The sequence below is a fragment of the Caulobacter sp. Root655 genome (genome assembly GCF_001427665.1).
In the GTDB taxonomy this organism is placed as follows: Bacteria; Pseudomonadota; Alphaproteobacteria; order Caulobacterales; family Caulobacteraceae; genus Caulobacter.
Genome location: NZ_LMHC01000024.1, coordinates 227,004 through 284,674, shown reverse-complemented (window position 1 = coordinate 284,674; position 57,671 = coordinate 227,004). Strand labels below are relative to the sequence as shown.

The window sequence follows — 57,671 nt, the reverse complement described above, 5'->3', positions numbered from 1 at the left end:
GACCGAGCGATGGTAGTAGACGTTGGTTGGGCGGGTGACGCCGCCGCTGGTCGAGGCGGTCTCGGTCAAGGGCGTGACCATGCGCCCCGTCGTCGCGTCGGCGGCGACCACGTAGCTGTCGATGTCGCCCTCGCGCCGGGAATTATAGACCCCCGCCGTCCATTGCAGGGGGCCGCCCTCATGCGAGGAGATCCGCAGTTCCTGGGTGTAGGTGTCGGTGACCTGGGGCGAATAGGCCGTCGACGGGACCTGGGACAGCGCCAGTTGCTGCGCGGCCGAGCCATTGGTCAGGCGGCCGGCGACATAGGTGAAGTAGGTTGAGAAGTCGTAGTTGTAGGCCATCTCCCGGCGCGAATAGGAAGCGTTGGCGGTGACCGTCGCGAAGTCGAGGTCCCATTTGGCCGACAGGCTGTAGAGGTGAAGGTCGTCATCATAGGGCTGCAGCGTCGCGTAGTTGGCGTCGAACGGCCCCGCCGACAGCGACCAGTTGTTGATCGAGGCTCGCGTGGTCTGAACCACGGCCATCGCGTCGAGCGTCAACCGGTCCGAGGGCGTGAACCGCAGCATCAAACGCCCGCCTTTGGAGGTCTGGTCGTTGATGTTCTTCAGGTGCAGCGTCGAGTCATCGATGTAGCCGTCGTGGTCGCGATAGAAGGCCACGACGCGGGCGGCCAGACGGTCTTCGACCAGCGGCAGGTTGACCATGCCCTGAACTTCTCCGCCATAGCCGCCGTGAGCGGTGTCGGAGGCCTGCGTGGTGATCTGCCCCTCGTAGATGTCGTTCTTGGGCTGCTGGAAGAGGATGCGCACCGTCCCGGCCATCGATCCGGCGCCATAGAGCGTGCCCTGCGGACCGCGCAGCACCTCCACCCGGTCCACGTCGAACAGGCGGATGTCCGGCGTGCTCGAGCCGGAATCGTTGGTCACGCCAGAGCTGCCGATGATCGGCGTCTCGTCGTAATAGACCCCGACGGTGGGTTCGCCCGCGGCGCGGATGTTGCGGATGGTCACTCGGGCGCCGCCGAGTGGGTTCTCGCGAATGATCAGGCCTGGCGCGATCTTGGACAGATCCTGGGAGTCGGTCACGCCCATACGGGCCAGGGTCTGGCCGGTGACCGCTGAGATCGCCGCCGGCGTGGTTTGCAGGCTGGTGGAGCGCTTGAGCGCCGTCACCACGATCTCCTCCATCGCCGTGTCGCTTTCGGCTCCCGCCCCGGCGCTGGTCGTTTGCGCTGTTGCGCCCGTGGCGGCCATGCCCGCCACACCTGCCAATAGAAGCGCCTTCAGCGGCCGCGCCCAATTCTTCCGCTCATCGGTGACCATGGTCATCCCCCAAATTGTGATACGGGGACCATCAACCTCGATGGAAGGCGTCGCAGGAATACATAACGATGTTCATTATTGAATTGAATGCAGAAGCATCATTTTTGGCCATATCATCAATAACAAGTCAAAACAAGATGCAGGCATGGAAAGATCATGCGCCTTTGCGCACGCAGAAATTGAGGGAATCGAGAGTGTTAGTCTCGCCCTTTTGAAATGACTACTGAATCAACAGTATCGCCAAGCGTTGTAGATTTTTGCCAATTTTACGGACTCGAGCCTATATTATTAGGCCGTTTGCGCTACGAGCTCGGCGAATAGGTGTTGAAATGCGCTAGGGATCACCCGGCGGCCCTTGAGCCGCTGCGTTGAGGCCGGGCCGCATGAATACTGTTATCAAGGATCTGGATCGCATCGATCTGCGTATTCTGGCCGCACTCGGTGACGAGGGGCGGATGAGTTGGCGCGATCTCTCCGAGACGGTCGGGCTGTCCCTGACCCCGACCCTGCGCCGGGTGCGTCGCCTGGAACAGGAAGGTTATATCACCGGGTATGGCGCTGAACTCGACGAGGCGCGCTTCCTTGGCGCGATCAGCATCTTCGTTTCGGTGACGCTTGATCGGCAGGCGAAGGATGCGTTGACGGCCTTCGAGGCCGAGATCGTCAAAATCCCGCAGATCGTCAGTTGCTTCATGATGACGGGCGGGGCGGACTATCTGCTGCGGGTGGTCGTGCGCGACTTGGACGAATACCAGGCGCTGTTGACCGACACGCTGACGCCCATCGCCGGCGTGGCGCACATCCAGTCGAGCTTCGCGCTCAAGAAGATCATTGAGCGTCGCAAGCCGAGTTTCCGGTCGCTGTTGCCGGGCAGGGCCAGCCTCTAGCCCTGACCGCTTGTGATTGGGGGCTTCCACCAGCTCCCGCCGCACCAGACGGGCATAGTCGTCCATCAGCGACAGCGAGATCGCGCCCGGCTTGAAGGTGAACTCGCCGATCTCGGCCACCGGGGTGACCTCGGCGGCGGCGCCGACGATGAAGCACGACGGGTCTTACAGCCCGAGCCGGCATGCTTGCCAGGCACGGTCCGGTTCCTTATGCGGGCATGCGAAGGAGCAGTTCGCCACAGCCGCACCCGCATGTCCCTCTGGCGTGTTTATGTCCGCAACAGGAGTCTGACAGCCTGTCCCGTGTAGGAAGCTTCGGGCGCCCGGCCGAAGGCGAGCGCTGCGCGTTCCGGGCCCATGAGGTGCGCACGGAGCGTCCGCTGCGCTTTCATGCCAGCAAAACCGCCCCTGCGGGCGCCGATCGTCAACGCTCCTGTCGCGTCGTCCCAATCAAGCGCCGTGCGCGCTGCCGCTCCGGTCTCATAGCGATAGGACGTTCCATCGTCGTCATAGAGCGTGGCCGCGGCGTCACGTCCGGGATAAACCAGCAGATCGAGGTCGCCGCCCGCCAGGTCCACCGTCGATTGGCGGACCGGGCCGAGCGGCAGGATGCTGCCTGCGCGGACATGGAGCGGTATCCGGTCGAGGTCGGCCGGCACCCGATGCTCTCGCCCGCCCTCGCGATGGACACCGGTCCAGAAGTCGTACCAGCCGCCGGCCGTTCGTGGCAGATAGACATCCCACTCGCGCGCGTCCGGCGCGACCACCGGCGCCACGTGGATGGCAGGGCCGAACATGTAGGCATGAACCTGATCTAGCGCCGCCGCATCGTCGGAAAAGTCGAACGTCAGAGGACGAATGACGGGCATGCCGTGGGAAGACGCCTCCGCCGCAAGCGCGTAGGTATAGGGCAATAATCGGTATCGCAGTTCGAGATAGGAACGCGCAATGCCCTCGACCGTCTCGCCAAATCGCCAGAATTCTGTGTCCGTCATGTAGCCGTGGACACGCAGCATCGGCAGGAACGTCGCGAACTGGAACCAGCGAATGAAGCGCTCGTGATAGGCCGGATCGGTATATTGTCCCTTGCCCGGCCGGAAAAAACCGCCTGCGTCGACCGTCCACCATGCCTGGCCCGCCGCGGCCATGTTGAGCCCGGCCGGGATCTGGCGGCGCAGCGTCTCCCAATCATTGCCGATGTCGCCTGACCAAGTCGCGGCCGCGTAGCGCTGCTGTCCGGGCGCGGCCGATCGCGTGAGGATCATGACCCGCTTATCGGGATAGGCGCCGCGCTGCGCCTCGTAGACGGCTCGGCTGACCTGCAATGAATAGAGATTGCGGCGCTTCTCGCCAGGCTGCCTGTGACCGGGGGCGGCGTAGATGGAGCGCCCGACCAGATCGTCATTCTCCGGTTCGGTCGCATCCTGCCACCAAGCATCGATCCCGAGCGAGGCAAGGCGATCGTTCTGGGTCTGGCCGTAGAAGCGAGCCGCGGCCGGATTGAAGAAGTCGATCCAGTCGGCGCCGGGAACATAGAAATCGCGGGCGGCCACTTCCTTGCCAAGCTCGGTTTCCTTTCCGACCTTAGACCAGACCGAAAGCATCAAACGCATGTCCAGCGCATGGAGATCGCGCACGAGCCCGGCGGGATCAGGATAATGATCCTCGTCAAAACGCATCGCGTTCCAGCCATACTTGCCCCAGTACTGCCAATCCTGAACCATCATGTCGCAGGGCAGCTTGCGGCGGCGAAACTCGTGCGCGGTCGCCAATATCTCTTCGGACGAATGAAATCGTTCGCGACAGTGAATGTATCCGAGCGCCCACAACGGCATCATCGGCTGCGGCCCGAGAAGCTCGTGATAGCCCGCCATCACCTCGGCCGCGTTCGGCCCGGCGATGACCACATAGTCTATTCCCTCGGACACGGGCGACGACCAGGTCGTGCGGTCTTCGATCGGGCCGAAGGTCAGTACCGGCTCATCCTCCTGCAGCGCCCGGACCAGAACGCTATGCTCGCCTGGCTCCAGTTCGCGCAGAAAACTCGCCGTAGGGGGCAGCCACGGGCTGGCGAGGTCGGTCGCCGGCTTGCCGTCGATTTCGACATAATGGCGTGACGACATCTTCCGCCCAAGATCGAGCAGGAAGGCGTGGCCGCCCCTCCGCGTGACGGTGAATCGCCCGACGAATTCCGCCTCTCGTCGCTCGACGCGCGCATTGCCGCTGCTCGTCGTGACATCGGTCGTTTGCGCGGCGCCGGCCACCGTCTGCCGCACCAGCGGTATCGCCTGGCCGGGCGTGTTGATCTCCGCCATGCCGTCATTGTGCCAAAGCAGGCCATAGCCCTTGCTGGACAACATGAAGGGCTGGCTGATCTGGGTGTTGACCTGCGTAAGCCGCCGCGGCAGGCTGCGGATGTTGAGATGGCCGTCCTGGAAGCAGCCCGTGCCATACAGACGTTCGTCGGGCGGACTGACAAATCCCTGCGTTACCGCCTGCGTCGGCTCGCCGTCGATCATATGCGGGTCGATCCGGCGAGTTCCCGGCGCTTCGGCGAGGAGAAGGGCGCCGTCGCGATCAAAGAACGACAGGCGTCGCGATTTTGCATCCCAGTCGCACCGCGCATGTGGAACGTCCAGGCGTACGCCCGCCGAAAGACTGGTTTTGCGGACCAAGGGACGCAAAGGTGAGCCCCCCAGCATCTCGCTGGCCGCATCGCCGGGATCGGCGTTCCGGGAGACGCGGACCCGGAAGGCGCGGTCGCTAAGCGCGAACACAGTCACCGTCGCGTCCCCATCCCGCACCAGAATATCCGGTTTGTTGGGTCGAACGGCTGCATAGGCGCGCTGGCGGCTCGCGAAAACGACGGCGGCGCTCGTGAGCAGTAGGCCACGCCGTGACATGCCAAAGCTCTTATCAAGCATGGTCGTCTCGCCTCCGTCTGCACTCTGCTTGTCAGACAAATGGCCTGATCTCAGTCCTGGCGCAACATCCTTGCCAACGTATTCAACGTGGCCCGGGGGGCGGCTAGGCCAAGCAGCGCCATTTTTCGGCAATGATCAGATCGAGCAGTTGCCGATCAGGCGTGGACCGTCGCTCGCTTCTAGGCCCTTATCCAGGGCAAGAGGTCGTCTATAGTTGTCCCGTATTGTCGCTCATCCATCGTTTCTCAGGGAATCCAGTAGGTTTGACACCAGCGTGAACACCGCAACCTCCCGCAGACAGGGCTCAGCGCACCATTGCATCGCCCGTCGAGGCTTTTATTATGTCCGACAAATGGAGAGCGCTATGAGACCGTTTTGGAGGGCGTTTTGGGGCGCATTTTGGCTGGCGAGCGCCACAATTGGCGTCGCGTCAGCGCACGCGCAAGTGCCGGACACCATCCTCTACGGGGTCGCCTATTACGACGAATATACGCCGGTCGACCGTGTCGATGAGGACGCCCGGATGATGAAAGCGGCCGGGATAACGGTCGTGCGGATTGCCGAGTCCACCTGGGGCACTCTGGAACCGCAGCCGGGCGTGTTCGACTTCAGCCACGTCGATAGGGTGCTGGCGGCGATGCACAAGCAGGGCATCAAGGTGATCGTCGGCACGCCGACTTACGCGATCCCGACCTGGCTCGCCCGAGAGCATCCCAACGTGCTTGTTGTCGGGCCCAACGGCGTTCGAGCGCAATATGGGCCCCGGCAGAACATGGACATTAGTGATCCAGATTACCGCGCGGCGGCCGAGCGCGTAATCGTGGCGCTGGTCGATCATGTAAAGGATCATCCGGCGGTCATCGGGTACCAGCTCGATAATGAGACCAAGGCTTACAGTAGCAGCGGTCCCAATGTGCAGGCTGCCTTCGTTGCTCAAATGAAGCAAAAGTGGCCCAGCCTCGATGCATTGAACGATGCATGGGGCCTCAATTATTGGAGCAACCGGATCAATCGCTGGGAGGATTTCCCCTCAACCAACGCATCGATCAACGCCAGCATGTCCAACGCGTTCGCCGCGTTCCAGCGCGGGCTCGTCACCGATTTCCTGACCTGGCAGGCGAAGATCGTCCGCGCCCACGCCCGACCCGGCCAATTTCTGACGCAGAATTTCGACCTGGGGTGGCGTGAGACTTCCTACGGCATCCAGCCGGAAGTCGATCATTGGAATTCGGCCAAGCCCCTCGATATCGCCGGGATCGACATCTATCATCCCAGCCAGGATAAGCTGACGGGAGCGGAGATCGCCTTCGGCGGCGACCTCGCGCGGTCGATTCGCAACGGTCAAAATTATCTGGTGATAGAAACGGAGGCCCAGGGATGGGCCCAATGGACGCCTTATCCTGGTCAGCTTCGCCTCCAGGCTTTTAGCCACGTCGCCTCCGGGGCGCAGATGGTCGCCTATTGGCATTGGGCGACCACCGCCAACGCGATCGAAACCTATTGGCGCGGTCTGCTCACGCAGGATTATAAGCCCAATCCGGTCTACGAAGAGGCGAGCACCGTCGGCGCCGACTTCAAGCGACTGGGGCCAAAGCTTGCCGGCATGACCAAGCGCAACAGCGTGGCGATTTACGTCAGCAACAGGGCGCTCAGCGCGTTTAATTCGTTCAAACCAAGTGGCATCGAATATAATCAGGTTCTGCGCCCATTCTATGATGCGCTCTACCGGATGAATGTTGAAGTCGATATCCTGTCGCCCGATTCAACGATGAAGCTCGATAACTACAAGCTGATCGTTGTGCCCGCATTGTACGCGGCCAGCGATGCTGAAATCGCGCGGCTCAATGATTACGCCAAACGCGGAGGTCATCTTGTCTATACTTTCAAGAGCGGCTTCTCGGACGAAAACGTCAAGGTCCGTTACGCGACGCAGCCGGGTGCGATTTCCCAGGCAGCGGGGGTCAGCTATCAACTGTTCACCACGCCCGAGAATGTCTCGCTCGATGGCGATCCGTTCGGTGTGGGAGAGGCCGACAACAAGGCTCGCTGGTGGATGGAGATGCTGCAGCCAACGACGGCCAAGGTGGTCGCGCGTTACAAACATCCATCTTGGCCGGCAGACGCGGCGATGACCCGAAATACGTGGGGCAAGGGAGAAGTCAGCTACATCGGCTTCATGCCGAGTGACGCGGTGATAGAGAAAATCGTGGCTGGCGAGGTCGAACGGGCCGGCGTCGAGCCGACTATTCCCGGCGTCCGATTCCCGCTGATCGTTCGCGGTGGGACTTTGAGGAACGGACACGCTGTTCGATACATATTCAATTACTCCGCGACGCCGCAGCAATTGACAGTGGCGCGAGCCGGAACCGAATTGCTGCAAGACAGGAAGGTTGCCAGCGGGCAGAAAATTGACCTGGCTGCGTGGGGTCTCGCGATCGTTGAGGAGAATTGAGACCCCACATTAGTCTTCCGGAAGCGCGCTTTGATGCTGCTCTATCCAGAGAGGCGCGGGCGTCTTCCAGGAGTCCTCTCACTGAAATCTGCCGACAGCTTGGCAGCGCCATGATTTGGAAGCGACAACTCGCGGCGGCTTTTAGCGCGCCCCGGGCCGGCTATGCAGACCTTCGGATCGGCGAGAAAAGGTGGATAGCCGGTATAGAGCGGCCAAGCTCGCCTCGACAAGGAGGGGAGGGCGTTGCGCGATCCGGACGACACGAGACTTGGCTGATCGAGACGGGCCACGACGTCATGGAGAAGAAGGCCGCGACGGGGCGGGCGCGGTGTTGCATCTGCATTCACTGCATGGACAGGCGGTCGCCATGACCAAGGACGCGCTCCTGCCACACTCGCAGACCGCGATGACCGTCTACTCAGAAGTCGCCTATCACGACCTCGAAGGGTTCGCGACCGACCTGGATGAGCGCGAGCGTATCGTCGCGGACCTCGGGGACAAGAAGGCGATGATCCTCCGAAACCACGGTACGTTGACCATCGGGACGACCGTCGCCGAGGCGTTCGTGCGCATGCACCAATTGGAGCGCGCATGCTCGATCCAGGTCTTCGCGTTGGGCGGCGCCGAGCGTGCGGGCCTCAATGAGCCGCACCAAGGCGTTGTCGAAAAGGTCGCCGATCAGGCCCGAATGGCGCAGGACGCAGGCGTGGCCGAAAGATGGGCCTGGCCGGCGCTGTTGCGAAAGCTGGACCGGATCGATCCGAGCTACCGCACATAGGCGATGTCTCGACGTTCGGCGCGCCGTCGATGCCGGACCGTTGAGTACTTTCGCTCTCTGCGCGATGGCAGGCCTATACGACAATCGACCTACAATCGGTTGCTCGCCAAGCTCGAAAGGACCGGCGGACGCGACATGGTTCGCAAAGCCTACGTCATCAACACGTCTTGGAATCCTATGGCCTGGAGGCGGGGAGGGGCGTGATCTCGATCGCGGAGACGATCGCCTCGCCCTTGGTGGGGGTGAACTCCAACGTCAGGCCCTGGTCGCCGGCGCTGGTCTCGAACGTCTTGTTCAGCGCCTTCAGCGGACCGCCGGCCTGCGCCGAAATATCAAGGTCGCCAAGCACCCGCGCGCCGTTGGCGACGATGTCGAAGCGCCGCTCGCCGCTCGCCAGCTTGGGCTCGACGAAGGTCAGGCTCACGCGATAGCGGCCGGGCGCGGCCGGGATCGCATAGATGAAACGGCCTTGGCGATAGCTGGCGGTCACATCGATCTCGTCGGTTCCGCTGATCTGGGCCCGCGCGGCGGGGCGTCCGTAGTCGGCCGGGGTATTGGCCGACTGAGCCTCGCCGCCCTTGAAGAAGGCGTCGGAGCCAAAGGCCGTGATCTTGCCCGCGCCGACGATCGCGCCGGCGTCGATGCGGAATGGCGCGGCTGTGTCGGCCGGGCGCTTCCAGGTGATACGGTCCTCGAAGGGGCGGCCGCCGAAATCGGCGCGGGCAATCAGGACGTTCTCGCCCGGCGCCAGGCGCACGGCCGGCCAAACGCAGATCCGCTGCGGACAGTCGCTGAGCGATCCCAGCGAGTGTCCGTTCAGCGTAAGCTCGGTCGCCGCGCCGTTCGAATACACCCGCACATCGGTGACCGGATAGGCGCGGTCGACATAGCGCCGGCCGTTGATGTGCACCGTGGGCGTCGTCGCCCAGTTGGCCTTGTAGAAGTACCAGGTGTCCTTGCGGATCTTGCGGTCATAGGTGACCAGGCCCTTGGTGTTGATGTCGTCGGCGTCGCCCTCGTGACGGATCGTGGTGGCGAAGTCGAAGGCGTTCCAAAGCCATGTGCCCCAGAGATAGGGGCGCTGCGACAGGGCCGCCCAGGCGGTCTCGTGAATGTAGCTCTCGTACTCCTCGGGCTGCGCGCGGCCACGGGAGTCGATCGGGCCGCCCAGGACGTCGTCGGTGTGGATGGTCACACCGCCGCCGGCGCCATACTCGGTCACCGACAGGGGTTGGCGCGGACGCTTGGCGCGCAGGGCGTCCAGATGCGGGCCCAGGTCGTCGGGCGCGCCGAAATACCAGCCGAAATAGCGGTTGGCGCCGCCCAGGTCGGCGGCCTCCGCGGTGGTCGGCACATCGACGCCGGCGGCGAAAACCCGGCCTTCGCAGCACGTCGCCAGGGCCGTGGGCCGCGCTGGGTCTTCCTGATGGGCCAAGTCGTTCAACGACTTCAGCAGCGGCATCGGATCGGGCGACTTGCCGTCCGGGTAACCGGTCAGGAAGGCAGGGAACGAGTTGCCGAAATCGACTTCGTTGGCGATGCCCCAAGTCGCGACCGAGGCGTGATTGTAGTTCTGTCGGATCAGTTCCTTGAGTTGCTGACGCGCGTTCTCGATCAGGGCCGGGGTCGGCTCGAGCGCGCCGCCCGACGTCCAGGCGGAGACCAGCGGGATTTCGTCCCAGAGCACAAAGCCATACTTGTCCGCCAGATCATGGATGACTTGACCGTGCTGGTAGTGGGTCAGTCGAAGGGTGTTGGCGCCCATCTCGCGCAGGGTCGCCATGTCGTCCTCGATATCGGCGGGGCTGGTCGCCCAGCCCTTGCCCTCACGGTCCTGGTGATAACCGACGCCGTGCAGGCGATAAGGTTTGCCGTTCAGCAGAAAGCCCCGATCGGGGTCGAACGCCATCTGGCGAACCCCAAAGGGCGTCGTCACCAGGTCGAGGACCCTGCCGTCGGCGGAGACCAGTTCGGTCTCCAATCGGTAGAGGTACGGATCGGCCACGCCGCTCCAAAGATGCGGATTGGCGAGCGACAGGGTGAGGGACGCCTCCTTGGCGCCCTTGGCGGGGATGGCCGCGGTCGTGCTGGCTTGAGCGGCTACGCGACCCGCGGCGTCATAGAGTTTGATCACCACGCGGGCGGCCAAGGCTCCGGCCATTTCGTTTCGGAGTTTGGCGCGAACCTGGATTTCGGCCTTGGCGGGCGAAAGCGTGGCGGTGTTCGCATAGACGCCGGCGCCGCCGAAATCGAGCATGTCGAAATGGGCGGCGTTGGTGAGAACCAAGCTGACGGGACGGTAGAGACCGCCATGCACGAAGAAGTCGCCGGTCAGGGGCAGGTTGTCGGCCGTCGGGGAACCCGGCGCGGGTTTGCTGTTGTCGGTGCGTACGACCAGCAGATTCTGGCCCTCGCCGCGCAGGGCGTCGGTGGCGTCGAGACGGAAGCGCGAGAAGCCGCCCTGGTGTTCGCCCAGGTAGGCGCCGTTCAGCCAGACCTTGGCGGCGCGGCTGGCCGCATCGAACTGCAGGTAGGCGCGGCGCCCGTCCAGCTTGGGCGCGGCGAACGCCAGCCGGTACCAGCCCACGCCCTGGGTCTTGTTGATGGTCTCGGCCTTATGCGTGCGCTCGACCGGACCGGGCAGATAGAGGCCAACCCGGTTCCAGGTGTGCGGCACGGCGACGGGCTGCCAGTCGTGGTCGTCGAAGGACGGGCTTTCGGCGCCGCTCAGGGTGTCGTCCTGGCGAAAGCGCCAGTTCTCGGCCAGGGCGGTCTCCGCGCGCGCCGGGGCCGCCGGCGACTCGGCTCGGACGATCGCTGGCGCGACGAGGATCGTCATCGCCGTGGCCAGTAGCAGTCGTCTCATCGGCATGCCCTCCCAGTCGTCGCCTGATGGCGGCGTTGGAGCGAGCTTAGCGCCTTAAATCAAATCTGCCAGATCAATTCAGGAAAATTGGTCAGTCAGATTTTGTGAGCGGCGGCGGAGAAGCGCGCTCGCACGCCAGCGGCCGTCCGGCGCGCTTCCTCCAGCGCCAGCTCTTCGGTCGTGAAGAGCAGGTGATCCATCACGGCAGCGAGGTGGGCGCGCATGGCGGCCCTGGCGGCCTGCGGATCCCGGGCCTTGAGCGCCTCGACGATGCGGCGGTGCTCGGCCACGACGGGGCGGATCTTGGCGCTGCGGGCCTTGTTGTGAAGCAGCGCGCAAGCCGGCGAGGCCGAGCGCAGGCGCCACAGCTCCTCGATGGTCAGCACGATCCCGGCGTTGCGCGTGGCCTGGGCGATGGTCATGTGGAACGCCCGGTCGGCGTCCTCCGTCACCTTGGGGCGGAGGTTTTCGGCCGTCATGTCTTCCAGCAGCATTTCAAGCCGGGCGATCTCGTCGTCATTGATATGATTGGCGGCCAGCGCGGCGGCCTCGCCTTCGAACGCCAGGCGCGTCTCGGTCAGTTCGAAGGCGGTGATGGCGAAGCCTGGGTGGTCTTCGCGGCCCGGCAGTCGCCGAACGTAGGCGCCTGAGCCCACGCGAATATCGATGTAGCCTTGGACCTCGAGCGCAATCAGCGCCTCGCGCACCGCGGGACGACTGGCGCCGTACTCGGCGCAGAGCTCGCGCTCGGCGGGCAGGCGGCTGCCGATCTCGTAGCGCCCCGCGATCAGATCATCGAAAACGTGCCGGGCCAATCTTTGGTAGATGCGGTCTCCGCTCGCGGCGCCGTCGTCGACGGGGCTCGTCTTTTCTGCGCCCCCCTTTGCGCGAGCCGTCATTCCGTATCTCCCAAATCGTCGTCAGCGTTGCTTGTGCGCGCCCAGGCCTGTCGGGCCGGCTGGCGCGCTGGCCGATTGTGGTCCAGATCGCGTGGGTTGTCAGGCAAAAAGAGGTTGACGCTAAAACCATAAACCCAAAAATTGGTAAGACAGATTAAGCGCGATCGGACAGACCGTTCGCTAAAAAAAGCAGGAGGGGAAAATGAACAGGCGTCTTCTTTGGATGGCGAGCGCCGCCATGATCGCGGCTTCCGGCCAGGCTTGGGCGCAGACTGCGCCGCAGTCGGCCAACCAAGCCGTGGCGCTCGACGAGATCGTCGTCACCGCGCAAAAGCGCGAACAGAACCTGCAGGACGTGCCCGCCGCCGTCAGCGCCGTCAGCAGCGAGCAACTGGAAGCGCGGAACGTCGTCCAAGTCACGGATGTGGTCCGCGTCTCGCCCAGCTTGACGGTCACGGAAAACACCAACGCCACCGGCAACAGCATCAATCTGCGCGGGATCGGCACGTTCTCGTTCAGCATCGGCATCGAGCCCAGCGTTGCGGTCGTGGTCGATGACGTCGCGTTGCTGCAGCAGGCCCAGGCCTTTTCCGGTCTCAACGACATCGCCCGGCTGGAAGTCCTGCGCGGTCCGCAAGGCACGCTCTTCGGCAAGAACGCCGCCGCCGGCGTCATCAACATCGTCACCCAGAAGCCGACCAAGACCCTGACGGGCTCCGTCGGCGGAACGCTGACCAGCGATGGCGAAAAGCGCGTCGAAGGCATGGTCTCGGGCCCGATCTCCGACAAGGCCGGCTTCCGCCTCAACGCCTTCTACGGTGATCGCGACGGCTATATCCGCAACCTCAACACCGGTCACAAACTGAACGGCGACCGGTCTTACGGCGTTCGCGGACGACTTGAGCTGGATCCGACCGACAATCTCAACATCGCCCTGACGGCCTCGCACACCAACACCAAGACCGACGGCCAGGTCCGGACGTTCCGCAGCATCAATCCGGGCGCCAGCGCCTTTGGCGCGCCGCTGGCCCTATCGGCTGTCGGGCTCACGCCGGGGGATGGCAACTACAGGATCCGCCTCGACACCGAGCCGAAGAACACCAGCAAGCAGATCATGCTGAACGGCCGCGCCAGCCTGGATTTGGGCGTCGCCAATCTGGTGTCCATCACCAGCTACCAGGACTGGCGCTTTCGCTTCCTGGAGGACCTGGACACCCTCGGTTCGCCGACGCTGCTGAACACGGCCGACCCGACGAGCATCCTGCCCAACGGCTCCACGGCCGGCGGCCCGTTCCACTCGACGAACTTTACGCAGGAACTGCGGCTGGTTTCGAGCGGCTCGCGCAAGCTCGACTACCTGTTCGCCTTGTTTTACGCCGACGGGGACTCCGATCGTTCATTCTCGCGCGGCCCCAACGCCGCGACGAGCTGGGCGGCGACCGCCGGCACCAAGACCATGGCCGCCTTCACCCAGATGACCTACCACGTCGGCGAGAAGACCCACGTCGATGGCGGTCTGCGCTTCAATCACGAAGTGATCGAGGCCACCTTCCTCAATCGCACGCCGACGGCGGCCCCGCCGGCCAACAACGCCTCGTGCTTGTCGACCTGCTCGGGCAAGGCCAAGGATGATCACATCACCTACAAGGTCGCGCTGCGTCAGGACCTGGCCGAAAACGTCATGGCCTATGCGTCGTTGTCGACGGGCTACAAGGGTCAGGGCTTCGACATCAGCACGGGCTTCAATCCCGGGCGAGCGGCCAAGCCGGTGCGTCCCGAGACGAGCAAAGCCTACGAGCTGGGCCTCAAGAGCCGCGTTCTGGAAAACCGCGTTCAGCTCAATGTCACGGGCTTTCTGACCGACTTCACCGACTTCCAGGCCCAGGGCGGCGTCACCCAGCCGGACGGCACCATCGTGCCGCAGTTGAGCAATGTGGGTTCGCTGCGGAGCAAGGGCGTCGAGGTCGAGGTTTCGGCCAAGCCGGTGCGCGCCCTGCGCATCGACGCTTCCGCCGCCTATACCGACGCGACGATCCGCGAATTCACGAACGCGCCTTGCTACACCAACCAGACGCTCGCGCAGGGCTGCCGCCCCGTGGGGGCTTCGAACTTCCAGAACCTTTCGGGCAAGCCCTTGGCCAACTCGCCGAAGTTCAAGTACTCGCTGGCTGGCGTCTATGACGTCGAGTTGCCGAGCTTGCCCTTCGACGGTTTCGTCACCGCCGAGTACACGCATCAGAGCGCCGTCATGCTCGACCTCCTGGGTACGCCCATCTCGCGCCAGAAGGCCTACGGCGTGGTCAACGCCAGCATCGGCGTCACGGGCCGCGATGAGGACAACTACCGCGTGGCTCTGTTCGTCAACAATCTGTTCGACCAGCACTACGCCAGCTCGCTTGGCTACACCGGCTCGTCCAATGCCGGAGCGATCGCTCAGCTGCTGCCACGCAACTCCAAGCGCTATGTCGGCATCCGCGCGCGGGTGGGCTTCTAGGCGCAACACGCTTCGCGCGGCCGATCGCGCCGCGTCTTCCCGGGGATCTGCCCCTTTGTTCCCGGGCCCCTCGTCGCTTCGGCGACCGGCGGCGCGCCTAGATGGCGCGTCGCTTTTTGTTGTTGCGGGCCTGCGGCGGGACGAGGCCGGGACTCGTCCAGACGGCAATTCCTGCTAGACGTTGGGCGATGGGGAAAAGCAACGACAAGGGCGTCACGATCATCGACATCGCGCGCGAAGCGGGTGTGTCAATCGCGACGGTCTCTCGGGTTCTCAATCGGGGAGAGGGGGCCGGGCCTGAAGTCCGCGCCCGGGTCCTCGAAATCGTTGATCGCCTAGGCTATCGGCCAAACGTCTCCGCGCGCGCGCTGTCGGGGCGGCGCAGCTACTTGATCGGCGTCATGTTTCTACGCCTGGGCGGCTACCACTATGTCGGAGAGGTCCAGCTTGGCGCGATGAACGCCTGCCGCCGCGCCGGCTACCACCTCGTCGTCGAGCAAATCGAGACGCCCGAAGGGGTCATCACGCCTGAAGCCTTGGGGCTGATGTTGCGCGACGCCGCCTTTGACGGCCTCGTCCTGACCCCGCCGCTCTGCGACGATCCACGCCTCCTGGCCGCGGTCGAAGATGCAAGGGTCCCCTACGTCCGCCTGGCGCCAAATAGCGATCTGGAACGCTCGCCCTACGTTTGGATCGACGACCAGGAGGCCGCTCGGGAGCAGACTCTGCAGCTGTGGGAAATGGGCCATCGCCGCATCGCTTTCATAGGCGGTCCCGCTGATCACCGCGCCGCCGTGCGCCGACGAGAAGGCTACCTCGCCGCCATGCGAGAATGTGGCGTCACGGTTCCCGACGATTGGATTGTCATCGGCAACTTCTTTGGCATGTCGGGGTTCAGCGCGGCCGAAACGCTCCTGGCCTTGGATCCGCCGCCTACGGCCATCTTCGCCGGCAACGATGAAATGGCCATCGGCGCGCTTGCCGCATTGGCCAAGCACGGGGTCGGTGTGCCGGAGCGGATCTCGGTCGTTGGCTTCGACAATTCACTGGCGGCGCAAACATCCTGGCCGCCCCTCACGACGGTTCACCAGCCCATCGCGGAGATGGCCGAGGCGGCGGTGGACATGCTCATCGCCGGCTTTGGCGACAAAAGGTTCCGTGCACGGATCCAGGAGCGCAAGCTCGACTATCGCTTGATCTCCCGGCAATCGGCCGCGCCACCCCGCGGCTGAACCCAAGTTTCGCAAGCATCCAGCATCGATCCGCAAAAAGAGGCCTGACCAATTTCGATTGTCATAGAAAACGTTTTCGTAAGAAGCTAAAACGTCCACGTCGCCGTCACAGAAGCGGTGAATCGCAAAGGCCCTCATCGTGAGGGCCGGGGGAAACTGGAGGTCTCATGCCACGCGCGCGACATCCTGCGGAAATTGGTCAGGCCTCTTCGTCGGCGCCTGCCCCGGGCCTGACGAGGTCCGCGACGCCTGCCCGCCCTTTTCAGGCTCGCCCCCTGAACGACGAAGAATCATGACCCTGCATCGCTCCCTGTCACTCGCCTCGAGCTTCGCCGTTCTGGCGTTCGCCGTTGCCGCTCAAGCCGCCACGCCTCCCGATCATCCCTGGAGCGAGGCCAAGCTCTCGCCAGACGAGCGCGCCGCGCTGCTCGACAGAGCGCTGACCCTGGATGAGCGGATCGGCCTGGTGCATGGGCCGATGGCCATGCCGGTCTTGGGCTTCGAGGCGCCGCAAGGCGCGATCGGATCGGCCGGCTATTTCCCCGGCGTGCCGCGTCTGGGCGTCCCGGCCCTGCAGGAGAGTGACGCGAGCCTTGGTGTGACCAATCCCCTGGGGGTGAGGCCAGGCGACGGCGCCACCGCCCTGCCGTCGGGCCTGGCGCAGGCGGCGACCTTCAACACGCGGCTGATCTATGAAGGCGGCGCGGTTGTCGGCCGCGAGGCCCGCGCCAAGGGGTTCAATGTGCAACTGGCCGGCGGCGTCAATCTGGCGCGCGATCCCCGCAACGGCCGCAATTTCGAATATCTGGGCGAGGACCCGTGGCTTGCCGGTTCGCTGGCGGGCGCGGCGATCAAGGGCATCCAAGACCAAGGCGTCGTATCGACGATCAAGCACTTCTCGCTGAACGGTCAGGAGACCGGCCGCATGACCGCCAACTCGGTGATCGAGGAGGGGGCGCACCGCGAGAGCGACCTCCTGGCGTTTGAGATCGCCATCGAAAAGGGCCAGCCCGGCTCGGTGATGTGCGCCTACAACCTGGTCAATGGCGACTATAGCTGCGGCAATAACCACCTGCTGAACACCGTGCTCAAGCGCGATTGGGGCTATAAGGGCTGGGTGATGTCCGACTGGGGCGCGGTCCACGCAACCGACTACGCCCTCAAGGGTCTTGACCAGCAGTCCGGCGAGCAACTGGACGGGACCACTTGGTTCGGCGCGCCACTGAAGGCGGCTGTCGAGAAGGGGGAGGTCCCGGCCGCGCGCCTGTCGGATATGAGCCGCCGGATCTTGCGCTCGATGTTCGCCGCCGGCCTGTTCGATCGCCCCGCCGCCAAGTCCGAGATCGACTACGCCGCCAATGGCGCGGTCAGCCTGGAGGCGGCGCGCGAAGGCATTGTGTTGCTGAAGAATACCGAAGGCCTGCTGCCGCTTGCCAAGACCGCCCGGTCGATCGCCGTGATCGGCGGCCACGCCGACGCCGGCGTGTTGTCAGGCGGCGGCTCTTCCCAGGTCGTGCCGCCCGGCGGCGTCAAGACGATCATCCCGCTGGGCGGGGAGGGGATGATGGCCCAGTTCCGCAGCCAGTACTTCCACCCTTCCTCGCCGCTGGCCGCGATCCGCAGGCTGGCGCCACAAGCCAAGGTGACCTTCGACGATGGCCGTTACGTCGCTTCGGCGGTCGCGGCCGCCAAGGCCGCCGACGTGGTGGTGGTGTTCGGCAACCAGTGGATGGGCGAGGGCGAGGACGCCGTTGACCTGTCGCTGCCTGACGGCCAGGACGCGCTGATCGCCGCGGTGACGGCCGCCAATCCCAAGGCCGTGGTCGTGCTGCAGACCGGCGGGGCGGTGGCAATGCCCTGGTTGAAGCAGGCCGGGGCCGTCGTTGAGGCCTGGTATTCCGGCGCGCGGGGTGGTGACGCCATAGCCGACGTGCTGTTCGGCCAGGTCGATGCCTCGGGCCGCCTGCCCGTGACCTTCCCTGCCTCGCTGGCCCAATATCCGCGCGAGCGGCTCCCGGGCCTGGGCGTGCCGGAAAAGACCCGCTTCGACGTCGACTATGTCGAGGGCGCCGACGTCGGCTACCGCCGCTTCGCCAAGACTGGCGACAAGCCGCTGTTCGCGTTCGGCCACGGGCTGTCCTACACGACGTTCGGCTTCTCGAACCTGAAGGTCGCTGGCGGCGACACCCTGACGGTCAGCTTCGATGTGGCTAACACCGGTGTGCGAGCCGGCAAGGCCGCACCGCAGGTCTATCTGACCGGTGCAAGCGGCGAGCCGCTGCAGCGTCTGATCGGCTTCGACAAGATCGATCTCAAACCCGGTGAGACTCGTCGCGTCACGCTTGCCGCCGACGCGCGCCTGCTGGGCCGCTTCGACGTCAAGGCCAATCGCTGGGTAATCGACAAGGGCAGCTATCAGGTCGCGGTCGGCGCGGCCTCCGACGACCTGGCCCTGAAGGGCGCGGCCGATCTCAAGGCTGGGACCCTGAAACCCTGACTTTTCCCGCTGGCGGCGGCGCTGGTCGCCGCCGGCACGCGCCTGCTGGCGCATCATTGGAAGCCGTACGCATGAACATGGTGCTCGTCGATCAAGAGAAAGTCCTGGTCATTCGCAGTGCGCTGCCGGCGGTGACCAAGGTCTGTCTCTGCGCGATGGCAGGCCTATACGACAATCGACCTACAATCGGTTGCTCGCCAAGCTCGAAAGGACCGGCGGACGCGACATGGTTCGCAAAGCCTAGGTCCTTGGTCGCCTCACCGTCTCCTTCCGGGGCGTCTCGCGCTTCTTCCAACCGATAGGGGCGCAACTGCGCTGGCGCGCCTAGCGGGCGCTTGGCCGCGAGTTCGGCGGATCAACTCGTCGCGGGCCGCGTAGGCGGACGGCTCGGCCGGGGTGTGATGGTCGGCGATGATGACTCGATAGCCGATCGGGGGTCTGGAGCCATTCCAAAGCCCTGGCGGGCGTTCTCCTTCATGGCCCGCAGGGTGTGCTTGCCGTTCTCCTTGGACTGGTGCTCGTCGAAGAGCGTCATGATCTTGCGCATTATCTGGTTCATCGGATCGTCACCCAGCTTCTGAGTGATGGAGACTACCTCGACGCCGTTCTTGGCTAGCTTCCTGACGTAGAACTGAACAGGAACTGGTCGCGGAACAGCCGCGAGAGTGAGTGGGCCTGGATGACGTCGAAGAGCGGTGCTTCGATGTCGCTGCTTCGATCATCTCCTGGAAGGCCTGTCGCTTGTCGTCTGTGGCGGTCTGGCGGCATTGCAAATCCATGTTCATGTCGTGGCTTCGCCCGTGGCGAGGGCTCGCGGCCTCAGGGCTTGCGTTTGCCATTTGTCCTACATACTGTGATCAATTATGAGACTGTCTCCCATAATGTGGGATTTCAGGCGGCCTCGCACAATGCACAGACCGGATCAGCCGGCGCCTTGGGTGGAAATGTAGGCGCGCATCAACGCGCGCCCTGGAGGGAGGGATTTATGTCATCATCCATGCGTGGTCTCACCACGGGCTGCTCGCTCTTGGCCCTTGCCTGGGCGGGCCCATTTGTAGCGACCGCCGCCAATGCACAATCCGCCGGCGCCTCGTCCGCAGTGCAATCGGGCGACGCGGAAGCGACGGCCGTCGAGGAAGTGGTGGTCACGGGCTTTCGCGAAAGCCTGAGAAGCGCCCTCAACATCAAGCGTCAGTCGTCGGGCGTCGTTGACGCCATCAAGGCCGAGGATATCGCCGACTTCCCCGACGCCAACCTCGCCGAGTCGATCCAACGAGTGCCGGGCGTGTCGATCACCCGGGTGGCGGGAGAGGGGCGGACCATCACCGTCCGCGGGTTGCCGCCGACCTTCACCCGTGTGCGGATCAACGGCATGGAGGCTCAGGCGACCAGCGGCGCCACCACCAGCGACCGAGGCGCCAATCTGGGCCGGGGATTCGATTTCAACACCTTCGCCTCGGAGCTGTTCAGCGGCATCACGGTGCGCAAGACCGCCCAGGCCGAGGTCATCGAGGGCTCGCTGGGCGCGACCGTCGACCTGGAGACCGCCAAGCCGCTGGACCACAAGGGCCTGACCTTGGTGCTCGGCGCCTCGGCCGGATATAATGACCTGTCCAAGCACTCCGACCCCAAGTTCAGCGCGGTGATCGGCAACAACTGGAACACCGCCTGGGGCGAGTTCGGGGCTCAGGCCTCGTTGGCCTACAGCAAGCGCGAGTTCCTCGAGGACCAGTGGGGCTCGGGGGGCTGGAATCCAGCCACGATCGACGGCGGTTTCTGCACGCCCGTGGGCCGTGCTTCGCAGAACCCCGCCACCAATCCCGCCAACGGCACGGACGCCCTCAACTGCGCCACGGGCGTGGCGCGACCGGCGGCCAACGACACCGTCTACGACCAGGCCAACCGCTCGACCGTGTTCTTCCCGCGCCTGCCCCGCTACGGCCGTTTCCATCATGAGCAGGAGCGCACGGGCGCGACCTTGGCCCTGCAATGGAAGCCGAGTTCGCGGACCTCGCTGAGCTTCGACGCGCTCTATTCGAACTACAACGTCAAGCGCGAGGAAAACTGGCTGGAGGGCTTTTCGTTCGCGCGCGCGATCAGCCAGAACGGCAAGCCGCAGACGGCCGTGCGCGAACTGGTCCTGCGGAATGCCGGGACCAGCCAGACGGACATCAACAAGGGCCTGACGGTCTACGACGTCGACTACGCGCGCTTTGGCGGCGTCGACGTGCGGTCCGACACCCAGCACGACGAGTTCCAGAACGTCTTCCAGCAATACACCCTGGCCGGAACCCACGAGCTGACCGACCGACTGAAGGTGAGCGGGCTGATCGGTTACTCGAAATCGGACTACGATCAGCCGATGACCACGACGATCATGTTCCAGCGTCCCAACGCCGGCATGACCATCGACTTCCGCAAGAACCGCGACCAGCCGACCATCACCCACGACTTCAACGTCGCCGACGCCAGCCTCTACAGCTTCGGCGCGCCGAACGCCGAGGTGCGGCTGCAGCAGACCTTCACCACCAACATTTACCGCACCGGCGAGCTGAACCTGGCCTGGGCCTTTGATGAGGCTCTGACCCTCAAGGTCGGCGCGCACTATGACGAGTTCTCGTTCGACACCTCGGCCAAGCAGCGCGCGAACAACTTCCTGGTCCCGACCCTGAGCACCGCCGACCTGCAGGCGGTCACCAAGACGGTGTCCGGGTTCGGCGGTCACGGCATCGACAGCGGCGTCTTCCCGACCAGTTGGGCGACCATCGACTACGACAAGTTCGTCGCCAGCCAGAACCTCTACAGCGAGACGGGGATGTACGCCCTGATCCCCAACAACGGCGGCATCCGGCGCGTCGACGAGAAGGTCGCCTCGGCCTATTTCCAGGCCGATCTCAAGACCGAGATCGGCGGTCTGCCGGTGCGCGGCGACGTCGGTTTCCGTTTCGCCCAGACCGAGCTGGAGTCGCGTGGCAACCAGATCGGCGGCGTGGGGGTCACCGCCGACAACAAGTATCACGACGTTCTCCCGTCGGTGAACTTCGCGGTCGACATGACCGACGACCTGATGCTGCGCTTCTCGTGGGCCAAGGTCGTCGCCAGGCCGGACCTGGGCTTCCTCACGCCAGGCGGCAGCCTGAACCTGAACGGCACGCCCTCGATCACCTCGGGTAACCCCGACCTGGATCCGATCCGCGCCACGACGGTCGACCTCGGCGCCGAATGGTACTTCGCGCCAGGTGGCATCCTGGGAGTCGGGGTCTTCTACAAGGACATCGCCACCTACGTCCAAAACCAGTCCCAGCAGATGAGCTTCCGGCAAACTGGCCTGCCCCTGGCCTTGCTGGGCACATCGCAGCTCGATCCGGACAACACGCTCTTCACCGTCACTCGACCGGTGAACACGCCCGGTGGGCCGCTGAAGGGCTTGGAGATCAACTACCAGCAGGCGTTCACCTTCCTGCCTGGCCTCCTGCGTCATACCGGCGCGCTGATCAACTACACCTATGTCGACTCCCAGATCGACTACTTCCTGGCCTCTGGCGCGGTCACCACAAACGACTTGGTGGGCTTGTCGAAGAACGCCTACAACGCCACGCTTTACTATGAGGATGACAGATTCAGCGCTCGTGTCTCGGCCTCGTACAGGGACAAATCGATCGTCGCCCTGCCGGCCAACAATCCCTATCAGGACCTGGAAGGCTATGACGCCAACCTGACCTTCGACATGGCGGCCTCCTACCAGATCAACGATCATTTCAAGCTGTCTCTGGAGGGTCTCAACATCTTTGACCGCTTCAATCGACAGTTCATCGACTCCACGCGAGACAGCACCTTCGTCTACACCCACACCGGCAGGCAATTTAACCTGGGACTGCAGTACAAGTTCTAGAAACGCCGAATGGACCGGAAGAAGTTGGCCATGCTGGCGCGGACGTTCGGCTTGGTCTTCGCCGTGCTCGCCGCCGTCCTTTGCGGGCCGGCCGTCGCGGCGTCGGAAAGGGATGGTCCAAGGCCGCTGGTTTCCGCGTCTGTCGTCGGCGGGTTTCCTCTGGTGGTCGACGGCCATGCGGCCGCGATCGTCAGCGACCCCGCCGACGCGCCGGTCGTCGCCCATGCGGCGACCGATCTTTCGGCCGATATCGCCGCCGTCACCGGAGTCAGGCCTTCGGTGGAGGCCGCGGCGGAGCCGGTCGGCAAGACCCTGGTCGTCATCGGTACGCTGGGGAAAAACCGGCTCATCGACAGGATGGTCGCCGCGAGGAAGCTCGACGTTGGCCGCCTGAGCGGCGCCTGGGAGAGTTTCCTGATCGCCACGGTCGAGCGCCCGCTTCCCGGGATCGAGCGGGCGCTGGTCATCGTCGGCAGCGATCGCCGGGGCGCGGCCTTCGGGGCCTATGAGCTGAGCGAGGCCATGGGGGTTTCGCCCTGGACCTGGTGGGCCGACGTCAAGCCGCGGCGTCGGGACGCCCTCGTGGTCGCGCCCGAAACCCGCAGGTTCGGTCCGCCGTCCGTCCGCTATCGCGGGCTCTTTATCAACGATGAGGACTGGGGCCTGACCCCGTGGGCGGCGCAGACCTTCGAGCCGGGCAAGGGCAATATCGGTCCCAAGACCTACGCCCAAGTCTTCCGCCTGCTGCTACGCCTGAAGGCCAATACCTTGTGGCCGGCCATGCACAAGGTCAGCGCGCCGTTCAACAGCGATCCCGAAAACGCCCGCCTGGCCGACGAATACGCGATCGTCATGGGCTCGTCCCACGCCGAGCCGATGCAGCGCAACAATGTCGGCGAGTGGAAGCAGGACCCGGCCAGGTTCAACTACGCCGCCAATCCCGACGGGGTGCGGGCCTATTGGGAAGAAAGGGTGCGGAGCAACGCGCGCTACGGGAACCTGTGGACGCTGGGGATGCGCGGCATCCACGATTCCGGGATCGTCGGCGCGGAGACCCCTGCGGGCAAGGTGGCGCTGTTGGACCGGATCATCGCGGACCAGCGGGCCCTGCTGCGCGACAACGTCAATCCCGATCTCAAGCGCGTTCCGCAGGTCTTCACGCCCTACAAGGAGGTGCTCGATCTCTATCGGGGCGGGCTGAAAGTCCCCGACGACGTGACCATCGTCTGGCCCGACGACAATTTCGGCTACATCCGCCAGTTCCCGAACGACGCCGAGCGGGCGCGTTCGGGCGGGACCGGGGTCTATTATCACCTGTCCTATCTGGGCGCGCCGCTCTCGTATCTCTGGCTGAGCACGACGCCGCCGGCCCTGGTCCAGGAGGAGATGACGCGCGCCTACGACCTGGGCGCCCGGAGGCTCTGGATCGCCAATGTCGGGGACATCAAGCCCGCCGAGATCGACATCAGCCTGTTCATGGAAATGGCCTGGGACATCGATCGATGGCGCGGACGGAGCCAGCGCGCCTATCTCGACGATTGGGCGGGGCGCACCTTCGGCCAGGAGCGCGGCGCCGGCGTCGGCGCGGTGCTGGACGAACACTACCGGCTCAATTTCGAGCGCCGGCCCGAACATCTGCAATGGTGGTTGCCCGGCCGGAAGCCGCGCGCCAGTCGGTTGTCGGCCACCGAAACGGCCGAGCGCCTGCGCCGCTTCAACATCTTGGTCGACGCGACGGGCCAAGTCGGCGCATCGATGCCCACCGACCTGTCGGACGCCTTTTTCGAACTGGTCGACTACCCGGTGCGCGCGGCGGCGGCGGCGAACCGCCGGTTCTTCGGCGCCGAGCGCTACGCCGCGCTGATCGACTCAAAACCGGAATCCGCTCGGGACTTCGCCAAGATGGCGGTGGCGGCCGATGAAGAGATCAAGGCGCTCACCGCACGGTTCAACAACGACGTGGCTGGCGGCAAATGGCGTCACCTGATGGCCGAGGAGCCGGCCGACAATCAATGGCCGGGCTTCAGGGCCAGTCGCCTGAGCCTGCCGGTGGCGGGCCTTCTGGGTCCGGCCGGTGCGGCTTCGCCAGTGGCTCCGACGAAGCCGCCACCACCGAGTGACGATATCGTCGAAGCCGAGGCCTTTACCGCCAACCAGGGCTGGCGCCTTGTCGAAGGTCTGGGTAGGGGCGGCGGCGCGATGTTCGCTCAAGGGGAGGGCGCGCGCCTCACCTATCGGTTCAAGGTCGCCGACGCGGGCGAGAGGCGATTGGAGCTGGGCCTGCTTCCGCTCTATGGGAGGAACGGCGACGGCGCCCTGCGTCTGGAGGTCTCGATCGACGGTGCTCCTCCCAAGGCCTTCGACATCGCCCGCGAGACGGGAAGCCCCGCCTGGGCCCAGGGCGTGCTCGACAACCTGCTGCGCGTGGAAGTGGCCGACGCGATGACGCCCGGTATCCATGACCTGGTCATCGTCGCCCGCGGGACCGACCTGGCGATCGACCATCTCCGCCTTTTGCCGGTCGCCGCCACCCCTCCCCACTGATCGACGGCGTCGTCAGCCTCGTCCCCAGAGCCGCTCGTAGCGCCAGCCCGTGAGGTCCTCGACCACGGCGCGGTGCTCCGGCGTGGGTGACGCCTGGTCCTCGGCGCGAAAGCGCTCGATCTCCTCCATCAGGATCTGATGGGTCCGGTGGTTCAGCCGGAAGCGCAGCGAGACCACGAAACCGAAGACCAGCAGGGCCAAGGTGCCGGCCACCAGGACGGTCAGGATGGTGGCGATGGCCTCGGGGCTCTGGGTCTTGGCCTTGGAGACGAAGCCGCCGGCCTCGAGGATCAGGCCCACCATGGCGATGGCGGCCGCCTGCATGGTCTTGCGCACGAAGGTCATGACTCCGGCGAAGGCGCCCTCGCGGCGCTTGCCAGTGACGATCTCGTCGACGTCGGCCATGTAGTTGTAGATGTTCCAAGGAATGTAGTTGAGGCCGCCGCGACCCAGGCCGGCCAGCAGCACGGGCGCCATCATCCAGGCCAGAAGGTCGGTCGGCGAGATCAGGTAGATGGCCAGGAAACCCAGCACGGCCAGAGCGTAGAAACTCACCGCCAGCCGGTAGGACGGGGCGGGGTGGATGCGCAGGATCAGCCAGATGAACCCGGCCACCGCCGCCAGCTGGGCGAAGGCCATGAAGCCCATGAAATTGCCGGCGTCGGCGGTGGTGGCGCCCAGGGCGAAGACCACGAAGAACACGAACACGCCGTTGAAGATGTCCTGGCTGATATAGCCGCCCAGATACATGCCCAGGTGCTGGCGGAAGGCCCGGATGCGCAGGGTCGAGAACAGGTTGGCGTAGAGCGCCTTGAAGCTGTCCCACAGCGACAGCTTGCCCTCGCGCGCCGCGATGCCGGTCTCGCCGGGCGGCCGCTCCCAGGTGAACAGATAGACGAAACCCGCCGTGACCATGAAGGTGATCGCCGCGCCGATCCCCAGATAGAGGAAGGTGTCCGCCGAGTCCTTGCCCAGGTGGTTGATGATCGCGGCTGGCAGGAAGCCGGCCATGATCGCCGAGGTCTGGGCGAACAGGATGCGGCAACCGGCGAACTTGGCCTTGACCTTGTAGTCCTTGGACATCTCGGCCGCGAGGGTCTCGTAGGGGATCAGCTCGAAGGCGTAGACCAGCTCGAACAGGACGTAGGTGACCAGGTAGAACCAGAAGGTCTGGCCGCTGATCCACATGATCGCGAAGCTGGGCAGCAAGGGGATGGCGGCCAGCACGAAGAACCGCCGCCGCCCGAATTTTCGCCCCAACTTGGTAGTGTAGAAATGGTCCGACAGGTGGCCGACCAGCGGGCTGAACACCGCGTCCAGCAGGCGGGCGATGGCGAAGATCGCCGTCGCCTGCACCGCCGAAAGACCACAGAAGGTGGTGTAGAAATAGAGGATCCAGCCGCTGATGATGGCCATCGCCCCGGCGCCGAACAGGTCGTTGGACCCGTAGGCCAGGTAGTTGATCAGTTTGATTTTGCGAGGCTGCATCGGATCCGCCCTGATGTTCTTGTTATTGTTTTTGACCGGCTGGAGCGGCCTAGATGAAGGCCCGCTGGAATTCGCCCAGCGCCAGCAGGGCCAGCGACTGGCCGTAGGGCATCGAGGTCAGGGGAATGTCCTTGTAACCCTGCAGGGTGTCGAACACGGGGGTGCCGAACGAGACCTGCTGCAGCTCGCCCTTGTCGTCGATATGGGTCAGCACGCCCTTGAGCGCCTTGATCGCCACGACTTCGTACGACTTGCCGATGTAGCGCTTGCGGACGGCCTTCAGGATCCCATAGGCGAAGCCGGCGGCGGCCGAGGCTTCCAGGTACGAGGTCTCGTCATCGACCAGGGTATGCCAAAGACCCGTGGCCTCGTCCTGATAGCGGGCCAGGGCCTTGATCTGGGCCTCCAGCGTGTCGATCAGGAAGGCGCGCAGGGCGTCGCCGGGCGGCAGGTCGAGGAGCTCGATGAACTCGGGGATGGCGATCGTCACCCAGCAATTGCCCCGCGCCCACAGGGCGTCGGCGAAATTGTGCCGGCCTTCGAAGGTCCAACCGTGGAACCACATCCCGGTCTTGCGGTCGGCCAGGTACTTGATGTGCACCATGAACTGGCGCTTGGCCTCCTCGATGAAGTCGTCGCGGCCCAGTAGCAGGCCGATCTTGGCCAGGGGCAGGACGCTCATCATCAGGGTGTCGTCCCACAGCTGCTGCGGGTTCTCGCTGTTGAAGACGATGTGCTGGAAGCCGCCTTCCTCGGTGCGGGGGCCCTCGTACATCACGTAGTCGGCCCAGGTCTCCAGATAGGGCAGGTAGGTGTGGTCGCCCGTGGCCTCGTACAGATAGGCCAGGGTCAGGAAGGGCGAGACGGTGTTGATGTTCTTGGTCGGGGTGCCGGCCTCGAAGCGGTCGGCGAACCAGGTCGTCATGATCTCGAAGGCGCGGGGATCGCCGCTCATCTCGTACTGTTTCCACAGGCCGTAGAGCCCTACGCCATGGGTCCATTCCCAGTCGTTCCAGCCCTTGGTGTCGATTACCCGGCCGTCGTCAAGGCGCAGCAGGAACTCGCCCGTCTCGTCCTTGATGTCGACGAGGTTGCTGATCAGCAGGGCGATCTTGGCCTTGATGTCCTTGGCGTCGAGGCCGTGAGCGAGGTTGGGCACGGGGTAGTCTCCTTACAGAACGGGGCGCGAGCGGCCGGCGCTCACGGCTTGAAGTCGGGCGCGGCGACCTTTGCGACGGGGATCCCGCCGCGCACGGTACGCAGATTGACGAGTTTCACGGTCTCCAGGGCGTCGCCGGGCGCGCCGTCGCTGGTGACCGCCAGGGCCAGGGTGTTCTTGCCGTGCAGGTCGATGATGCCGGTCGGCAGGACGAAGGTCCGTTGCGGGCCGACATGGGCGATGAACTGGCCCATGTTCCAGCCGTTGACGAAGATCAGCACCCGGTAGCGGCCGGGCGAGCGCGGCGTCGACGGATCGCCGATGGTCAGGCCCAGGGTCGTGTCCTGATCCTTGGGCAGGGCCAGGTCGAAGGTCGTTCGGTACCAGGTCGTGCCGGCATGGGGCTGGGTCGTGGCCATGTCGGCCTTGGCCCAGGTCGCGTCCGGGAAACCGGGCAGGTGCCAGCCGTTGCGCTCGCCGAACTGGCCGCCGTTGTTGGCGTTTCCGCGCACCGGGTCCTGGATGTCCTCGCCGCCGAGATTGCCCTGGATCTTCCAGGCGATCGGTGTGGCGAAGCTGTAGGTTCCCGGCCCCGACAGCGAGGCCGAGACCAGGCCACGGGCCTCTTTGTGGAAGTCGTCGGCGTCGAGATCCCAGTTGTGGCCGTTGTTGCGCACCATCACCGACAGCACATGCTCGCTGGACCCGCGCAGGTCCGGCGGCAGCTTGAAGATCGCCACGCCGGTGGTGATCGGCCGAGGCAGGCCGCCATCCAGCTCGTGCTGGCCCAAGAACCGGCCGTCCAGCCAGACCTGCAGCATGCCCGCGCCGCCGGCCCCGTAGTGCAGGGTCAGGGTGTCGATGCCGGGCTTGGCCGTATAGCGGCCGCGATACCAGACGTCGCCCTGGTGGAAGCCGTAGGTGCTCATGTCCAGGGCCGGCTGGCCGGTCGGGCCGCGCACGGTCGAGCCGCTGCGGCGCCCCTCGGCCTTCTGCCAGGCGCTGTCGTCGAAGGCGGGGTCGGCCTCGGGCGAACCGGGCGCGGTCTTCCAGTTCAGCCTGGCCAGGTCGGGGACGGCGACAGCGACGGGGCCGGCCAGGGCCTTTTCGGCCAGCAGGCTGGCGGAGGCCGTGACCCTGGTCGCGACCTTGACGCCGTTCCAACTGACGGTCGTAACGCCCTTGGGCGCGAAGACTTCCAGCGGGCTGTCGGTCTCGGTGTCGCCAGTCAGGGACAGGGTCCCGCCCTTGATCGCGTCGCTGCGCACCAGGCCTGGCCCGCGCACCAGGAGATGGTCGCGCCGCCAGAAGGTCTGGCCCGTCTCCGCGTCGGCCAGCAGCAGGGTGAGGGGCGGGCGACCGCCGCCTATGATCCGTATGCGGATCAATTCCTTATGGACATAGGCCAGCTTCAGGTCGCCCTTGGCGGCGTCGAAGCTGGAGGCGACCTCGCCGTCCAAAACTTGGACCGTCGGCGCGGAGGCATAGCGCAGCACCGTCTCGCCCGCCTCGCCGGCGCGGCCGTAGAGCAGGGCCAGGTCGCCGTCGTTCCATTTCAGCTGGGTCTGGATTTCCGAGGTCGAATAGACCAGCCGCTGGCCGCCCAGGTCATACGAAGCCATCAGCATCTTGCTGTCCTGGCCCTTGAGCCGCGAGGCGACCTCGTACTCGCCGTCACGGGTGGCGATCTTGAAGGTGAAGGCTTCGTCGCTGGTCCCGCTGCTGGGATTGTGGACCACCACATAGAGGTGGCCGCCCGTCTCGACATTGACGTTGTGATAGACGCGGACCTTGTCGTTGGAGGGAACGACGGCCGCGCCCTTGTCCATCCGGCGAAGATCGGGCACGGCGGCGATGAACTCGCCCATCTGCTTCATCACCCGGGCCTTGTCGCGCAGGCCCCGGGCCTCGTCGATGGCCGCCCCGTAGTCGTAGGAGGTGAACACCACCGGGGCCGGCAGCCAGCCCCACGAGGTTCCGCCATAGGTCATGTAGAAGCTTTGCAGCGTGATCCCGTTGGCGAGGTTGGTGGCGTAGAACACCCGCTGGTAGCCGACACCGCGGTGGATGGCGGTGCAGTCGTAGTCGCCGTTGCTGCCCCAATAGTCGAACCAGCCACCGCCGAACTCGGCCAGGAAGCCCGGCGTGTTCGGACTGGCCGAGGCCCCGCCCTTGGCCCCGCCGGCCCCGTACAAACCCCAGTCGGGCGCAACGCCCGGATTGGCCGGGGTGGAGTCGACCTTGCAGTTGCCGCCCGGATAGCCGTCGAAGGCGTAGAGGTCGTTGGGGCCTTCCACCGTGCCCGGCACGTTCGAGCCCTTGGGGACCCAGTAGCCGTTGCGGCCCTTGTCGTTGTGGAAGATCGGGACGGTGACGCCATCAGCCTTGGCCTTGTCGGCCAGCCACTGCATGTAGCGTTGCTGCGGGGCGCCGACGACGTCCAGCTCGTTCTCGATCTGGTGGGCGATCACCGTGCCCTGGCCGGTGGTCAGTTGGTGGCGGGCGATGACGGCGTTGATCTGGGTCAGCCATTCGTCGGAAGCGGCGATATATTCCGGCGCGTCGGTGCGGGCGCGAGCCTGCTGGTTGACCAGCCAGCCGGGAAAGCCGCCCCGGGTCAGCTCGGCGTTCACGTAAGGCCCGGCGCGGGTGATGACGTAGAGGCCTTCTTCCTTGGCCATGGTCAGCACGCGGTCCATGTCGCGCACGCCGCTGAAGTCGTAGACCCCCTGCTTGGGCGAGTGGTAGCCCCAGTCGAAATAGATGGCGACGGTGTTGTAGCCGCTGGCCTTCATCTTCTGGAGGATGTCGCGCCACAGGTCGGGACTGGGCACGCGGAAGGGGTGGAACTCGCCGCCCCAGGAGAACACGCGCTCGCCATCGACCTTCAGCGAATACTTGTCCCAGGTGATCTGGTGGGCTTGCGCCGGCTTGGCGGCGACGGCGGTCTCGCCGCCTTCCTTCAGCACGGTGAAGTGGCGCACCGTGCCCGACAGCTCGGGCAGTTCGACCTTCCTGGTCCAAGTCCGGAAGCCGTCCCGGCTGTCGCTGTACCAGTAGCGCTTGGCCGAATACTCGTCGAAATAGATCCGCCAGGACCCTTCTGGCGTTCGGGTCAGGGCAGGGCCTTCGACGCCCCGGCCCCAGCCGGCCCAGTCCCCGGTTCCCTTGGCCTGCCAAGGGCCGTCCAGCGACGGGGCGGTCCACAACTCGATGAACTTGCTGGTCTCGTTCTTGGCGAAGGCGTTGTAGAGCCCGCCGTCGCGCACCACGAACGTATCGATGAAGTTGGGACCCAGCCCCGACAACGGCTTGGGCGCGGACCAGGTCGCCAGCGAAGCGTCGGTCGCGGTGATGCGGTAGGGTTGGAACTGGCCGGCGATGCCGGCGGCCGAGACCGACAGGATCAGGTTCACCGACCCATCTTGGTCGACGAACCATTCCGGCGCCCAGCTATTGGTCGCGCCGGGGACCTGGACCTTGATGTCGCGCAGATAGGTCCAGTCGGCCAGGTCGCGGCTGCGGGCCAGGCCGATGGTGTTTCCGCTCCAGCCGGTGGTGTAGGCGACATAGTACCAGCCGTCGGTGTGCTTCATCACGCTGGGGTCGCGGATCAGGCCTTGGGGTGGGGTGTAAGCCAGGGGCCTCTTCAGCGTAAAGCGCGTCGCGTCCGTCGAGTCGTAGACGCTCATGTTCGACTGGCTGGCGTTGGTGAACGCCGTCATCGTGTAGCGCACGGGTTCGGCCCCAAGCGACTGAACGGGGGCGGTGGTCGCCAGCAGGATGGTGGCCAGACCTAGGGCGTGGAAGGGAGGGCGAATCATGCCTATCCCTCGAAGTAGAAAACGGGTTTCAGCGGCCATTCGCGCGGACGGTTGTCTGGATACACCTCCATCAGGTCGGCCATGTAGTCCCACCAGCGCTTCATCACCGGTTCCAGCGGCAAGGCGTTCTTGGTGTGGTCGGGGCGCAGGCGCAGGACGGCGAACAGGCTCATCGTCTCCTCGTCGAGGAAGATCGAATAGTCATGGATTCCGACCTTGCGCAGGGCTTCCGCGAGGTCGGGCCAGAGTTCGTCATGGCGACGCTCATATTCGGCGGCGACACCCGGCTTCAGCTGCATGCGGAAGGCGAGGGGGCGATCCTGGTCGATGCTCATCTGTCCTCCCGTTTCTTGTTCTGATCGATCAGGCGGCTGGGTCGCGCAGGCGATAGATCCGCGCCGCCGCTCCGCCAAACAGCAGGACCCGTTCGGCCTTGCTGAAGTCCGCCGTGACGGCGTCGTAGGCGCGATAGAAGGCGTCGAACGCGCCGTGGACCTTCTCTACGGGGAAGTTGCTGGCGAACATGCAGCGCTCGGGACCGAAGGCCTCGATCACCCTCAGGATGAAGGGCCGCAGACTCTCTGGGGTCCAGGTTCGGTCGACCATGGCCAGGCCCGAGATCTTGCAGCTGACATTGGGTTTCTCGGCCAGCAGGGCCAGGCCCTCGCGCCAGGCGGCCAGACCGGTCGCGTCGCGATCGGTGGGCATGCCGGCATGGTTGACGATCACCGGAATGTCCGGATGGGCGGCGGCCAGATCGGCGGACGTCGCCATCTGCGAAGGATAGAGCTGCAGGTCGAACGACAAGCCGTGCCTGGCGAGCAGGGCGTAGCCCTTTCGCCATTGCGGGTCCTGCAACAGGTCGCGGTCGCCATAGGTCCTGGCCGGATCGATGTGCCAGCTGACGATCTGGCGGACGCCCCGGACGTTGGGACGCGCCGCCTGAGCCTCGAGCAGCGCCTCGACGCCCGGATCGTCCAGCCAGGCCCCCGCGACGATGCCGCCGATGACGCCTCGGGTGTCGGCCAGGCCCTGCAGCCAGTCGGTCTCGGAGAGCTGGTCCTTGGGTGGCAGGCCGCATTCGACATGCACCGCCTGGACGACGTTCCAGCCGACGGTGTCGGCCAAGTAGTCGTCCAGGCCGTAGGTGCGATAGGCGAGGGGAGACATGTCCCCGGCCGGGTTGTTCGGCAGCGGGGTGTCCTGAAGCCAGGCGTAGTAGTGCCGCTCCAGGTCCCACAGGTGCATGTGGGGATCGATGATCGGGCCGGCGTAGGTCATCGTTCCCAACTCCCCTAGAGCGTTTCCCGACCTGATTGCATCAGGCCGGGCGCTCTAGGTCTTTGTTTTTGCGCATTTTCTTCACGCGAACCGGCATCCACTTCGCTTGAAAATGCTCTAGAAGGTCGTGCGGCCGCCGGAAGTGTCGAAGGTCGCCCCTGTGGTGAAGCTGCATTCCTCGCTGGCCATGAAGCAGACCATGGCGACGCTCTCGTGCACCTCGCCCAGGCGGCCCATCGGGATCTTGGAGCGCATGTAGTCGACCTGGCTTTGCGGCAACTGCTCCAGGATCGGGCTTTCGAAGGTCGCCGGGGTGATGCTGTTGGCGATCACGCCCTGGGTGGCCAGTTCCTTGCCCAGCGACTTGGTCAGGCCGATCACGCCAGCCTTGCTGGCCGAATAGGCGCTGGCGTTGGGGTTGCCTTCCTTGCCGGCCACCGATGCGACGTTGACGATGCGACCATAGCCATTGGCCAGCATGTAGGGCGTGACCTCGCGGCAGCAGTAGAACAGGCCGTTGAGGTTGATGTCGATTACCCGCCGCCAGCTGTCGAGCGGGAACTCATGCACGGGCGCCGTGGCGCCGGTGATGCCGGCGGAGGCGACGAGGATGTCGATCCGCCCCAGAGCGGCGCTGGCGGCGCTGGCGGCCTTGGCGACCTGCGCCTGATCGGAGACATCCAGGGCGTAGGTGTGCTTGGCGCCCGCCACGGCGGCGGCGGCCTCCAGGCCGTCGGCGTCGACGTCCCACAGCGAGACCTGCCCACCCTCGGCGACGATCCGGGCCGCGACCGAGCGGCCAAGGCCCGAGGCGCCGCCCGTGACGATCGCCGTGCGCCCCTTGAAGCGGTCAGCGAAGACGTGATCCGGGAAGAGGAGACCGTCGCTCACGCGACGCCCTCCTGGGTCCAGGCGACGACCCTCTGCTGCTGCTCACCCAGCCTCTGGACGCCCAGCTTCATGACGTCGCCGGCCTTCAGGAAGATCTTGTCGGGCTTCTGGCCTTCACCCACGCCGGGCGGGGTGCCCGTCGTGAGAATGTCGCCCGGCTCCAGGGTGATGAAGCGGCTCATATAGGCGATGCACTCGGCGACCCCGAAGATCATCGTCTTGGTGTTGCCGGTCTGCATGCGCTTGCCGTTGAGGTCCAGGAACATCTCCAGGTCCTGGCAGTCGCCCACCTCGTCCGAGGTGACCAGCCACGGACCGACCGGGCCGAAGGTGTCGCAGCCCTTGCCCTTGTCCCACTGGGAGCCGAGTTCCTTCTGGTAGGCGCGCTCGGAGACGTCGTTCACCAGCACATAGCCGGCGACGTAGTCCAGGGCGTCGGCCTGCTCGACGTAGCGGGCCCGCTTGCCGATCACCACGCCCAGCTCGACCTCCCAGTCGGTCTTCAGGGCGTCTTTGGGGATCATCACGTCGTCATTGGGACCGCTGAGGCAGCTGATCGCCTTGGTGAAGAAGATCGGCTCGGGCGGGGGTTCGAGGCCTGCTTCCTTGGCGTGGTCGGCGAAGTTCAGGCCGATGGCCAGGAACTTTCCGACGCTGCCGACCGGCACGCCGTAGCGGGGCGAGCCTTCGACGATCGGCAGAGTGGCCGGATCGATGGCGGCCAGCGTCTTCAGGCCCTCGGGCGACAGGATCGCGCCGGTGATGTCGTCGATGTGGCCCGACAGGTCGCGGATCTGGCCGTCGGCGTCGAGGAGGCCGGGCTTTTCGGCGCCGCGGGGGCCGTAACGCAGGAGTTTCATGACTTCACGCTTTCGGGGGATTTAGCGTTCGAGGAAATTAGCGGGCGTAAGGTCGGTGCAGACCGACCTCGCGATTGAGTTCGACGCCGAAACCGGGGGCGTCGGAGAGCTTGAGCTTGCCGTTCACCGGGACGGGCTCGCCGATCAGCTGCGGATGGAACATCGGCACCACCTCGTCGGCCTTCGGGGCCATCATCAGGAACTCGGCGAACGGGCTGTTATGGCGCGTGGTGACGAAGTGGTAGCTGTAGACGCTGGAGCCGTGCGGGATGCACATGACGCCGCGCGAGTCGGCCAGGTTGGAGATCTTCACCAGCTCGGTCATGCCGCCGCACCAGCCGACGTCGGGCTGGATGATGTCGCAGCATTCCATCTCCAGCAGCATGCGGAAGCCCCAGCGGGTGGCTTCGTGCTCGCCGGTGGTCACCAGCATGCCAGGCGGCGCCGCCTTCTTCAGGTCGCGATAACCCCAGTAGTCGTCGGGGCTCAGAGCCTCTTCGATCCACTTGAGGCCGTATTCATGTGCCTTGTGGGCCAGCTTGACGGCGTAGTTGAGGTCCAGCGCCATCCAGCAGTCGAACATCAGCCAGAAGTCCTCGCCCGTGCGCTCGCGCATGGTGGCCAGCTCTTCGATGTTCTTGCGCAGGCCTTCTTCGCCCTCGGTCGGGCCGTGGTGCAGGGGCATCTTGCCGCCGATGAAGCCCATCTTCTGGGCCAGGTCGGGACGCGCGCCGGTGGCGTAGAAGGTCAGTTCGTCGCGAACCTTGCCGCCCAGCAGGTGATAGACCGGCTCCTGGCGCAGCTTGCCCAGCAGGTCCCACAGGGCCAGGTCGACGCCGGACAGGGCGTTCACCACCAGGCCCTTGCGGCCATAGTATTGGGTGGAGAAGTACATCTGATCCCAGATCTTCTCGATCTCGGTCGGGTCGCGGCCTTCCAGGAAGCGGGCCAGGTGCTTTTCGACGATGTAGGCGGCCGGCTCGCCGCCGGTGGTCACCGCGAAGCCGATCGTGCCGTCGGCGGCTTCGATCTCGACGACCAGGGTGCCGAGCACGTTGATGCCGAAACTCTGCCGGCTCTGGCGATATTCCGGATAGCGCGACATCGGCGTGGCGATGTGGTCGTCGATCCAGTGACCCTCACCCTGATCGTGATAATCGGCTCCGCCGCCGCGGACCACGAAGGCGCGAACCTGCCGGATGAGGGGAAACGGCATAGGAAAACCAACTCCAGCCCAACGCATCCAGATGGAGGCGATCTACTTCAAGGAAGAAGAGGGCGTGACGGAAGATTCAGGTCCTCCGACATGCTTGGCGGAACCTTCGTTCGGTCGCGCCTACCTCCCCAAGACGTCATATGACACGGTGGCGCGACATGGGCTGGGTGGTCGAATTGTCCCGTCGCCGCTTGCTTTAAGTATCATATTATGAGAGAGAGTGCTACAAAATGAAACGTGACGCGTCAAGTGGAGCCGGATCGGTGGCGAAGGAAGACAGTTCACGCGTCAAGGGGCCGAGCGGCAGCCAGACGCTCTTCCGGGGTCTCGACCTGCTCGACGTCGTCGCCGATTCCGGCGCCATCGGCCTGCCCGCGCTCGCCGAACGCCTGGGCTTGACGCGCAGCACCACCCACCGCCTGGCCACCGCGCTGGTCGAACGGCGCCTGCTCTCACAGACGCCGCGCGAAGGCTACGGTCTAGGCTCGAAACTGCTGGAACTGGGTTATCTGGCTGGCCAGCAAATGGACCTGCCACGCCTGGCCAGGCCACATCTTGAGCGCCTGTGGGAAGAACTCGAGGACACCGTGCACCTGGGCGTGCTGGACGACGATCGCGCGCACTATCTCGACAAACTCACTGGACGCCGCCGCATCAACATCAGTTCGCGAGTGGGCGATCGCCAGCCGATCCGTTCGACCGGCCTGGGCAAGGCCCTGGTGCTGGACGGCACCGAGGCGCGTTGGCGCGAACTCTATCGCAAGGAAGGGCCGCCGACGCCCGGCGGCCCCGGCGAGGAACAGTGGATCGAATGGATGCGCGGCTACGCCAAGCGTGGCGTGGCCTTCGACCTGGAGGAGAACGAGGATCGCATCCGCTGTGTCGCCGCGCCTGTGCGCGGCCCCGGTGGGCAGATCGTGGCGGCGATCAGCGTCTCGGGCGCGGCTCAATACATGGATGACGCGCGGATGTCGGCGCTTGCCGACGACGTGCGCGAATGCGCCAACGCCATCGGCATGGAGTTGGGCTGGAACGAGAAGAGGGCGCCTGGCGTCAAGCGCTAGGTGTTCGTCTCGAGCGGAGGAACGATGCTTCTCAAGGACAAGGTGGTGCTGGTGACCGGCGCCTCGCAGGGGATCGGAAAGGCCGCCGCCATCGGCTGCGCGCGACACGGCGCCGACGTGGTGATCAACTATCACGGCGACGACGCCGGAGCCGCCGACGCCGTCGCCCAGATCGAGGCCTTGGGCCGTCGCGCCATCGCCGTGAAGGGCGACGTCGCCGAGGCCTCGACGGCAGGCGTCTTCGTTCGGGCGGCCGTCGAGGCGTTTGGCGTGGTCGACGTCTTCGTCAACAACGCCGGAATCTGCCCTTTCCACGCCTTCCTCGACATGCCGCCAGAGATCTTGGAACGGACTCTGCGGGTCAACCTACACGGCGCCTACTACATGGTGCAGGCGGCCGCCAACCAGATGGTCCGCCAGGGTCACGGCGGATCGATCATCGCCGTCAGCTCGATCAGCGCCCTGGTCGGTGGAGAGATGCAGACCCACTACACTCCGACCAAGGCCGGGGTGCACAGCCTGATGCAGTCCACCGCCATCGCCCTGGGCAAACACGGCATCCGCTGCAACTCGGTGCTGCCGGGCACCATCGAGACGGCGATCAACAGGGAAGACCTGGCCGATCAGAACAAGCGCGATTACATGGCCGGCCGAATTCCGCTGGGCCGCTTGGGCGAGCCGGACGATCTGGCGGGGCCGATCGTTTTCCTCGCCTCGGACCTGGCCAGATACGTCACCGGCGCGGCCCTGCTGGTCGACGGCGGCGCTTTCGTGAACCTACAATAGCGTCCATGACGGATTCACTTGATCGAGAAGGCGGCGGACACGGGAGCCAGACCTTGATGCGAGGTCTGGACCTGCTGGATATCGTCGCCCAAGTCGGTCCAATCCCGTTGAAGGCGTTGACCGATCGCATTGGTCTCACGCGCAGCACCACCCATCGCCTGGCGGCCGCCCTGGTCGAGCGAAATTTCCTTCGACTGGGCGTGAAGGGTTATGAATTGGGAGCCAAGCTGTTGCAGCTTGACGCCGTCGCGCGAACCCACCTGTCCCTGCCCACGCTGGCGCGTCCTTACCTGGAGGATCTCGCTCGTCTCCACGGCGATGCGGTCAACCTGGCTATCCGCGAAGGGGGCGACATCCGCTATGTCGATCAGGTTCGCGGCTCGCGGCGGGTCGAGATCCGGTCGGTGATCGGCGAGCGGCGTCCCCTGGCCTCCACGGGACTGGGGCGCGCCATGCTGCTGGACGATGGCGAGGCGGCCTGGCGCGCGGCCTTTCACGACAATCCAGACCGGCCAGGGGGCGTCGACGCCGAAGTCGTGTGGATGGGCCGCATGGAGATCTTCAAGGCCCAGGGCGCGGCGTTCGATGTCGAGGAGAACGCCGACAAGGTCCGATGCGTGGCGGCTCCGATCCGCGGCGCCAGCGGCGCGGTGGTAGCCGCGCTGAGCGTCTCCAGCGTGCCGCAATACATGGACGATGGACGCATGGCCGCGCTGGTCGATCCAGTCAGAGCCGCCGCGCGCGCCATCAGCATCGACCTGGGATGGCGTCCTGACTAAACGCTCGCGTCCGTCGCACGCGCAAGCCCCGCAACAGGCCCATCCAAGCCGCGAGAGCAACCATGATCGTCTCATCGACGACCGACTTCCGGGAAGCGGCCAAGCGACGCCTGCCGCGCTTCCTGTTCGACTATATCGACGGCGGCGCCTATGCCGAGCGGACCCTGGGTCGCAACGTCTCGGACCTGGCCGACATCAGCCTGCGACAGCGGGTGCTCAAGGACGTTTCCCAGGCCGATCTCTCCACCACCCTGTTCGGCGTCAAACAGGCCTTGCCGGTGGCCCTGGCCCCGGTCGGATTGACGGGTATGTACGCGCGGCGTGGCGAGTGCCAGGCGGCCAGGGCCGCCGCCGCCAAGGGCGTGCCGTTCTGCCTGTCCACGGTCTCGGTCTGTGACCTGACCGAGGTTTCGGCCGCCAGCAGCGCACCCATCTGGTTCCAGCTCTACGTGCTGCGCGATCGGGGCTTCATGCGGGACCTGCTGACCCGGGCGGCGGAGGCGGGGGCCTCGACCCTGGTTTTCACCGTCGACATGCCGGTGCCGGGCGCGCGCTATCGCGACGCCCATTCCGGGATGTCGGGGCCGAACGCCGCTGTGCGTCGCCTGATCCAGGCCGCCGGCAAGCCCGGTTGGGCCTGGGACGTGGGCGTGCGGGGCAGGCCGCACACGCTGGGCAATGTCGCGCCCGTGCTGGGCGAGAACTCGGGTCTCGAGGACTTCATGGGCTGGCTGGGGGCCAATTTCGATCCCTCGATCACCTGGCGCGACCTCGACTGGATCCGGGAGTTCTGGAAGGGGCCGCTGATCATCAAGGGCGTGCTGGATCCGGAAGACGCCAAGGCCGCCGCCGATATCGGGGCCGACGGGGTGGTGGTCTCCAACCACGGCGGGCGGCAGCTGGATGGCGTCCTGTCGTCGGCCCGCGCCCTGCCGGCCATCGCCGAGGCGGTGGGCGATCGCCTGACCGTGCTGGCCGACAGCGGCGTGCGCTCCGGCCTCGACGTCGTACGGATGCTGGCCCTGGGCGCCAAGGGCGTGCTGCTGGGCCGGGCCTTCGTCTACGCCCTGGCCGCGCGCGGCGGACCGGGCGTGACCCAGCTTCTCGACCTGATCGAAAAGGAGATGCGCGTGGCCATGGCCCTCACCGGCGTCAATTCCATCGCCGAGATCAATCGCTCCATCCTGGCGGAGACCGCCCGATGAGCGGGCTGCTGCTGTCCCTCGTCGCGGCCCTGGCGATCGCCGGCGCTCCGCAAGCCGCTCCGGCGCCCGAGCCGCAACCGGTTCCAGTCCCGGCGCCCATGCCGGCGCCGGTCGCGCGCATCCTGATCGCCAGCGACTCCACCGCCGCCAACTACGGTTCGGACAAGTACCCGCAGATGGGCTGGGGCATGGTGCTGAAGTGCTCGCTGGACCCCCGCGTCGAGGTGGTGAACCTGGCGCGCGGCGGCCGCTCGACCAAGACCTTCATCGAGGAGGGCCTGTGGGACGCCTTGCTGGCCCAGCTCAAGCCCGGTGACACCGTGCTGATCCAGTTTGGCCACAACGACGCCGACCGGGTGAAGATCGTCCGCTTCACCGATCCGCAGGGCGCCTATGCCGACAACCTGACCCGCTTCGTGGCCGACGTGCGGGCCAAGGGCGGCCAGCCGGTGCTGATGACCCCGATCGCCAAGCATCTGTTCGTCGATGGCAAGGTCCAGGACGCTCACGGTCCCTATGCCGAGGCGGTCCGGGCCGTGGCCCAGCGCACCGGCGCGCCGCTGATCGATCTGGACGCCGACAGCATGGCCGCGCTGCAGGTGCGGGGCGAGGCGGCCTCGCGCAGCCTCTACCTGCTCTATACGCCGCAGGATCATATCGCCCGCTATCCCGATGGGATCAGCGACACGACCCACATCAACGAGGGCGGGGCGCGCCTGGCGGCTGCGCTGGCGGCGGCCCGTCTGGGCGCCCTGAAGTTGCCGGTGTCGGTCTATGTCCGGTCGATCGCGACCGGGGATCCGCCCATCCTCGGCGGTCCGAACTGTCCTGAATAGGAAAGAAGAAACGGAGCGCCTCAAGGCGCTCCGCCGCCCGAACGGGGGAAGAAGGCGGGCAAGTCAAAATGGGGAGAGACAGGGCGGAACGCCAAGCCGGCTCACAGGTAATATTCCAATATATGGAACATTACCTGACATTGTGAGAATGCTTGACATGCGTCGGCTTGTCAAGCCACTGGTGCGAATGGTTGGGAAGTGGCCTGGCCAATTCGAGGCGATCCCATGCCGCGCATCGCGACCCGATGGATTCTTCCCTGGCTCTTCCTGGTGCTAGGCGTAGGTCTGGCTGGGGCTCAGGCGGCGGCCGGCTCCCGCGTCGACCAAGCCTTCAACGACGGCTGGCGGATGGTGGCCGGTGACCTTGCCGGGGCCGAGCGCGTCGATTTCGACGACGCAGCCTGGAAGCTCGTCACCCTGCCGCGCGCCTTCAATGAGGACGCGGCCTTCAAGGTCGATATCCATGACCTGAAAACCGGCGTGACCTGGTATCGCAAGCGCTTCGTCCTGCCGTCGAACCGAGCGGGACCCGCGGTTGGCGGCAAGGCGATCCTGGAATTCGAGGGCGTGCGCCAGGCTGGCGACGTCTATGTCAACGGCGTGCTGGCCGGCGGGCACGAGAACGGCGTGACCGCCTTCGGCGTCGACGCCAGCCGTCTGCTGCGGCCCGCGCCCTACGTCAATGTCGTCGCTGTGCGCGTCGACAGCGACTGGAAATACAAAGAGCGAGCCAGCGGTAGCGGGTTCCAGTGGAACAACAGCAATTTCAACGTCAACTACGGCGGCATACACCGCGCCGTGCGACTGCACCTGACCGGCGACCTGCACCAGACCCTGCCGCTCTATTCCAGCCTCGGCACGACCGGGGTCTATGTCTGGGCCGACGAATTCGACATCAGGGGCGGAGCGGCGCGAGTCCATGCCGAATCTCAGGTGCGCAACGACTCCGCCCGGCCGCGCACTTTCGCCTACCGGGTGACCTTGCACGACGTCGATGGCAAGCCGGCGGGCGCCTTGGCCGGACCGACCGTCACCCTGGCGCCGGGCGAGACGCGGATGGTCACCGCCGAGGCCCGTTTGAAGGACCTCCATTTCTGGAGCTGGGGTTACGGCTATCTCTATGCGGTAAGCACCGCCTTGGTTGAGGACGGCGCGACGGTCGACGAGGTCGTCACCCGCACCGGCTTTCGCAAGACCGCGTTCCGCAACGGCATGATCTTCCTCAATGACCGGGTCATGCAGGTGCACGGCTATGCCCAGCGCACCAGCAACGAGTGGCCGGCCCTGGGGACCGACATCCCGCCGTGGATCAGCGATCTCTCCAATGGCCTGATGGTGCAGAGCGGCGGCAACCTGGTGCGCTGGATGCACATCACCCCGGCGGCCCGGGACGTGCGGTCGGCCGACCGCGTGGGCCTGCCCCAGGCCATGCCGGCCGGCGACGCCGAGAGCGATGTCACCGGTCGCCGCTGGGAGCAGCGGATCGAAGTGATGCGCGACGCTATCGTCGCCTTCCGCAACAACCCCTCGATCCTGTTCTATGAGGGCGGCAACGAGAACATCAGCGACGAGCACATGGCGCAGCTCAAGGCCGTCCGCGACCAGTTCGACCCGCACGGCGGCCGCGCCATCGGCTCACGCGAGATGCTGTCCAGCAAGGTCGCCGAATACGGCGGCGAGATGCTCTACATCAACAAGAGCGCCACCAAGCCGGTCTGGGCCATGGAATATTCCCGCGACGAGGCGGCGCGGAAGTTCCAGGACGACTTCACCCCGCCGTTCCACATCGACAGCCCCGACTACAACCGCAACCAGGACAGCCACGCGGTCGAGGACGTGCGGCGGTGGTTCGACTACTGGCGCGAGCGTCCCGGTGGCGGCGACCGTGTCAGCTCGGGCGGGGTCAACATCATCTTCTCCGACAGCAACACCCACTTCCGCGGCGACAACAACTATCGTCGCAGCGGCGAGGTCGACGCCATGCGCCTGCCAAAGGAGGGCTTCTACGCCCACCAGGTTATGTGGGACGGCTGGGTCGATGTGGAGACGCCCCGCACCCACCTGATCGGTCACTGGAACTACGCGCCGGGTACGGTGAAGGACATGCTGGTGGTCTCCAGCGCCGACAGCGTCGAGCTGCTGCTGAACGGCAAGTCTCTGGGCCAGGGCGTGAAGTCGGACGGCTTCCTGTTCACCTTCAAGGCCGTGGCCTGGGCCCCGGGAACGCTGCGCGCGGTCGGCCGCGACGCCGGTGGCAAGGTCGCGTCGTCAGATGAGGTCGTGACCACCGGCCCGGCCGTGGCTCTGCGTCTGACGCCGCATGTCAGTCCGCTAGGTTGGCGGGCCGACGCGGCCGATATCGCCCTGGTCGATGTCGAGGCGGTCGACGCCGAGGGACGGCGTGTGCCCACAGCGCTCGATCTGGTGAAGTTCGACGTCTCCGGTCCCGTCGAATGGCGCGGCGGCATCGCCCAGGGCGACTCCAAGGCCGCCGCCAAGCCGACGCAGGCGCCGGCCTCCACGCCGGGCAATGTCGCAACCGGGGCGCACACCGTCGATGGCGTGACGTCCTATGCTGGCGCTTCGCGCGGCGACGACAACTACATCCTGTCGCGTGACCTGCCGGTCGAGGCCGGGATCAACCGCGTGGCCCTGCGCTCGACGTTGGACGCGGGCAAGGTGACGGTGAGCGCCCAGGCCGAGGGCCTGAAGCCCGCGACCTTGACGCTGGACGTCGCGACGCCGGCGGCGATCGACAGGCCTTTGCCGGTTAGCCTGGCGCGCGGCCCGACGCCCTCGACGCCGTCGTTCAGGGTCCGCCGGGTGATGGTGAAGCCCGCCGCGACGGTGGCCGGCTCGAACCCGGCGACCGTCGGCCTAGCCCAGGACGACGACGAGACCACCCACTGGGCCAGCGACGGCCAACTGGCCAAAGCCTGGATCGAGTACCAGCTCGACAAGCCCCAGGTGCTGAACGAGGTGGTCCTGAAGATGATCGGCTGGCGCCTGCGCTCCTATCCGCTGCGCATCACCATGGACGGCGTCACGGTCTATGAGGGCGAGCCAGCCAAGAGCCTGGGCTACGCCACCCTGCCGCTGAAGCCGGTGAAGGGGCGCAAGCTGCGCATCGCCCTGACCGGCCCCACCGTCGACCGCGACGCCTTCGGTAAAATCGTCGAGATCACCGGCGCCAAGGCGGGGCTGGATACCGGCGCCGAGAAGGTTGCGGCGGGCGGTGGTCTGGGCATCATCGAGGCGGAGCTCTATCGGCGGCCGTAGGGAGTAGGCGCGATGCGATATCGATCCATCGGCCGGCGGCTGGGCCTTCTGGCCTGCGTCGCGGCGGCGACGGCCATGACGACGATCGTCGACGCCAAGGCAGGTCCAGAAATCTACCTGCTGGCCGGACAGTCCAACATGTCGGGGCGCGGTCTGCTGGCGGACCTGATGCCGGAGGAGCGGACCGCCGATCCCGCCATCCAGCTTTACGGCAATGACGAACAATGGCGCGTGGCCTTGGATCCGCTCGATGATGCGGCCGGGCAGGTGGACGCCGTCTCCGCCGACCCCAAGGCGGCCGTCGGTCCAGGCCTGTTCTTCGCGCGTGCGCTTCGCCGGATGCACGGGGGTTCGGTGCTGCTCGTGCCTTGCGCCAAGGGCGGCTCGTCGATGGAAGAGTGGACGCCCTCCGACCGCCGCGACACCCTGTATGGCGCGTGTCTGGCCAGGGCGCGGGCGGTCGGCGGCCACGTGGCGGGCATCCTCTGGTACCAGGGCGAGACCGACGCGGGACGTCCGGAAACGGCCAGCGTCTGGCGATCCGACTTCGAGGCGCTGGTCGCTCGGTTTCGCCTGGATCTAGGCGACGATCGCCTGCCGGTCGTGATGGTCCAACTGGCCGATCCGCCTTCGCCAGAGGTCAGCGCGCCGAAGACCTATCCTGCCTGGTCAGGGATCCAGGCCGCCCAAGCGGAGCGTCCGCCTTCATGCGTCGACATGGTGTCGGCCAAGGGCTTGCCCCGCAAGGAAGACGAGCTTCACCTGACGACAGAAGCCCAGAGACAACTGGGCGGTCGGTTGGCCGTCGCCATGGACGGTTTGCGGGGACGCGGCTGCCGCTGAGAGAGGCTCCGCTTTGGCCCACGTGGGTTTGAGCGGCTGACACTTGCCCCCACCTGACCGCTTCGCGGTCTGTCAGCGGCGAGGGGGCGGAGCCTTCGCGTGCTGGCGGAACCTGCCTACGGAGCCGCCTTGGCCACCTCGACCGCATAGACGTGGTTGGCCCCGTGCATGTTGGAGCGGAACACGATCCACTTGGCGTCCGGCGTGAAATTGACGTTGGGCTCCAGGCGGTAGTCGTGAGCCTTCATGTTGACCAGGCGCTCGGTGTCGAGGACGCCCGGCTGGATCAGGGCCTCGGAGCCCGGCGCGTGGATGCCGGCGACGTCGGGGATGGCGCGCGGGTGCATCAGGTACAGCCACTTGCCGTCCGGCGCATGGGCGACCATCTCGCTGTCGCCGCCGTCACCGGCGAACAGCTTGCCGTCCGGCGAGCTGTTGAAGTGCACCGACCAGGCGTTACGGTCCAGGTGCAGCCAGGTGCGCTTGCCCGTCGCGATCTCATAGCCGGCCACCCAGAAGTCCTCGCCGCGCGGGGTCTGCAGGTCGTACCAGACGGTCTTGCCGTCGGCGCTGAACCATTCGTGGCCGGCGATCTCCATGTTCATCGCCCGGGTGTGGATCTTGACCGGCGGGTCGGCGCGATCGGTGCGCACCAGCCACAGGCGGTCGACCTTGTGCCAGGGACCCTCATGGCAGAACATCAGCAGGTGCGGATCGGTGGGCGAGAACTGCAGGTGGTTGAGCCAGTCCGTGGCCTGGTGGACGACCTTGCGCTCGCCGGTCACGGTGTTGATCGTGAAGATCTCCATCGGGATGCGGCTGTCCAGGCGCGCGTTCAGTTGCACCTCGCGGCCCTCGGCATAGGAAAGCTCGCGGCCGTCGGCGCCCTTCACGTCGTCGGGCCTTTTGGGCAGGGCGTCGGCCAGGTTGGGCGGAACCGGAACGTCGATGCGGTTGGCCACGCCGGCCAGCAGGGTCTCGTCGGCGTTGATGGTCTGGATGCCGACGCCGCGTTCCAGCTTGGCGACCACGCGGACTTTGCGGGTTTTGGGATCGGCCGCCTCGACCGCGCCCGTGCCGTCCTCGGCGGTGCGCTGGTAGTAGACTTGGCCGGTCTTGCGGCCGACGAACAGCAGCCGCACCTTGCCGTCGACGACCGGCTTCAGGGCGTGGGTCTTCAGATCGACGGCCGAGATGCCGTCGGGCGTGCTGATCATCAGCATCGACCCGTCGGGCGTGTAGCCGTTGAAGTTGAAATAGAGGCTGCCGCTGCCGGGCTTGTCCGACAGGCGGATTACGCGGTGGCCGGTGTCCTTGTCGATCCATTCGCGTGGCGGCTCGGGCTGGCCCGGCTTGGCGGTCGTCATCATGTCCTGGGCGCGCGCCGAGGGCGCCAGGATCGCCAGGATCAGCGCCAGGGCGGAAAGGAGAGGGGCTTTCATCGTCGGGCTCACTTGGTCCGGATGTCGGGATGGGCAGGCGTTTTCATGCCTTCGCCCAGATAGAAGCTGGTGTGTGGCGGCTGGTTGTAGGCGGTGTTCTGCCAGGCGATCGACAGTCGATACTGCGGGTCGTGCATCAGTGTCACCAGCCGCCGCTGGGTGGGATAGGGCGTGGCGTAGATCCGCAACGTGTGATTGTCCTCGGCCCTCCAGATCACCTCCTCACGCCAGTCGCCCAGGATATCGGCCGACAGGGCGGGGGTGGCCTTGGTGCCGTTGTTCGAGGCCACGCCCTGGGCGGTCAGCAGGGGCTTGGCCTCGCCGGTCTTCCAGTCCCATTTGCTGATCTGGTTGCGATCGAGCAGTTCGCGCAGGTCGTCGCCGTCCCACCAGATCGCGAAGTTGGTCTGGCGCGGGTGTTTCATCCCGTCGATCGGTTTGCCTTGCGCGGTGTAGAGCAGCTCGCTGTTGCTGCCCCAGGCTTCCTCGCCCGGAAAGCGCGGATCCATATCGGCCGACAGGCCCCGGCCGGTGTCCCTCTCGGTGGGGGTGGTCCACAGCACCTTGCCGGTGCGGGCGTCGAGCATGGCCGCGCCGATCCCGCCGTTCCTGCCCGGGCTCTCGTGGACGCCGAACTTCTCCAGGCCCGGACGGGTGGGGTCCAGGTCGCCCACGTGCATGGCGTCGCCGTGGAACAGCTCCGCGCTCCACAGGCCCTTGCCGTCGTCGTCCACCGCCATGGAGCCGTAGATAATCTCGTCGCGGCCGTCGCCGTCGACATCGGCGACGCTGAGCTGGTGGTTGCCCTGGCCGCCGAATTTCTCGTTGCCGGGCGCGGCGCTGTCGAACAGCCAGCGCCGGGTCAACTTGCCGTCCCGCCAGTCCCAGGCCGCCAGGGTGGTCCGGCCATAATAGCCGCGGGCGAAGATCAGGCTGGGCCGCTGGCCATCCAGATAGGCCGTCGCGGCCAGGAAGCGGTCGGAGCGGTTGGCGTAGCCGTCGCCCCACACCTGCGTCATCTGTTCGGTGGTCGGGGCGTCGGTGCGCGGGTCGCGGGGCGGACTGTAGGGCGCGCTGGCCAAGGCCTTGCCGGTCAGGCCGTCGAACACCGTCAGGTATTCGGGGCCCTTGAGGATGCGGCCGGTCAGGGACGCCACCTTGGTCCCGTCGGCCTTGGTCACCGCGCCGGTGCGGTCGGCCTGCGGAACCTCGCCGTCCTTGCCGCGCCAGTCGGCGTTGGGGTCGCCCAGCATCTGGCCGGTCCCATCCACCGTGCCGTCGCTGGTGCGCATGGCCACCTCGGCCCTGCCGTCGCCGTCCAGGTCATAGACCTGGAACTGGGCATAGTGGGCGCCGGCCCGGATGTTGCGGCCCAGGTCAATGCGCCACAGCCGCCGGCCTTCCAGCGTATAGGCGTCGATATAGGCCGAGCCGGTATAGCCGCCGAACGCGTTGTCCTTGGAATTGGTCGGGTCCCACTTGAGGACGATCTCATAGCGGCCGTCGCCGTCCAGGTCGCCCACGCTGGCGTCGTTGGCGGTGTATGAATAGGCCTCGCCGTCCGGCGTCACGCCATCGGGCGGCGGCTGGATCGGTATGCTCAGATAGCCGTTCGCCCAGACCTCGGCCGGCTTGCTGGCGGCGGCTTCCTGGCCGCTGACGACGGCGCGGACGATATAGGTCGCCGCCGGGCCGCCGGCTTCGTCGACGAAGTCGGTGGGTCCGGTCAGGGGCGCGGCGTTCAGTTTCGCTCCGTCGCGATAGAGATTGAAGGCGATCTTGGCGGGATCGTCGCCCAGCAGCCGCCAACTGACCAGCACCCCGCCGTCGATCGCCGGCACGGCGACGAGGCCGCGGTCCAGCGCTTCCATCCGGCGCGGCGCGGCCAGGGCCGATCCGCTCACGGACGATAGCGCCGTCACGCCCAGAAGGATCGCCATCGCGACCCGCGCGCGCCGGTTTTCCCCACGCTTGCTCATGCGTCGAACCCTTTGGTTTCCCCGTTTTGCGGCTCGCGACGGCCGTTCTTGGCGGCCTTCAAAGCCGCGCCGCCGCAGCGTTGTCAGCGATCCTGCTCCTTACATCACGGAAACTGGATTGTGTCTTCCCACAAAATGCGTTGACATCTCAATATATGGAACTATTCATATTGTATGAAAAATGCGCCGACGTGCGCCGTGAGCAGCCCGCCGGAGGGCTGCCTCGGTCGTGGTCGAAGCGCCCAGGGTCCTTTTCACCGAGGACGCCTAGGTCATGGTTAGAGGGAGGGAACCCAATGCTTGCAACCACTCGCGGCCGCCGTGCGGCCGTCGCCACGACATCCTTGTTGGCCCTGGCCGCCGGCCTGGCCTGCGCCACCGGCGCATACGCCCAGAGCGCGGCTCCGGCCGCGAGCTCGAGCGCCGAGGCCAACACGATCGAGGAAGTGGTCGTCGTCGGCACCCGCGCCAGTCTGCAGTCGGCCATGAACCGCAAGAAGCGGAACGGCACGATCTCCGACTCGATCGTCGCCGAGGACATCAGCCAGTTCCCCGACAAGAACGTCGGCGAGGCCCTGGGCCGGATCACCGGCGTGCAGCTGGCCCGCGACTTCGGCGAAGGCAACGCGGTCTCGATCCGTGGCGTGGAGCCCGATCTGAACCGCGTCGAAATCAACGGCATGAGCACGCTGTCGACCGCGGGCAACCTGCAGGTCTACGGCGGCGGCGGCCGTTCCAACGACTTCCGTGAACTGGCTTCGGAGCTGGTCCAGTCGATCGACGTGTTCAAGGGCTTCACCGCCGACATGACCGAAGGCGGCGTCGGCGGCACGGTCTCGGTGAAGACCCGCAAGCCGCTGGACTTCAAGAAGCCGGTGTTGTCGCTGACCGCCTCGGCCCAGAACCTCGACACCACCGATAGCTGGAAGCCGCGCGGCAATATCTTCGCCGCCACCACCCTGTTCGATGGTCGCCTCGGCCTGATGGCCAACGTCACCTATGACGACGTCGACACCCGCGGCGACTATGTCCGCAACTCGTCGTGGGGCCGGTTCGCCGACTTCGACGCTTCGGCCGACAAGACGGTCCCGTACTACAGCAGCGCCTACAACTCCCAGATCAACGACCTGGCGCGCAACGTCACCACCCAGGCCGGCTGCGCCGCCCTGACCACGCCGGACGCGACCCAGATCTCGACGACCAACCTGCGCTCCGCCTGTACGTCGCAGTGGAACGACTACGCGCCGCGTACGGCCCGCTACGGCGTCTGGACGCGCAACGACGAGCGGATCTCGGCCGAGTTCACGGCCCAGTACCGCTTCACCGACAAGATCGACGCCTGGGTCAGCTACAACCGCAACGACCGCACCCAGACCCTCAACGACATCAACTACGGCACCGACTTCACCACGGCCAACCGCCTGCGCAACACGGCCACGGCCACCACCTGCTCACCGACGAACACCACGGCCAGCGCGGTCAAGGTCGACGCCAACCACAACGTCATGGGCTACACGCTGGGCAACTGCGTGAACACCACGGGGGTCGGCGGCAACAACGGCTTCGGCATCAGCGCCCGCGACTTCAGGTACGACACGACCAGCAATTACTACAACTTCGGCGCCAACTATCGCGGTGACCGCCTGCAGGTCGAGTTCCAGGGCTCCAAGGCCGACACCAGCACCGTGTCGCAGACCAACAATGTCAGCGTCAGCTTCGACACACCCGGCATGTCGGTGACGCTCGATCCGGCGACCGGCAACCCGTCCTTCGCCTTCGCCAGCGGCTTTAGCCCCACCGACGCCTCGGCGATCCGCCAATGGCAGATCCAGTACCGCCCGTCGAACAACGGGTCGAAGGAAGAGCAGTACAAGCTCGACTTCGACTACGAGACCCACCTGCCGTTCATCACTAAGATCGAGTTCGGCGGCCGCGCCACCGACTTCTCGACCAAGGGCTACGGCTACGGCGGCTTCATCCTCGACGGCGGGGCCAATCCCTCGTCGCTCCTCGACGACACCGTGATCTATTCCAACGCCATCAATTCGACGGCGGTGATCTCCGCGACCCAGCTGGCGGACCAGACTGATCCGGCGCTCGGGGTTCCCAGCACCACCGGCTACTGGACGTCGGGGGAAACCTGGTCGCGCGGCTTCTCCAACGCCCTGTTCGGCTCGGCGATGAACCCGTTGCCCAGCGACTTCTACTGGGGCGGCGGCTCGATCCCGTCCAACTGGAACTATCCGGACTTCGACAAGGTGTCGCAGAACCTCGACACCTCGCACTTCAACCTGAACAACCTGGAGAACACCGTCGGCAGCGACGGCAAGCCCCACAGCCAGTTTCCGTATCGCATCGCGGAAAAGACCGATGCCATCTACCTGAAGTTCGACTACAACTTCCCGCTGGGGAGCTACGAGATCGACGGCAACTTCGGCTGGCGCCGGGTCCACACCCAGACGACCGGCGAGGGTGTTTCGAGCCGCAGCGCCACCTACGGGGCGACCAGCTTTGTGCTGAGCAATTCCCTGGGCAAGATGACCAAGGACTACACGGTCTGGCTTCCCAGCTTCAACGTCGGCCTGTGGTTCATTCCCAACAAGCTGTCAGTGCGCGCCGGCTTCGCCGACCTGATGGCCCGTCCGCGCATGGACTTCCTGATGCCGACGGTGGCGTGCACCACCGACGCCTCGCCCGACGCCAACGGCGAGTTCGACGAGCCGAGCTGCAACGCCGGAAACCCGGAGCTGAAACCCTACCGGGCCAACCAGTACGACCTCAGCTTCGAATACTATCCCAATCAGGACACCCAGGTGTCGGTCGGCCTGTTCAAGAAGGACATCGAGTCGTTCTACGTCTCGTCCCGCACCCTGATCGGCAAGCGCGACGTCTATGGGGATGGCCAGCTCTACAACTACAACACCTACATCAACGGCCAGGGCGCTAAGATCTCGGGGGTCGAAGTGACCGCCAAGACCGCCTTCACCTTCCTGCCGGGCTTCCTCTCGGGCTTCGGCGTCGACGTGAACTACACCTACCAGAAGGCCAAGAACGTCCGGCTCTTCTCGCAGCTGGACGGCTCGCCGCTGCCGTTCCCGGGCCTGTCCTCGGACAGCGCCAACCTGACCCTGTGGTACGACAAGGGCCCGTTCAACGCCCGCCTGGCCTACAACTACCGCTCCAGGTACCTGGTGTCGGCCGCCGACAATTCGCTCCAGCCCGTCTATCGCGACTCGACCGGCTATCTCGACGGCAAGGTCACGGTGAAGCCCGGTTTCAGCTGGGCGCCTGGCCTGTCGTTCTTCGTGGAAGGCAAGAACCTGACCAAGGAAGACGAGCGTTCGACCGCCGGCGACATCCGCCTGACCGAACTGGCCTACTTCGGCCGTCGGTTCTTCGTCGGCGCGACGATGAAGTTCTGAAGCGTTTTCGAGCGAAGTGGAGACCGGTTCGCGTGAAGAAAACGCGTCAAGGTGAAGAGTCTGGGCGGATGGGCGTGACTTCGGGAGCGACGCGACGGGGTGTGCTGGCGTCGAGCCTGGCGCTCTCCGCCTCCGCCGCGCCTGGGGTTGGCCAAGCCAGGCCCCAGGTCGCGCCGGTCGAGGCGGCCTGGCTTGGCGATGCGCCTCTGGCGGTTGCGGCCGCGGCGATCTGGGGCGCGCCCTGGCCGCGCGGAACCCTGGGCAAGACGGTTGCGTTGCGGGCCGTTTCGGAGACCGGCGCGGCGATCCCGCTTCAGACCTGGCCGCTGGCCTACTGGCCGGACGGTTCGGTCAAGTGGACGGGCCACGCGATCGCCGGACCGTCTTCGGAGAAGCGCTTCCGGATCGAGCCTGGCAAGCCGGCCGCCCCGCCGAGGCCGGTCACGGTCCGCGAGACCACCGACGCCGTCGAGATCACCGCCGGCGATCTCGTCTGCCGGCTACCGCGCTCGGGGCGCGCCCTGATCGGGCAGGTTCTGGTCAAGGGTCGCGAGACCCTGCGCGACGGACGGCTGGTCTGCCTGTCGCGGGACAAACCGCCTGGCGAGACCGGCACGGTGACCACCGAGACCTTCGACAGTATGGTCGAGGCCGTGACCGTCGAGCAGCGCGGGCCTGTCCGGGCCCTGGTGCGCATCGACGGTCGTCACCGCTCGGCGGCGGGCCGCGCCTGGCTGCCGTTCTGCGTCCGGGCCGCGGTGGACGCGGCGGGCGGCCTGAAACTGACCCACAGCTTCACCTTCGATGGCGACGCCGCCGGCGACTTCATCGCCGGCCTGGGCGTGCGCTTCGACGCGCCCCTGACCGACGAACTCCACAACCGCCATGTCCGCTTTTCAGGGCAGGGAGAGGGGATGTGGGGCGAGGCGGTGCGCAACCTGCCAGGCTGGGCGCCGGCCAAGTTCGCCCTGGCCGACCGCTTCGCCGATCAACTGGAGGGCAGGCCCGTCCCAGCCCTGTCGGCCATGGACGCCAAGACCCGCGAGCAACTGGCGACCGTGCCAGCCTGGGACGGCTTTCGTCTGTTCCAGGGCGAGTCCGACGCCTTCACGATCGACAAGCGCACGGGCGCGAACAGTTCCTGGCTGCGCGCCGACCAGGGCGGTCGGGCGTCAGGCCTGGGCTATGTCGGCGGCGTCTCGGGCGGTGTCGCCTTCGGCTTGCGCGACTTCTGGCAGCGGCATCCGACCGGCCTGGAGATCACCGGCGCGACGGGAGAGGCGGCGACGGTCACCCTGTGGCTGTGGTCGCCCCAGGCGCAGGCCATGGACCTGCGCCACTACAGCGACAAAGCCCACGGCCTGGAGATCCAGTACGAGGACGTCGAGCCTGGCCACAGCACGCCGCTGGGCATAGCCCGCACCAACGAGATCTTTTTGTGGCCCCTGGCGGCGACGCCGTCCCGTGCGGCCTTGTCGGCGATGGCCAGCCATGTCGCCGCGCCGCCTCTGCCGGTCTGCGCGCCGACCTACTACCAGGCCTGCGGCGTGTTCGGCGCCTGGAGCCCGGTCGACCGCTCGACCCCGGTCAAGGCGCGGCTGCAGGACGAGCTCGACCGCCTGGCGGGCTTCTACCTTAACGAGGTCGAGCAGCGGCGCTGGTACGGGTTCTGGGACCACGGCGACGTGATGCACACCTACGACCAGGACCGCCACGTCTGGCGCTACGACGTGGGCGGCTATGCCTGGGCCAATAGCGAACTGGCGCCGGACCTGTGGTTCTGGACGGCTTATCTGCGTTCGGGCCGCGCGGACCTGTTCCGCCTGGCCGAGGCCATGACCCGCCACACCGGCGAGGTCGACGTCTACCACCTGGGGCCGTTCAAGGGCCTGGGTTCGCGACACAATGTCAGCCACTGGGGCGACGGGGCCAAGGAGGTCCGGATCAGCCAGGCTCTGCTGCGCCGTCACTACTACTACCTGACCGCCGACGAGCGGACCGGCGACCTGATGGCCGCCGAGGTCGATGCCGACCACGCCCTGGCCGCCGTCGATCCGGTGCGCAAGCGGTTGGAGAAGTCGGCCTATCCCACCCACGCCCGCACCGGTCCGGACTGGTTCGCCTTCGCCAGCAACTGGCTGGTGGCCTGGGAGCGTACCGGCGACACGCGATGGCGCGACAAGATCATCAAGGGCCTGGACGCCATCGCCGCCTCGCCGCTGGGCATGTTCTCCGGCCCGGGCTTCGGCTACGACCCGGCCACGGCGACCATGGTCGATATCGGCGGCGCCTTCGCCACCAGCTACCACCTGGTGACCATCATGGGTGGGGCCGAGTTCGTGTTCGAGCTGGACGGCCTGATCGACGATCCGGTTTGGTCCAAGGCCTGGACGCGGTTCTGCGTCTATTACAACGCGCCGCAGGTCGAGCGTCAGGCGACGCTGGGTCCCAAGGCGACGGATCGGGTGTTCGGCTATCCGGTCTGGCACGCCAAGCTGACCGCCTGGGCGGCGCACAAGCTGAACGATCCCGTGCTGGCCCGCCGGGCCTGGGACGAGTTCCTCATCGACCGCCGCGGAGGCGGCAAGCCCAGCCGCCCGCCGCCCGTCACCCGCGTGACCGGCTCGGCCGTGCTCGACTCCGTCGACGAGATCGCCAACGTCTCGACCAATCAGTCGTCGCAATGGTCGCTGAACCTGATCGAGTTGCTGGCCCTGGTCGGCGACGCGGCTCCGGAGCGGTTGCCGGAGGGATGGTGACGAGACGCCTCCCATCTCCCGCAAGGGGAGAAGAGAAGGGTTATGCTTGGTCAGACACCCCAAACCGCCGGATCCGCAGATGGCTCTGCGTCGTGCGTAGGCCAAACCAGCCTCGCGCATAGGGGGCCGGATCGTTCAGCTCGAACAGCTTGCGGCCGTCGCTCCAGTACTGGATCAACCCGCCGTCCGCCACCAGCCGCACCGTCGTCCAGCGGTTGGGAGTCAGCATCTCGTCAGCCGCCGCGTGGTCGTGCTGGGGCAGGAGGGGGCGGTCGCCCGGTCGACCGACATAACGGCGGAAGCGGGTCGTGGTGTTGCCGTTGCCGCCTTGTCCCACATAGTAGGTCTCCAGCGTGTCGTAGTCGGCGAAGGCCCCCGAGCGCGGGTTGGCCAAGGGGCTTTCGCCTGAAACCTCGCGCGCCATCCAGAAGGCGTTGAGGTCGCTGACCCGGTCATTGACGTCGCCCGACGACACCGCCTGGGCCTGGTATTCGATCGACACTGGCCCGGTCAGTTCGGGGCGGAACCACAGGGTCAGGCCGGCGGGCGCGTCGATGTCGAGCACGCCGCCGCGGGCGTCGATGCGGGCTGGCTTTTCGGCCTCGATCGCCCATCGGTCCAGGCCGCGCCGGAAGTCGTCAGCGTGCAGCCGCCGGCCGCGCCGATCGGGCGCGCCCGCCGCGGCGAGAGCCGGGGTCGCGGCCAGGGTCGCCAGGCCGGCCAGGATCGCGCGGCGCCTCATCGCGATCCTCCGTGAGCCATGGCCAGGCCGACCCGCCGGGGCGGGGCGGCGACCAGGGCCGTGACCTTCTCGGCGACGATCGGCTCCGTGCCCTCGACCCAGGCCAGTTCCAGCCGGTTCAACTGCGCCCTCCGCGTCGATTGCAGCAGGATCGGCGGCCGGTGGTCGGGCTTGAGCGTCTCGATGCGGATATTTTCCAGGCGCAGGCCGTGGACGTGGCGAACCCACAGGCCGTAGGCTGGGGTCGGGCCGAACATGCTGGGCTCTGGATAAGCTTCCGCCAATTCGGCGGGCCGGTGCGCGGCCCAGGCGCGATCGCCGCCGCCGGCATAGACCAGGCAGACATCGGTCAGCGTGACGTCCTCGATCGGGTCATCCGCCAGGCCGGCGATCGTCGCGGCGTAGTCGGGATGGATGTCCCAGGCGGTGAGGTTGCGCACCTCGATCCGGCGGATCGCCCCGCGCCCCGTGCCATCCGGTCCGCGCCGTCGATTGCCCAGGCGCAGGAACAGCGGCGCGGTGGTCACCTCGCGCATGACGACGTTGTTGATCGAGATGTCCTCGATCACCCCGCCATCGACGGTTTCCAGGGCCAGGCCGCGCGAGCGGTTGAAGACGCAGTCGCTGATGGTGATGTGGCGGAAGCCGCCGTTCGACTCGGTGCCCAGCTTGATGCGGCCGGTGACGCGGTCCTGGTCGGGTGCGAGTTGCTGGGTGCGACCGAGGGTTCCGTCCAGCATCGTGCCCAGGTCGTAGCCGCTGACCTGGCAGCCGGTGATCTCCACCCGCTCGGTGGCCCGGGCCGCACCCAGGGCCAGGGAGCTTTTCAGGACGATGGCGTCGTCATTGGGCGTGTTGACCCGGCAGCCGGTGACGCGCACGTCGCGGCAGGCGTCGATGTCGATCCCGTCGCGGTTGGTGTCGATCGAGAGGCCGGTGATCGTCAGGTCGTCGCAACCGGTGGCCAGCACCGCGAAATGACCGCCGCGAAAGACGGTGAAGCCGTCCAGCGTGATCCGGCGAGCATTCTTCAACGCGATGGCCTTGTTGCCCTGGCCGATCATGGCCTCCAGGTTCGGCGATAGGATCGCCAGTTCCTCGGGTTGGAGATTGGCCATGCTGAGCGGAAACTCTCCCACCTGCCGTGTCCAGCGTGAGCCGGGGCCTTCCCGGGTCAATCCCAGACCGTCGATCAGGCCCGGTCCGAGAATGGCCGCGTCCTCGACATCGTCGGCCCAGATCAGGCTGTTGCGCCAGTGGCTGTGGCCGAAGTCCTGGTAGAGGTCGAAGGGGTTGGGTTCGGCGGGATCATAGGCGCCGGCGTGGCGGACGGGATCGGCGGCCTCCAGCACGCAGCCTTCTTCCAGCCGCAGGGTCACGCCGCTGAGCAGGCGGATCGAGAACGACAGGTAGCGGCCGGCGGGCAGGCGCACCTCGCCGCCGCCCGCTGCGTGGACCACTACGATGGCGGCGTTGATGGCGTCGGTGTCGAGCGCCACGCCGTCGCCCCGCGCCCCGAAGGCGCGAACGTCCAGCGCCGCTTGTTTCATGCGTAGAGTCCGTGCCGCCTGAGGAAGGCGGTTAGCAGGTCCGGCCAGGGCATCGGCGCGCCGCCAGGCCCCTTTAGGCCAAAGCCGTGACCGCCAGCTTCGAAGACGTGCAACTCGCTGGCGATCTTCTGGGCGCGCAGGGCCTGGAACATCAGCAGGCTGTTCTCCATCGGCACCACCCTGTCGTCGGCCGCGGTCGCGATGAAGGTCGGCGGGGTGTCGGCGGGAATATTCAGTTCGGCCGACACCGCCAGGCGCTGGGCGTCGGTGGGGGTCTTGCCCGCCAGGGCTCTCAGCGACGGGCCGTAGGCGTGTGGGGCTGTCATGGTGACGACCGGATAGAACAGGCCCGCCGCCAGCGGCCGGGTCGGCAGACGATCGGCCGCGTCGATCGGCGCATAGGCGTCGTTCGCGAAACGGGTCGCCAGGCGCGCGGCCACGTGGCCGCCGGCCGAGAAGCCGGCCACGGCCACGCGGGCCGGATCCAGGCCCAGTTCCGGGGCGCGAGCGCGGATCAGGCGGATGGCGCGCTGAGCGTCCTGCAGGGCGACGTCCGGCCCGGCGGCCCAGCCGTCGGCCGGCAGACGATAGTCCATGACGAAGGCGGTGATCCCTTGGTCGGCGATCCAGGCGTCGATCGACCCGCCGGCTTTGCTTACCGCCACCCGCACATAACCGCCGCCGGGAATCATCAGGATCGCCGCGCCGTTGGGCTTGGCCGGTCGCCGCATCATCAGCCACGGCTTGCGGACATTGACGAAGGCGGTGTCGTTGGGATCACCGCCCGGCGTGCGCAGGATCACTTTCTCCTCGACGGTGACGCGCTCGCCGCCCGGGGCGGGGCCGGGCCACAGATCGACGACCTCGACTGGCGCCTGGGCGCGGACCAGGCTGGGCGCCGCCATGGCCAGGGCGCCCAGACCCAGCAAGGATCGACGGTCAGTTGCCACGGGGAGCCTCCGTGCTGTGGGCGGCGCTGGCGGCCATGATGAAGCTGTCGGGCAGGGGCGGGCGGGCGGGGTCGAACGGCGGCAGGCCGTCGATCAGGTGGAGGGCCAGCTCAGGGACCGCCGACCGGATCCCCGCGACAACGCATTGGGCCAATTGATAGGCGCCGTAGTTGTCGTGGTGAGTGGCGTCCTCGCCGCCGTTGTTGAAGGCCTTCCAGGCCTGGTCGGGACCTAGGGCCTCGTAGAAAGCCGCGCTCATGGTCAACAGATCGATCAGAGGAGCTCCGGTCTCGTGGGCGACGGCGCGGACGGCCTCGGGGTAGTCGCTCAGCGTGTTGACGATCCTGCCGGCCGCGTCGAACTTTCTGCGGTGCATCGAGGTCACCAGCACCGGCGTCGCGCCACGCCGCCGGGCCTCGCCGATATAGACCTTCAGATAGTCGCGATAGGTGGTGGTGGCCTCGACATAGGTCTGGGGCCACTGGATCTTCTGGTCGTTGTGGCCGAACTGGATCAGCAGCCAGTCGC

36 protein-coding genes and 1 pseudogene (2 of these 37 cut by a window edge) are annotated in these 57,671 nt (G+C 66.2%); 17 read left to right on the top strand and 20 right to left on the bottom strand.

Annotation, left to right across the window (positions count from 1 at the left end):
- Positions 1-1,323: the 5' portion of a TonB-dependent receptor gene (locus tag ASD79_RS19030; RefSeq protein ID WP_162252384.1), read on the bottom strand. 996 nt of this gene lie to the left of the window's left edge; only the first 1,323 of its 2,319 coding nucleotides appear in the window; the start codon lies at positions 1,321-1,323; the stop codon falls past the left edge of the window.
- Between the two features lie 383 nt (positions 1,324-1,706).
- Between ASD79_RS19030 and ASD79_RS19025 the strand changes: the two genes are divergently transcribed.
- On the top strand, positions 1,707-2,210 hold the full coding sequence (locus ASD79_RS19025; protein ID WP_056724537.1) for an Lrp/AsnC family transcriptional regulator: 504 nt from the start codon (positions 1,707-1,709) through the stop codon (positions 2,208-2,210).
- 27 nt (positions 2,211-2,237) lie between these two features.
- Here the strand turns inward: ASD79_RS19025 and ASD79_RS25210 are convergent.
- Together ASD79_RS25210 and ASD79_RS19020 are read right to left on the bottom strand one after the other, a co-directional pair.
- Positions 2,238-2,366: pseudogene (locus ASD79_RS25210) on the bottom strand (branched-chain amino acid aminotransferase); the annotation flags it as partial.
- A 113-nt stretch (positions 2,367-2,479) separates the two neighbouring features.
- Positions 2,480-5,134 (bottom strand): TIM-barrel domain-containing protein, encoded by a 2,655-nt coding sequence (locus ASD79_RS19020; RefSeq protein WP_056724535.1) that lies wholly within the window; start codon positions 5,132-5,134, stop codon positions 2,480-2,482.
- A 364-nt stretch (positions 5,135-5,498) separates the two neighbouring features.
- Between ASD79_RS19020 and ASD79_RS19015 the strand changes: the two genes are divergently transcribed.
- Both ASD79_RS19015 and ASD79_RS19010 read left to right on the top strand, forming a co-directional pair.
- On the top strand, positions 5,499-7,586 hold the full coding sequence (locus ASD79_RS19015) for a beta-galactosidase (RefSeq protein WP_082585028.1): 2,088 nt from the start codon (positions 5,499-5,501) through the stop codon (positions 7,584-7,586).
- A gap of 190 nt (positions 7,587-7,776) precedes the next feature.
- Positions 7,777-8,364 (top strand): class II aldolase/adducin family protein, encoded by a 588-nt coding sequence (locus tag ASD79_RS19010; RefSeq protein WP_082585027.1) that lies wholly within the window; start codon positions 7,777-7,779, stop codon positions 8,362-8,364.
- Positions 8,365-8,539: 175 nt separating this feature from the next.
- Here the strand turns inward: ASD79_RS19010 and ASD79_RS19005 are convergent, their stop codons facing one another.
- The gene (locus tag ASD79_RS19005; RefSeq protein WP_056724531.1) at positions 8,540-11,230 is read right to left on the bottom strand and encodes a glycoside hydrolase family 2; all 2,691 of its coding nucleotides are present in this window, start codon (positions 11,228-11,230) and stop codon (positions 8,540-8,542) included.
- Positions 11,231-11,325: 95 nt separating this feature from the next.
- Positions 11,326-12,129 (bottom strand): FadR/GntR family transcriptional regulator, encoded by an 804-nt coding sequence (locus ASD79_RS19000; RefSeq protein WP_082585026.1) that lies wholly within the window; start codon positions 12,127-12,129, stop codon positions 11,326-11,328.
- Positions 12,130-12,367: 238 nt separating this feature from the next.
- Here ASD79_RS19000 and ASD79_RS18995 point away from each other — a divergent pair, with 238 nt between their 5' ends.
- The 3 genes from ASD79_RS18995 to ASD79_RS18985 all read left to right on the top strand — a co-directional run bounded on the left by ASD79_RS18995 (position 12,368) and on the right by ASD79_RS18985 (position 18,352).
- Positions 12,368-14,623 (top strand): TonB-dependent receptor, encoded by a 2,256-nt coding sequence (locus ASD79_RS18995; protein ID WP_235524524.1) that lies wholly within the window; start codon positions 12,368-12,370, stop codon positions 14,621-14,623.
- Positions 14,624-14,724: 101 nt separating this feature from the next.
- Positions 14,725-15,855 (top strand): LacI family DNA-binding transcriptional regulator, encoded by a 1,131-nt coding sequence (locus tag ASD79_RS18990; RefSeq protein ID WP_235524523.1) that lies wholly within the window; start codon positions 14,725-14,727, stop codon positions 15,853-15,855.
- Positions 15,856-16,147: 292 nt separating this feature from the next.
- Complete coding sequence (locus ASD79_RS18985; protein ID WP_056724525.1) at positions 16,148-18,352, top strand: beta-glucosidase; 2,205 nt, start codon at positions 16,148-16,150, stop codon at positions 18,350-18,352.
- Positions 18,353-18,707: 355 nt separating this feature from the next.
- Here ASD79_RS18985 and ASD79_RS24725 read toward each other — a convergent pair whose 3' ends face one another.
- Entirely contained in the window at positions 18,708-18,926 is a 219-nt protein-coding gene (locus tag ASD79_RS24725) for a hypothetical protein (RefSeq protein WP_235524536.1), read from the bottom strand.
- Positions 18,927-19,451: 525 nt separating this feature from the next.
- Between ASD79_RS24725 and ASD79_RS18975 the strand changes: the two genes are divergently transcribed.
- Both ASD79_RS18975 and ASD79_RS18970 read left to right on the top strand, forming a co-directional pair.
- Positions 19,452-22,244 (top strand): TonB-dependent receptor, encoded by a 2,793-nt coding sequence (locus ASD79_RS18975; RefSeq protein WP_235524522.1) that lies wholly within the window; start codon positions 19,452-19,454, stop codon positions 22,242-22,244.
- A gap of 9 nt (positions 22,245-22,253) precedes the next feature.
- Positions 22,254-24,788 carry a glycosyl hydrolase 115 family protein gene (locus ASD79_RS18970; protein WP_082585025.1) on the top strand — a complete coding sequence of 845 codons (2,535 nt, stop codon included), beginning with the start codon at positions 22,254-22,256 and terminating at the stop codon, positions 24,786-24,788.
- A gap of 12 nt (positions 24,789-24,800) precedes the next feature.
- Here the strand turns inward: ASD79_RS18970 and ASD79_RS18965 are convergent, their stop codons facing one another.
- From ASD79_RS18965 to rhmD, 8 genes are all read right to left on the bottom strand, one after another.
- Entirely contained in the window at positions 24,801-26,276 is a 1,476-nt protein-coding gene (locus tag ASD79_RS18965; RefSeq protein WP_056724519.1) for an MFS transporter, read from the bottom strand.
- Positions 26,277-26,325: 49 nt separating this feature from the next.
- Positions 26,326-27,435 carry a glycoside hydrolase family 105 protein gene (locus ASD79_RS18960; protein WP_056724517.1) on the bottom strand — a complete coding sequence of 370 codons (1,110 nt, stop codon included), beginning with the start codon at positions 27,433-27,435 and terminating at the stop codon, positions 26,326-26,328.
- Positions 27,436-27,476: 41 nt separating this feature from the next.
- Positions 27,477-31,259 (bottom strand): beta-galactosidase, encoded by a 3,783-nt coding sequence (locus tag ASD79_RS18955; RefSeq protein ID WP_082585024.1) that lies wholly within the window; start codon positions 31,257-31,259, stop codon positions 27,477-27,479.
- A 2-nt stretch (positions 31,260-31,261) separates the two neighbouring features.
- Positions 31,262-31,594 (bottom strand): L-rhamnose mutarotase, encoded by a 333-nt coding sequence (rhaM, locus tag ASD79_RS18950; RefSeq protein WP_056724515.1) that lies wholly within the window; start codon positions 31,592-31,594, stop codon positions 31,262-31,264.
- Positions 31,595-31,622: 28 nt separating this feature from the next.
- Positions 31,623-32,540 carry an amidohydrolase gene (locus ASD79_RS18945; RefSeq protein WP_056724512.1) on the bottom strand — a complete coding sequence of 306 codons (918 nt, stop codon included), beginning with the start codon at positions 32,538-32,540 and terminating at the stop codon, positions 31,623-31,625.
- 117 nt (positions 32,541-32,657) lie between these two features.
- On the bottom strand, positions 32,658-33,431 hold the full coding sequence (locus tag ASD79_RS18940) for an SDR family NAD(P)-dependent oxidoreductase (protein ID WP_056724510.1): 774 nt from the start codon (positions 33,429-33,431) through the stop codon (positions 32,658-32,660).
- Complete coding sequence (locus tag ASD79_RS18935; protein WP_056724509.1) at positions 33,428-34,291, bottom strand: fumarylacetoacetate hydrolase family protein; 864 nt, start codon at positions 34,289-34,291, stop codon at positions 33,428-33,430. The genes ASD79_RS18940 and ASD79_RS18935 overlap by 4 nt, the downstream gene beginning before the upstream one ends.
- 37 nt (positions 34,292-34,328) lie before the next feature.
- A complete protein-coding gene (rhmD, locus tag ASD79_RS18930; RefSeq protein ID WP_056724507.1) occupies positions 34,329-35,507 on the bottom strand; it encodes an L-rhamnonate dehydratase in 1,179 nt (392 codons plus the stop codon).
- A 263-nt stretch (positions 35,508-35,770) separates the two neighbouring features.
- Between rhmD and ASD79_RS18925 the strand changes: the two genes are divergently transcribed.
- The 7 genes from ASD79_RS18925 (at position 35,771) to ASD79_RS18895 (ending at position 44,299) form a co-directional block, all read left to right on the top strand.
- Entirely contained in the window at positions 35,771-36,571 is an 801-nt protein-coding gene (locus ASD79_RS18925) for an IclR family transcriptional regulator (RefSeq protein WP_235524521.1), read from the top strand.
- A 24-nt stretch (positions 36,572-36,595) separates the two neighbouring features.
- Positions 36,596-37,357, top strand: a complete 762-nt coding sequence (locus ASD79_RS18920) for an SDR family NAD(P)-dependent oxidoreductase (RefSeq protein WP_056724503.1) — start codon at positions 36,596-36,598, stop codon at positions 37,355-37,357.
- Between the two features lie 56 nt (positions 37,358-37,413).
- Entirely contained in the window at positions 37,414-38,136 is a 723-nt protein-coding gene (locus tag ASD79_RS18915; RefSeq protein WP_235524535.1) for an IclR family transcriptional regulator, read from the top strand.
- 62 nt (positions 38,137-38,198) lie between these two features.
- Complete coding sequence (gene lldD / locus ASD79_RS18910; protein ID WP_056724499.1) at positions 38,199-39,341, top strand: FMN-dependent L-lactate dehydrogenase LldD; 1,143 nt, start codon at positions 38,199-38,201, stop codon at positions 39,339-39,341.
- The gene (locus ASD79_RS18905) at positions 39,338-40,177 is read left to right on the top strand and encodes a rhamnogalacturonan acetylesterase (protein ID WP_056724497.1); all 840 of its coding nucleotides are present in this window, start codon (positions 39,338-39,340) and stop codon (positions 40,175-40,177) included. Before lldD ends, ASD79_RS18905 begins: the two co-directional genes overlap by 4 nt.
- 225 nt (positions 40,178-40,402) lie before the next feature.
- Positions 40,403-43,456 (top strand): DUF4982 domain-containing protein, encoded by a 3,054-nt coding sequence (locus ASD79_RS18900; RefSeq protein WP_056724494.1) that lies wholly within the window; start codon positions 40,403-40,405, stop codon positions 43,454-43,456.
- 12 nt (positions 43,457-43,468) lie between these two features.
- Positions 43,469-44,299 carry a sialate O-acetylesterase gene (locus ASD79_RS18895; RefSeq protein WP_056724492.1) on the top strand — a complete coding sequence of 277 codons (831 nt, stop codon included), beginning with the start codon at positions 43,469-43,471 and terminating at the stop codon, positions 44,297-44,299.
- 116 nt (positions 44,300-44,415) lie between these two features.
- On the opposite strand, the gene ASD79_RS18890 is transcribed toward ASD79_RS18895, so the two are convergent.
- The gene (locus ASD79_RS18890) at positions 44,416-45,741 is read right to left on the bottom strand and encodes an oligogalacturonate lyase family protein (protein WP_082585040.1); all 1,326 of its coding nucleotides are present in this window, start codon (positions 45,739-45,741) and stop codon (positions 44,416-44,418) included.
- Positions 45,742-45,749: 8 nt separating this feature from the next.
- Entirely contained in the window at positions 45,750-47,720 is a 1,971-nt protein-coding gene (locus tag ASD79_RS18885; RefSeq protein ID WP_304438990.1) for a rhamnogalacturonan lyase, read from the bottom strand.
- A 296-nt stretch (positions 47,721-48,016) separates the two neighbouring features.
- On the opposite strand from ASD79_RS18885, the gene ASD79_RS18880 reads away from it, so the two are divergent.
- The gene (locus ASD79_RS18880) at positions 48,017-51,142 is read left to right on the top strand and encodes a TonB-dependent receptor (RefSeq protein WP_056724489.1); all 3,126 of its coding nucleotides are present in this window, start codon (positions 48,017-48,019) and stop codon (positions 51,140-51,142) included.
- 101 nt (positions 51,143-51,243) lie between these two features.
- The gene (locus ASD79_RS18875; RefSeq protein WP_056724487.1) at positions 51,244-53,901 is read left to right on the top strand and encodes a hypothetical protein; all 2,658 of its coding nucleotides are present in this window, start codon (positions 51,244-51,246) and stop codon (positions 53,899-53,901) included.
- Between the two features lie 40 nt (positions 53,902-53,941).
- On the opposite strand, the gene ASD79_RS18870 is transcribed toward ASD79_RS18875, so the two are convergent.
- The 4 genes in view from ASD79_RS18870 to ASD79_RS18855 are tightly spaced (each overlapping or abutting the next) and all read right to left on the bottom strand, a layout consistent with a single transcriptional unit that may run on beyond the window.
- The gene (locus tag ASD79_RS18870; protein ID WP_056724484.1) at positions 53,942-54,643 is read right to left on the bottom strand and encodes a DUF6250 domain-containing protein; all 702 of its coding nucleotides are present in this window, start codon (positions 54,641-54,643) and stop codon (positions 53,942-53,944) included.
- Complete coding sequence (locus ASD79_RS18865) at positions 54,640-56,193, bottom strand: glycoside hydrolase family 28 protein (protein ID WP_082585022.1); 1,554 nt, start codon at positions 56,191-56,193, stop codon at positions 54,640-54,642. The genes ASD79_RS18870 and ASD79_RS18865 overlap by 4 nt, the downstream gene beginning before the upstream one ends.
- Positions 56,190-57,143, bottom strand: coding sequence for an alpha/beta hydrolase (locus ASD79_RS18860; protein ID WP_368664872.1), 954 nt, complete (start codon positions 57,141-57,143; stop codon positions 56,190-56,192). The genes ASD79_RS18865 and ASD79_RS18860 overlap by 4 nt, the downstream gene beginning before the upstream one ends.
- Positions 57,133-57,671, bottom strand: partial view of a rhamnogalacturonan acetylesterase gene (locus ASD79_RS18855; protein WP_235524520.1) — the 3' end only. 652 nt of this gene lie beyond the right edge of the window; 539 of the gene's 1,191 nt are visible here — the last part of the coding sequence; the start codon falls outside the window, past its right edge — the gene reads right to left on this strand; it ends in the stop codon at positions 57,133-57,135. Before ASD79_RS18855 ends, ASD79_RS18860 begins: the two co-directional genes overlap by 11 nt.

Coding starts and splice junctions, on each gene's coding strand:
- ASD79_RS19025 (WP_056724537.1), top strand. CDS start 1,707: ATGAATACTGTTATCAAGGATCTGGATCGCATCGATCTGCGTATTCTG.
- ASD79_RS19020 (WP_056724535.1), bottom strand. CDS start 5,134: ATGCTTGATAAGAGCTTTGGCATGTCACGGCGTGGCCTACTGCTCACG.
- ASD79_RS19015 (WP_082585028.1), top strand. CDS start 5,499: ATGAGACCGTTTTGGAGGGCGTTTTGGGGCGCATTTTGGCTGGCGAGC.
- ASD79_RS19005 (WP_056724531.1), bottom strand. CDS start 11,230: ATGAGACGACTGCTACTGGCCACGGCGATGACGATCCTCGTCGCGCCA.
- ASD79_RS19000 (WP_082585026.1), bottom strand. CDS start 12,129: ATGACGGCTCGCGCAAAGGGGGGCGCAGAAAAGACGAGCCCCGTCGAC.
- ASD79_RS18995 (WP_235524524.1), top strand. CDS start 12,368: ATGATCGCGGCTTCCGGCCAGGCTTGGGCGCAGACTGCGCCGCAGTCG.
- ASD79_RS18990 (WP_235524523.1), top strand. CDS start 14,725: ATGGCGCGTCGCTTTTTGTTGTTGCGGGCCTGCGGCGGGACGAGGCCG.
- ASD79_RS18985 (WP_056724525.1), top strand. CDS start 16,148: ATGACCCTGCATCGCTCCCTGTCACTCGCCTCGAGCTTCGCCGTTCTG.
- ASD79_RS18970 (WP_082585025.1), top strand. CDS start 22,254: ATGGACCGGAAGAAGTTGGCCATGCTGGCGCGGACGTTCGGCTTGGTC.
- ASD79_RS18965 (WP_056724519.1), bottom strand. CDS start 26,276: ATGCAGCCTCGCAAAATCAAACTGATCAACTACCTGGCCTACGGGTCC.
- ASD79_RS18955 (WP_082585024.1), bottom strand. CDS start 31,259: ATGATTCGCCCTCCCTTCCACGCCCTAGGTCTGGCCACCATCCTGCTG.
- rhaM (WP_056724515.1), bottom strand. CDS start 31,594: ATGAGCATCGACCAGGATCGCCCCCTCGCCTTCCGCATGCAGCTGAAG.
- ASD79_RS18945 (WP_056724512.1), bottom strand. CDS start 32,540: ATGACCTACGCCGGCCCGATCATCGATCCCCACATGCACCTGTGGGAC.
- ASD79_RS18935 (WP_056724509.1), bottom strand. CDS start 34,291: ATGAAACTCCTGCGTTACGGCCCCCGCGGCGCCGAAAAGCCCGGCCTC.
- rhmD (WP_056724507.1), bottom strand. CDS start 35,507: ATGCCGTTTCCCCTCATCCGGCAGGTTCGCGCCTTCGTGGTCCGCGGC.
- ASD79_RS18920 (WP_056724503.1), top strand. CDS start 36,596: ATGCTTCTCAAGGACAAGGTGGTGCTGGTGACCGGCGCCTCGCAGGGG.
- ASD79_RS18915 (WP_235524535.1), top strand. CDS start 37,414: ATGCGAGGTCTGGACCTGCTGGATATCGTCGCCCAAGTCGGTCCAATC.
- lldD (WP_056724499.1), top strand. CDS start 38,199: ATGATCGTCTCATCGACGACCGACTTCCGGGAAGCGGCCAAGCGACGC.
- ASD79_RS18905 (WP_056724497.1), top strand. CDS start 39,338: ATGAGCGGGCTGCTGCTGTCCCTCGTCGCGGCCCTGGCGATCGCCGGC.
- ASD79_RS18900 (WP_056724494.1), top strand. CDS start 40,403: ATGCCGCGCATCGCGACCCGATGGATTCTTCCCTGGCTCTTCCTGGTG.
- ASD79_RS18895 (WP_056724492.1), top strand. CDS start 43,469: ATGCGATATCGATCCATCGGCCGGCGGCTGGGCCTTCTGGCCTGCGTC.
- ASD79_RS18890 (WP_082585040.1), bottom strand. CDS start 45,741: ATGAAAGCCCCTCTCCTTTCCGCCCTGGCGCTGATCCTGGCGATCCTG.
- ASD79_RS18885 (WP_304438990.1), bottom strand. CDS start 47,720: ATGAGCAAGCGTGGGGAAAACCGGCGCGCGCGGGTCGCGATGGCGATC.
- ASD79_RS18880 (WP_056724489.1), top strand. CDS start 48,017: ATGCTTGCAACCACTCGCGGCCGCCGTGCGGCCGTCGCCACGACATCC.
- ASD79_RS18870 (WP_056724484.1), bottom strand. CDS start 54,643: ATGAGGCGCCGCGCGATCCTGGCCGGCCTGGCGACCCTGGCCGCGACC.
- ASD79_RS18865 (WP_082585022.1), bottom strand. CDS start 56,193: ATGAAACAAGCGGCGCTGGACGTTCGCGCCTTCGGGGCGCGGGGCGAC.